Source organism: Dubosiella muris (assembly GCF_004793885.1).
Lineage (GTDB): Bacteria > Bacillota_I > Bacilli_A > Erysipelotrichales > Erysipelotrichaceae > Dubosiella > Dubosiella muris.
On the sequence record NZ_SRYG01000017.1, the window covers coordinates 1 to 56930 of the forward strand.

58 protein-coding genes, 1 tRNA gene, 1 riboswitch and 1 other annotated feature (1 of these 61 running past the window's edge) are annotated in these 56930 nt (G+C 53.8%); of the genes, 49 read left to right on the plus strand and 10 right to left on the minus strand.

From position 1 onward, the window contains the following. Window positions 1-55: 55 nt before the first annotated feature. The 12 genes from E5336_RS08405 (at window position 56) to E5336_RS08460 (ending at window position 9399) form a co-directional block, all read left to right on the plus strand. Window positions 56-129, plus strand: a tRNA-Gly gene (locus tag E5336_RS08405). A 104-nt stretch (window positions 130-233) separates the two neighbouring features. Next, window positions 234-971 (plus strand): class B sortase, encoded by a 738-nt coding sequence (locus E5336_RS08410; RefSeq protein ID WP_135980676.1) that lies wholly within the window; start codon window positions 234-236, stop codon window positions 969-971. A 19-nt stretch (window positions 972-990) separates the two neighbouring features. Beyond that, window positions 991-2082 carry an undecaprenyldiphospho-muramoylpentapeptide beta-N-acetylglucosaminyltransferase gene (gene murG, locus E5336_RS08415; RefSeq protein WP_135980677.1) on the plus strand — a complete coding sequence of 364 codons (1092 nt, stop codon included), beginning with the start codon at window positions 991-993 and terminating at the stop codon, window positions 2080-2082. After that, window positions 2079-2996 (plus strand): UDP-N-acetylmuramate dehydrogenase, encoded by a 918-nt coding sequence (gene murB, locus E5336_RS08420; protein WP_135980678.1) that lies wholly within the window; start codon window positions 2079-2081, stop codon window positions 2994-2996. The genes murG and murB overlap by 4 nt, the downstream gene beginning before the upstream one ends. Continuing rightward, window positions 2974-4047: an OCRE domain-containing protein gene (locus E5336_RS08425; RefSeq protein WP_135980679.1), complete on the plus strand. Its 1074-nt coding sequence runs from the start codon at window positions 2974-2976 to the stop codon at window positions 4045-4047. The genes murB and E5336_RS08425 overlap by 23 nt, the downstream gene beginning before the upstream one ends. 58 nt (window positions 4048-4105) lie before the next feature. Further along, complete coding sequence (locus tag E5336_RS08430; RefSeq protein WP_135980680.1) at window positions 4106-4465, plus strand: Asp23/Gls24 family envelope stress response protein; 360 nt, start codon at window positions 4106-4108, stop codon at window positions 4463-4465. A gap of 9 nt (window positions 4466-4474) precedes the next feature. Beyond that, complete coding sequence (locus E5336_RS08435) at window positions 4475-6115, plus strand: DAK2 domain-containing protein (protein ID WP_135980681.1); 1641 nt, start codon at window positions 4475-4477, stop codon at window positions 6113-6115. A 120-nt stretch (window positions 6116-6235) separates the two neighbouring features. Next, complete coding sequence (locus tag E5336_RS08440; protein WP_135980682.1) at window positions 6236-6778, plus strand: chromate transporter; 543 nt, start codon at window positions 6236-6238, stop codon at window positions 6776-6778. Further along, window positions 6772-7323, plus strand: coding sequence for a chromate transporter (locus tag E5336_RS08445; protein WP_135980683.1), 552 nt, complete (start codon window positions 6772-6774; stop codon window positions 7321-7323). The genes E5336_RS08440 and E5336_RS08445 overlap by 7 nt, the downstream gene beginning before the upstream one ends. A gap of 72 nt (window positions 7324-7395) precedes the next feature. After that, complete coding sequence (locus E5336_RS08450; RefSeq protein WP_277820828.1) at window positions 7396-8310, plus strand: ROK family protein; 915 nt, start codon at window positions 7396-7398, stop codon at window positions 8308-8310. A gap of 88 nt (window positions 8311-8398) precedes the next feature. Next, complete coding sequence (locus E5336_RS08455) at window positions 8399-9148, plus strand: metallophosphoesterase family protein (protein ID WP_135980684.1); 750 nt, start codon at window positions 8399-8401, stop codon at window positions 9146-9148. Further along, the gene (locus tag E5336_RS08460; RefSeq protein WP_135980685.1) at window positions 9145-9399 is read left to right on the plus strand and encodes a hypothetical protein; all 255 of its coding nucleotides are present in this window, start codon (window positions 9145-9147) and stop codon (window positions 9397-9399) included. Before E5336_RS08455 ends, E5336_RS08460 begins: the two co-directional genes overlap by 4 nt. Before the next feature lie 26 nt (window positions 9400-9425). Here the strand turns inward: E5336_RS08460 and hflX are convergent, their stop codons facing one another. The 3 genes from hflX to E5336_RS08475 form a co-directional block, all read right to left on the minus strand. Further along, window positions 9426-10649, minus strand: coding sequence for a GTPase HflX (gene hflX / locus E5336_RS08465; RefSeq protein ID WP_168353615.1), 1224 nt, complete (start codon window positions 10647-10649; stop codon window positions 9426-9428). A gap of 123 nt (window positions 10650-10772) precedes the next feature. Then, on the minus strand, window positions 10773-11747 hold the full coding sequence (locus tag E5336_RS08470; protein ID WP_135980687.1) for an L-lactate dehydrogenase: 975 nt from the start codon (window positions 11745-11747) through the stop codon (window positions 10773-10775). Between the two features lie 134 nt (window positions 11748-11881). Further along, window positions 11882-13018: a S1C family serine protease gene (locus tag E5336_RS08475; protein WP_135980688.1), complete on the minus strand. Its 1137-nt coding sequence runs from the start codon at window positions 13016-13018 to the stop codon at window positions 11882-11884. Between the two features lie 256 nt (window positions 13019-13274). Between E5336_RS08475 and E5336_RS12435 the strand changes: the two genes are divergently transcribed. Both E5336_RS12435 and E5336_RS08490 read left to right on the plus strand, forming a co-directional pair. Beyond that, a complete protein-coding gene (locus tag E5336_RS12435; RefSeq protein WP_168353616.1) occupies window positions 13275-14807 on the plus strand; it encodes a neurofilament protein in 1533 nt (510 codons plus the stop codon). Between the two features lie 179 nt (window positions 14808-14986). Next, entirely contained in the window at window positions 14987-15229 is a 243-nt protein-coding gene (locus E5336_RS08490; RefSeq protein ID WP_135980690.1) for a hypothetical protein, read from the plus strand. 45 nt (window positions 15230-15274) lie between these two features. Here the strand turns inward: E5336_RS08490 and E5336_RS08495 are convergent, their stop codons facing one another. Both E5336_RS08495 and E5336_RS08500 read right to left on the minus strand, forming a co-directional pair. Then, on the minus strand, window positions 15275-16279 hold the full coding sequence (locus E5336_RS08495) for an isocitrate/isopropylmalate dehydrogenase family protein (RefSeq protein ID WP_135980691.1): 1005 nt from the start codon (window positions 16277-16279) through the stop codon (window positions 15275-15277). Further along, entirely contained in the window at window positions 16248-17552 is a 1305-nt protein-coding gene (locus tag E5336_RS08500) for a citrate synthase (protein ID WP_135980692.1), read from the minus strand. Before E5336_RS08500 ends, E5336_RS08495 begins: the two co-directional genes overlap by 32 nt. A gap of 90 nt (window positions 17553-17642) precedes the next feature. On the opposite strand from E5336_RS08500, the gene E5336_RS08505 reads away from it, so the two are divergent. The 28 genes from E5336_RS08505 (at window position 17643) to E5336_RS08640 (ending at window position 45871) form a co-directional block, all read left to right on the plus strand. After that, window positions 17643-19571 carry an aconitate hydratase gene (locus E5336_RS08505; protein ID WP_135980693.1) on the plus strand — a complete coding sequence of 643 codons (1929 nt, stop codon included), beginning with the start codon at window positions 17643-17645 and terminating at the stop codon, window positions 19569-19571. A 37-nt stretch (window positions 19572-19608) separates the two neighbouring features. Further along, window positions 19609-19846, plus strand: a binding site (T-box leader). A gap of 34 nt (window positions 19847-19880) precedes the next feature. Then, on the plus strand, window positions 19881-20999 hold the full coding sequence (hisZ, locus tag E5336_RS08510) for an ATP phosphoribosyltransferase regulatory subunit (RefSeq protein ID WP_135980694.1): 1119 nt from the start codon (window positions 19881-19883) through the stop codon (window positions 20997-20999). Beyond that, window positions 20996-21643 carry an ATP phosphoribosyltransferase gene (gene hisG / locus E5336_RS08515; protein WP_135980695.1) on the plus strand — a complete coding sequence of 216 codons (648 nt, stop codon included), beginning with the start codon at window positions 20996-20998 and terminating at the stop codon, window positions 21641-21643. Before hisZ ends, hisG begins: the two co-directional genes overlap by 4 nt. Continuing rightward, window positions 21624-22916, plus strand: a complete 1293-nt coding sequence (gene hisD / locus E5336_RS08520) for a histidinol dehydrogenase (protein ID WP_135980696.1) — start codon at window positions 21624-21626, stop codon at window positions 22914-22916. The genes hisG and hisD overlap by 20 nt, the downstream gene beginning before the upstream one ends. Then, on the plus strand, window positions 22903-23943 hold the full coding sequence (gene hisC / locus E5336_RS08525) for a histidinol-phosphate transaminase (RefSeq protein WP_135980697.1): 1041 nt from the start codon (window positions 22903-22905) through the stop codon (window positions 23941-23943). Before hisD ends, hisC begins: the two co-directional genes overlap by 14 nt. Beyond that, entirely contained in the window at window positions 23930-24511 is a 582-nt protein-coding gene (gene hisB / locus E5336_RS08530; protein WP_135980698.1) for an imidazoleglycerol-phosphate dehydratase HisB, read from the plus strand. The genes hisC and hisB overlap by 14 nt, the downstream gene beginning before the upstream one ends. After that, entirely contained in the window at window positions 24508-25116 is a 609-nt protein-coding gene (gene hisH / locus E5336_RS08535; protein ID WP_135980699.1) for an imidazole glycerol phosphate synthase subunit HisH, read from the plus strand. The genes hisB and hisH overlap by 4 nt, the downstream gene beginning before the upstream one ends. Continuing rightward, the gene (hisA, locus tag E5336_RS08540) at window positions 25113-25841 is read left to right on the plus strand and encodes a 1-(5-phosphoribosyl)-5-[(5-phosphoribosylamino)methylideneamino]imidazole-4-carboxamide isomerase (protein ID WP_135980700.1); all 729 of its coding nucleotides are present in this window, start codon (window positions 25113-25115) and stop codon (window positions 25839-25841) included. The genes hisH and hisA overlap by 4 nt, the downstream gene beginning before the upstream one ends. Then, window positions 25835-26596 carry an imidazole glycerol phosphate synthase subunit HisF gene (hisF, locus tag E5336_RS08545; protein WP_135980701.1) on the plus strand — a complete coding sequence of 254 codons (762 nt, stop codon included), beginning with the start codon at window positions 25835-25837 and terminating at the stop codon, window positions 26594-26596. The genes hisA and hisF overlap by 7 nt, the downstream gene beginning before the upstream one ends. Then, window positions 26593-26913 (plus strand): phosphoribosyl-AMP cyclohydrolase, encoded by a 321-nt coding sequence (hisI, locus tag E5336_RS08550; RefSeq protein ID WP_135980702.1) that lies wholly within the window; start codon window positions 26593-26595, stop codon window positions 26911-26913. Before hisF ends, hisI begins: the two co-directional genes overlap by 4 nt. An 18-nt stretch (window positions 26914-26931) precedes the next feature. Then, entirely contained in the window at window positions 26932-27261 is a 330-nt protein-coding gene (gene hisE, locus E5336_RS08555) for a phosphoribosyl-ATP diphosphatase (RefSeq protein WP_422110301.1), read from the plus strand. Between the two features lie 295 nt (window positions 27262-27556). Then, entirely contained in the window at window positions 27557-28330 is a 774-nt protein-coding gene (gene murI, locus E5336_RS08560; RefSeq protein WP_135980703.1) for a glutamate racemase, read from the plus strand. Then, window positions 28327-29706 (plus strand): aminopeptidase, encoded by a 1380-nt coding sequence (locus E5336_RS08565; RefSeq protein WP_135980704.1) that lies wholly within the window; start codon window positions 28327-28329, stop codon window positions 29704-29706. The genes murI and E5336_RS08565 overlap by 4 nt, the downstream gene beginning before the upstream one ends. A gap of 87 nt (window positions 29707-29793) precedes the next feature. Next, on the plus strand, window positions 29794-31158 hold the full coding sequence (locus tag E5336_RS08570; RefSeq protein ID WP_135980705.1) for an MATE family efflux transporter: 1365 nt from the start codon (window positions 29794-29796) through the stop codon (window positions 31156-31158). A gap of 34 nt (window positions 31159-31192) precedes the next feature. Continuing rightward, window positions 31193-31867, plus strand: coding sequence for a RadC family protein (gene radC, locus E5336_RS08575; protein ID WP_135980706.1), 675 nt, complete (start codon window positions 31193-31195; stop codon window positions 31865-31867). 50 nt (window positions 31868-31917) lie between these two features. Beyond that, on the plus strand, window positions 31918-32751 hold the full coding sequence (gene mreC, locus E5336_RS08580; RefSeq protein WP_277820829.1) for a rod shape-determining protein MreC: 834 nt from the start codon (window positions 31918-31920) through the stop codon (window positions 32749-32751). Then, complete coding sequence (gene mreD, locus E5336_RS08585; RefSeq protein ID WP_135980707.1) at window positions 32748-33314, plus strand: rod shape-determining protein MreD; 567 nt, start codon at window positions 32748-32750, stop codon at window positions 33312-33314. Before mreC ends, mreD begins: the two co-directional genes overlap by 4 nt. 53 nt (window positions 33315-33367) lie before the next feature. Then, entirely contained in the window at window positions 33368-35938 is a 2571-nt protein-coding gene (gene polA / locus E5336_RS08590; protein WP_135980708.1) for a DNA polymerase I, read from the plus strand. Next, window positions 35938-36765 (plus strand): bifunctional DNA-formamidopyrimidine glycosylase/DNA-(apurinic or apyrimidinic site) lyase, encoded by an 828-nt coding sequence (mutM, locus tag E5336_RS08595; protein ID WP_135980709.1) that lies wholly within the window; start codon window positions 35938-35940, stop codon window positions 36763-36765. The genes polA and mutM overlap by 1 nt, the downstream gene beginning before the upstream one ends. Beyond that, window positions 36738-37352: a dephospho-CoA kinase gene (gene coaE, locus E5336_RS08600; protein WP_168353617.1), complete on the plus strand. Its 615-nt coding sequence runs from the start codon at window positions 36738-36740 to the stop codon at window positions 37350-37352. Before mutM ends, coaE begins: the two co-directional genes overlap by 28 nt. After that, window positions 37333-38490 carry a DnaD domain protein gene (locus E5336_RS08605; RefSeq protein ID WP_135980711.1) on the plus strand — a complete coding sequence of 386 codons (1158 nt, stop codon included), beginning with the start codon at window positions 37333-37335 and terminating at the stop codon, window positions 38488-38490. The genes coaE and E5336_RS08605 overlap by 20 nt, the downstream gene beginning before the upstream one ends. Window positions 38491-38493: 3 nt before the next feature. Next, window positions 38494-39390 carry an ATP-binding protein gene (locus tag E5336_RS08610; protein WP_135980712.1) on the plus strand — a complete coding sequence of 299 codons (897 nt, stop codon included), beginning with the start codon at window positions 38494-38496 and terminating at the stop codon, window positions 39388-39390. A 109-nt stretch (window positions 39391-39499) separates the two neighbouring features. Next, the gene (gene fba / locus E5336_RS08615; protein ID WP_135980713.1) at window positions 39500-40369 is read left to right on the plus strand and encodes a class II fructose-1,6-bisphosphate aldolase; all 870 of its coding nucleotides are present in this window, start codon (window positions 39500-39502) and stop codon (window positions 40367-40369) included. Between the two features lie 54 nt (window positions 40370-40423). Next, window positions 40424-42301, plus strand: a complete 1878-nt coding sequence (locus E5336_RS08620; protein WP_168353618.1) for a S9 family peptidase — start codon at window positions 40424-40426, stop codon at window positions 42299-42301. Window positions 42302-42380: 79 nt separating this feature from the next. Further along, the gene (locus E5336_RS08625; protein WP_135980715.1) at window positions 42381-43646 is read left to right on the plus strand and encodes a UDP-N-acetylglucosamine 1-carboxyvinyltransferase; all 1266 of its coding nucleotides are present in this window, start codon (window positions 42381-42383) and stop codon (window positions 43644-43646) included. 275 nt (window positions 43647-43921) lie between these two features. Beyond that, complete coding sequence (locus tag E5336_RS08630) at window positions 43922-44389, plus strand: response regulator transcription factor (RefSeq protein WP_277820830.1); 468 nt, start codon at window positions 43922-43924, stop codon at window positions 44387-44389. After that, window positions 44376-45104 carry a hypothetical protein gene (locus tag E5336_RS08635; protein ID WP_135980716.1) on the plus strand — a complete coding sequence of 243 codons (729 nt, stop codon included), beginning with the start codon at window positions 44376-44378 and terminating at the stop codon, window positions 45102-45104. The genes E5336_RS08630 and E5336_RS08635 overlap by 14 nt, the downstream gene beginning before the upstream one ends. 89 nt (window positions 45105-45193) lie before the next feature. Beyond that, window positions 45194-45871, plus strand: coding sequence for a LytR/AlgR family response regulator transcription factor (locus E5336_RS08640; RefSeq protein ID WP_135980717.1), 678 nt, complete (start codon window positions 45194-45196; stop codon window positions 45869-45871). Window positions 45872-45912: 41 nt separating this feature from the next. Here E5336_RS08640 and dapD read toward each other — a convergent pair whose 3' ends face one another. From dapD to lysA, 5 genes are read right to left on the minus strand one after another with little or no spacing between them, the layout of a single operon-like run. Further along, window positions 45913-46596, minus strand: coding sequence for a 2,3,4,5-tetrahydropyridine-2,6-dicarboxylate N-acetyltransferase (gene dapD / locus E5336_RS08645; RefSeq protein WP_135980718.1), 684 nt, complete (start codon window positions 46594-46596; stop codon window positions 45913-45915). A gap of 9 nt (window positions 46597-46605) precedes the next feature. Next, complete coding sequence (gene dapB, locus E5336_RS08650) at window positions 46606-47316, minus strand: 4-hydroxy-tetrahydrodipicolinate reductase (protein WP_135980719.1); 711 nt, start codon at window positions 47314-47316, stop codon at window positions 46606-46608. Beyond that, window positions 47313-48200: a 4-hydroxy-tetrahydrodipicolinate synthase gene (dapA, locus tag E5336_RS08655; RefSeq protein ID WP_479682360.1), complete on the minus strand. Its 888-nt coding sequence runs from the start codon at window positions 48198-48200 to the stop codon at window positions 47313-47315. Before dapA ends, dapB begins: the two co-directional genes overlap by 4 nt. Beyond that, a complete protein-coding gene (dapF, locus tag E5336_RS08660) occupies window positions 48190-48984 on the minus strand; it encodes a diaminopimelate epimerase (RefSeq protein ID WP_135980720.1) in 795 nt (264 codons plus the stop codon). Before dapF ends, dapA begins: the two co-directional genes overlap by 11 nt. Beyond that, entirely contained in the window at window positions 48981-50264 is a 1284-nt protein-coding gene (gene lysA / locus E5336_RS08665; protein WP_135980721.1) for a diaminopimelate decarboxylase, read from the minus strand. The genes dapF and lysA overlap by 4 nt, the downstream gene beginning before the upstream one ends. A 69-nt stretch (window positions 50265-50333) precedes the next feature. Then, a riboswitch (Lysine riboswitch) is annotated at window positions 50334-50498 on the minus strand. 135 nt (window positions 50499-50633) lie between these two features. Here lysA and E5336_RS08670 point away from each other — a divergent pair. The 7 genes from E5336_RS08670 to cdaA all read left to right on the plus strand — a co-directional run. Then, window positions 50634-51737, plus strand: a complete 1104-nt coding sequence (locus tag E5336_RS08670; protein WP_135980722.1) for a M20 metallopeptidase family protein — start codon at window positions 50634-50636, stop codon at window positions 51735-51737. 62 nt (window positions 51738-51799) lie between these two features. Then, complete coding sequence (locus E5336_RS08675) at window positions 51800-52726, plus strand: 3-hydroxyacyl-CoA dehydrogenase (RefSeq protein WP_135980723.1); 927 nt, start codon at window positions 51800-51802, stop codon at window positions 52724-52726. Between the two features lie 68 nt (window positions 52727-52794). Then, the gene (locus tag E5336_RS08680) at window positions 52795-52959 is read left to right on the plus strand and encodes a rubredoxin (protein ID WP_135980724.1); all 165 of its coding nucleotides are present in this window, start codon (window positions 52795-52797) and stop codon (window positions 52957-52959) included. 124 nt (window positions 52960-53083) lie between these two features. Next, window positions 53084-53656: a TVP38/TMEM64 family protein gene (locus tag E5336_RS08685; RefSeq protein ID WP_135980725.1), complete on the plus strand. Its 573-nt coding sequence runs from the start codon at window positions 53084-53086 to the stop codon at window positions 53654-53656. A 69-nt stretch (window positions 53657-53725) separates the two neighbouring features. Then, window positions 53726-55285, plus strand: coding sequence for a gamma-glutamyltransferase family protein (locus E5336_RS08690; protein WP_135980726.1), 1560 nt, complete (start codon window positions 53726-53728; stop codon window positions 55283-55285). Window positions 55286-55339: 54 nt separating this feature from the next. Next, a complete protein-coding gene (locus E5336_RS08695) occupies window positions 55340-56107 on the plus strand; it encodes an HAD-IIB family hydrolase (protein ID WP_135980727.1) in 768 nt (255 codons plus the stop codon). 32 nt (window positions 56108-56139) lie between these two features. Further along, window positions 56140-56930: the 5' portion of a diadenylate cyclase CdaA gene (cdaA, locus tag E5336_RS08700; protein ID WP_135980728.1), read on the plus strand. It continues 139 nt past the right edge of the window; 791 of the gene's 930 nt are visible here — the first part of the coding sequence; the start codon lies at window positions 56140-56142; its stop codon lies off the right edge, out of view.

The following is a 56930-nucleotide window of genomic DNA, read 5'->3' on the forward strand; positions in this document are numbered from 1 at the left end:
GCCTCCCTGTCACGGAGGAGATCGTGGGTTCGAGTCCCATCTGGACCGCCATTCTGCAGATGTAGTTCAATGGTAGAACACAGCCTTGCCAAGGCTGATACGCGGGTTCAATTCCCGTCATCTGCTCCATCTAGTTGAGTTGAAAACCGCAGAGATGCGGTTTTTTGCTGTAGGGAAAGACAACGCCATTTGGGCTGTTTCTTTTCGGGGATGGTGTGCTACAATGATTTTGTATGAAAAAATGGATCTATCGAATCGCGCTGGTCGCCGCCTTGAGCGTGTTTGCGTACAGCGCCTATCAACTGTATACAATTTATCAAGGCTCGCAGCAGGTGAGCCGGGAGCAGGAGGAGCTCGCCGGCATCGTGCAGGAACAAGAGGAAGGCTTCGCGCCGGATTGGGAGGCTTTGCGCCAAAAAAATCCGGACATCATAGGCTGGGTGTATGTGCCCGGCTGCGATCACGTATCCTTTCCAATCGTGCAGGGAGCGGACAACGAGTTTTACCTCGACCACACCGCGATGAAGGAAAACAACATTCGCGGGGCGATTTTTTTAGACGCCGAAACCGCGTCTGATTTTTCACAGGAAAACAACTTGATTTACGGCCACTCGGTCGATGGTGGCGGGATGTTCACTTCGCTGGACCGTTTTGAGGACCAGGCGTTTTTTGACACCCATCGCGACTTTTACATTTTGACGCCGCAAGGCAATTACCGGTGCCCGATTGTGGCGTTCGCGAAAACCGAGGAGGGCAGCTCGTTTTATTTAAAATACGACGATCGAAACGCGATCGCGGAACACGTCGCCAAAATCAAAGCGGAGGCGCTGTACACCCGCGATGTGGAAACGGAGGGCAAGACGCTTGTCACGCTTTCCACATGCGATCTCGATTACGGGTTCGACTCGATCAACCGTCTTGTCCTTGTCGGCGTGATGGAACCGACGAGCGAGCCAGTCGTGGTGGAATAACGGAGAACAGGAACAATTTATGAAAAAAATATGTATCGTAACCGGAGGCACCGGAGGGCACATTTATCCGGCTCTCGCGTTCGCCTCGAAAGTGAAACAAATGCATCCGGACACGGAGATCCTTTTTATTGGAAACGACGATCGCATGGAAGCCGATCTCATTCCAGCCAATGGATATCCTTTTTTTGCGCTTCACACGTCCGGATTGGCGGGATCGGCTGCGGACCGGCTAAAAGCCGTGATGCAGACGCTGGCGTGCGTCGGCAAGGCGAAAGCCGAACTGAAGCGGTTTGGCGCGGATCTTGTGATAGGATTTGGCGGCTATGTCAGCGCGCCAGTCATGATGGCGGCCCAGGCGATGAAAATCCCGACCGTCATTCACGAGCAAAACTCGATTGTCGGAAAATCGAACAAGCTCGTCATGAACAAGGCGGACGCCATCGTCACTTGCTATGACAAGTGCGACGAAGTGTTTCCCAAGGAAAAAATCCGCAAGCTGGGAAACCCGCGGGCGACGATCGCCGCGGAAGCCGTCGTGGATGAGGGGTATTTCCACTCGCTGGGATTGAAAGACGGCAAAAAGACGATTTTGGTCATGATGGGCTCGCTAGGCTCCTCTTCCGTCAACGAATTGATGAAAGACGCGCTCGCCGATCTCGATCCTCGCCTGCAAATCCTGTACGTTTGCGGCAAGGACAACAGCCAGGATCTGGATTTGTTCAAAGGACAAAAAAACATCCACGTCGTTCCGTATGTGGACACGCTGAAGATTTATGGCCGGATCGACGGCTTGATTTGCCGTGCCGGCGCGACAACGATTGCCGAACTGACCGCCTTAGGCATTCCGGCCATTCTCATTCCAAGTCCGTATGTGGCCAACAACCACCAATACTACAACGCCCGGATGCTGGTGGACTGCCAGGCGGCTTTCATGATCGAGGAAAAAGACTTAAACGCCCGGACGCTGTCGCAAGCCATCGCAAGCTTGTTCGAGCAGCCGGAAACGATGGAATCGGTGCGCCGCAATGCGCTGGCGCTCGGAAAAGGAAACGCGGCGTACGATCTAGTCGAGTTGACTGACGCGTTAATGGAACGGAGGAAACGACCATGAGTTTGCTGGAGCGGCTGCAATGCTATGGAGAAGTGCTCGTGCACGAGCCGATGAGCCGCCATACGACGTATCGGATCGGCGGAAAAGTCGACTATTACATTTATCCGCACACCGAGATCGCGCTGGTGCAAATTTTGAAAATGCTCAAAGCCGAAAACGTGCCGTATTACGTGCTGGGAAGAGGGTCGAACCTGCTGTTTCACGACGACGATTTTCATGGCGCCATCATCAATTTGGATAAAACGCTCAACAACTACTATTTTGAGCCGGACGGGACGCTCGTCGCGCAAGCGGGGTGCTCCATTATCAATTTGGCAATCGAAGCCCTGAAGCGCTCGTTTACGGGATTGGAGTTCGCCTCCGGCATTCCCGGCTCGCTTGGCGGCGGTCTCTTTATGAACGCGGGCGCCTACCAGTCGGATCTTGCCGGCATCGTGGAATCGGTTTGCGTCATTCAGGACGAAAATCTGATCTGGCTGCCAAAATCGTCTCTGGATTACCGTTATCGTCATTCGCTGTTTCAAAACCACCGCGATTTGACGATCGTGGCGGCGCGGCTCAAGCTGGAAAAAGCGGACCAGGAGCAAATCCGCCAGCTTATGCGCTCGCGCCATGAGCGGCGCGTCAGCAGCCAGCCGCTGGACAAGCCGTGCGCGGGCAGCGTCTTCCGCAATCCGGATGAGCGGCCGGCCTGGAAGATCATTGACGATCTCGGGCTGCGGGGACTGCAAATCGGCGGGGCCCGGATTTCTGAAAAACATAGCAATTTTATCGTCAACGAAGGCGGCGCGAAAGCGGAAGATGTGCATGCTCTGATTTCGCGAATCCAAAAAAGCGCCAAAGAAAAATACGCGATCGACTTGATCACGGAAGTGGAGTACTTGAACTGGGATGAGAAGAAAAAGAAAGTTTAAGCTGTCCCTTAAACTGACGTACGTCTTAAGCGCGATCGTGATGGCGCTGGCGACGTTTCTCATTTACTACTATTCATTCGACGCCCGGATGAAAGTGATGGCATGCACAGGAAACTACTACTACAGCGATTCCCAGATTTTCGATATCGCCAAAGTCAACAGCGCGTCCCGCTCGCTGCTGACGCCTTCCTTTTTGGTGGAGCGCAATTTGCGGGCGGATCCGCTTATCGAAAGCGCGAAGGTCACCAAAAACAAAGACCGTATTTTGCTGGACGTCAAGGAGAAAACGGTCATTGGCTATTTTGTCAAAAACGGAAAGAACTACGTCCTCACCAACGAAGGGGAAACAATCGAGCTGGATCAGAAGTATTTGAAAAACATCATCCATTTTCCGCTGATGAGCGACTTTACCGATCAGCAGCTCGAAAACATCTGGAAGGAGTTCGCCAAATATCCGAAGCTTTTGACGCGCGGCGTCGTGGAAAAAATCGCGGAAATGGTTCCGTACGCTTCCAGCTACGACGCGAACATGATCAAGATGACGATGCAGGACGGCAACGTGGTGTATACGTCGGTAGCGGACTTGATGATGATGTCGCGCTATGAGGATATGTTGTCCCAGCTGCGCGGGCAGTCGGTATGTTTGGTGCTCGACGCGCAAAACTCGACGATCAACAAGCTCGACTGCGCGTATTTGAATATGTCGCTGGAAGAGCGCGAAGCCAAACGAAAAGAGGAGGCGGAGCGCAAAAAACAAGAGGAAGAGGAGCGCAAGCGAGCCGAGGCCGAGAAAAAAGCCCAGGAGGAAGCGGAGAAAAAAGCCCAATCCGAGTCCGGGGAACAACAACACTCCGAAGAAAACGGGGAACAGCCATCCGAGGACAACGCGCAGCCGCCTGAAGAAGCGGGTGTCGAGGAGGAAACGGAAGACTGGGTGCTGATGCCGGATAGCGGCATGTTGTATTCAGCCAGCCAAAATTTGTACCAGGATCCGTCGACGGGCGCGTATTATTACTGGGACGAGGAAGCGGGATTCGTTGCGACAGAGTAATGTTTGTCAACATAAACTGTGTATAGTATAATGAAAGGTATGAAACAGGAGGTTCTTTATGCCTATTTATAAATCAACCGAATACGGAAACATCCAGATTTCATTGGAGGCGATCGCTTCGCTGGCCGGCGGAACGATTACCGAGTGCTACGGCGTCGTCGGCATGGCGTCGCAAAAGCTGCTGAAAGACGGATTGGCCGAGTTGTTGAAGTTGGAAAACTATTCGAGAGGAATCGTCGTTCGTCAAAACGATGAAGGACTGGTTCTCGATCTTTATATCATTGCGCTGCAAGGCATCAAACTGGGAGAAGTGATCTACGAAGCGCAAAAACGTGTCAAATATGTCCTTGAGAAAACGTTGGAAGTGAAATGCCAGGCGATCAACGTGTGCGTTCAAGGGGTTAGATTGTCGAAGTAGGTGAATTCAATGGAATGGATTGATGGACAATTATTTAAAGAAATGCTTCTTTCGGGAATGAACAATCTCGGAAACCACTGCGCGCAGATCGACGCGTTGAACGTGTTCCCGGTGCCGGATGGCGACACGGGAACGAATATGTACTTGACGGTGTCCAATGGCGTGCAGGCGGCTCTGGAGGATCCTTCGGACTCGGTAGGAAACATCGCCAAGACGCTTTCCAGAGGTTTGCTGATGGGGGCCCGCGGAAACTCGGGAGTCATCACCTCGCAAATCTTCCGCGGCTTTTACCAGGCGGTCAAAGATCTTGACCGGATCGACGCCGCGCAGCTCGCGCACGCGCTCGTCAATGGAAGCCGGGTGGCGTACCGCGCCGTTATGCGACCGGTCGAAGGAACGATTTTGACGGTCATCCGCGAGGCGGCGGACTACACATACGCCTACACGATGACCGACGAGGTGACGGATTGCGTCAAAGTGATGGAACGCATGGTCAAGGAGGCGAAGGAATCCCTGGATACCACGCCGCAGCTGCTGCCTGTTTTGGCGGAAGTCGGCGTTGTCGATTCGGGTGGCAAGGGACTGCTCGTCATTTTGGAAGGCTTCCTTTCCGCGATGAAAGGGAAAGTCATTGAAAAAGAAGGCGGGGACCAAAACGCCCAGCAAGGCGCCCAGACGAAAGTGCAGGGCGGCGAGGAAGAATATGGTTTCTGCACGGAATTCATTTTGCATTTGAACGAGAACGGCATGCGCCATTTCTCGGAAAACTCGTTCAAGGAGGAACTGTCGACGATTGGAAACTCGATTGTCTGCGTGCAGGACGAGGATCTGGTCAAAGTGCATGTCCACACCCTCGAACCGCAAACGGCCATTAAAATGGGACGCCGTCAGGGACGTTTCATGAAGCTGAAAGTGGAAAACATGCAGGATCAGCATGACAATATCCTTGAGAAAGAAGAGGAAGAAAAACACGAGGCAAAACGCGCTCCGCATAAAAAATACGGCATCATTACCGTCGCGGCGGGCGATGGCATCAAAGACATGTTCAAAGAGCTGCGCGCCGACATCGTGGTCGGTGGCGGACAGACGATGAACCCGAGCACGGAAGATTTCGTGTCCGCGATCAATCAGCTGAATTGCGACCATATCTTTATTTTGCCAAACAACTCGAACATCATTCTCGCCGCGCAGCAGGCGCAAACCGTATGCGAGGACGTGGACGTGCACGTCATTCCAAGCAAGACGATTCCGCAAGGACTGTCCGCGTGCATCATGTTCAACCCGGATGTGGACGTGACCGCCAATCTCGACGAGATGAACGACGCCCTGGCCAACGTCAAGTCCGGCGAAGTGACATACGCGGTACGCGACACGACGTACGAAGGCATGGAAATCAAAAAAGGCCAGTACATGGGAATGTTCGGCAAGGCGATTGTCGCATGCCAGGACGACTGCATGGAAGCGACCAAGGAACTGCTGGATAAAATGCTCGACAAGGACAGCGAGCTCGTCACACTGATTTATGGCGAGGACGCGACGGGTGAGCAAGCGCAGGAGCTGGCGGACTACATCGAGGAGCACAGCGACGCCGAAGTGGAAATCACGAACGGACAGCAGCCGGTGTACTCCTTCATCATTGGCGTGGAATAAACGATCGAAACGCAAGACATCGCTCGCAATCGAGCCGATGTCTTTTTTTTTCGTTCCGAAAAGAGGCGCGCTTGCGATTTGAGGCATTCTTTTTATAATGAATCTGTAAAGGAGTCGTTCATGGAAAAAATCAGGAAATACGGACAGTTGTTTTGGGTCATGTTTTATTTAAGCGCGTTCACGTTTGGCGGCGGATACGTCATCGTGTCTTTGATGCAAAAGGAATTCGTGGAAAAAAAGAAGTGGATCAGCAAAGACGAGATGCTTGATCTCATCGCGATCGCGCAAAGCGCGCCAGGACCGATCGCGGTCAACGGGGCGATCGCCATCGGATACAAGATGGCTGGCATCGGCGGGATGATTTGTGCGGTTCTCGCGACGATTTTGCCGCCCTTTCTCATCATGGTCGCCATCTGGTACGGAAGCCAGCTCATCCATTTGCCCGCTTCGTTCGAGTACGCGATGAAAGGGATGGAAATCGCGGTGTGCGCGTTGATTGTCAGCGTGGTGTACGACATGCAGAAAGGGTTTCAGAAAAAGCCGTTTCCCTACATCGTGGCGGGAATCACCATCGCTTTGACTGGTTTTTTAAACGTGTCGATTCCACTCGTTTTGCTGTTGTGGATCTTATGCGGCCTGCTTGAAAGGAGAAAACAATGCTGATTTTGTTTTGGACTTTTTTTAAGATTGGAATTATGAGCTTTGGCGGCGGCTACGCGTGTCTGCCGCTCATCCAGTCGTTGATCGTCAACGAGCTGCACTGGATCACGACGCAGGAGTTTTCAAGTCTGGTGACGATTTCGCAAATGACGCCCGGGCCGATCGCGATCAACGCCGCGACGTTCGTCGGTTTGAAGGTGGGCGGTTTTTTAGGCGGCATCGTCGCGACGCTCGGATGCATTTTCCCGTCGTGTCTGATTGTCGGCGCCTTGGCGGTTTTATATCAGCGGTACGCCCAGCTGGATTGGCTGGACGCCATTTTGCGGTGGTTGCGCCCGGCGGTTGTCGGCTTGATCGCGGTGGCGGGTTTGACGATGATCGCCCCGTCGATGCAGGCGTTTGGAAAACCGGTTTTGTGGATCGCGCTGTTTGGCGCCAGCTTGTTTTGCTTTTTAAAGACGAAATGGAATCCGGTTTTGATTTTGCTGGGGGCCGGGCTGGTGAACTGGGCGCTGTGCGTGGTTTTAAGCCAATGGTCGATTTTATGAAAAATATGAAACGCTTTCACAAAATATCGGGTATAATAAACGTGGAAGATTTATACAAAAAAGGAGATTGTAATGATGAAATATGCTGTGGGAGTAGATATTGGCGGAACCAATTCGAGAGTGGCGCTCGTTGACGAGAATATGAACGTGATCGAGCGGGTCCAGTTTCCAACGAACATCGAAGAACCGGATGAAACATTGGGACAGCTGGCTGCGGTTGTCAAAGGATTCGAAGCGGATGGCAAAGAAGTTACGGGCATCGGTGTGTCGTGTCCGGGACCGCTGGATCTCATGAACGGAATGGTGATGGAAACGCCAAACCTGAATGGAAAGTGGCATCATTTTCCGGTGGCGAAGCGAATCGCCGAGTTGACAGGCATTCCTTCGTATTTGGAAAACGACGCCAATTTGGCTGCTTTGGCCGAAGCGGTTGTCGGCGAAGGGAAGGACTACCGGTTCGTGCAGTTTTTGACGGTTTCGACAGGCTTGGGATCGGGACAGATCATTGACAAGGAAATTTATATTGGCGCACATGGTTTTGGTCACGAAGTGGCGAACGCGTGCATGTGGAACAACGGGCCGCAGCACGGCAACTTGTATCCGGGCGGCATCGAGGCCATCTCGTCGGGAACGGCGATCACGACCCGGGCGCGCAATGTAGGACTGGATGTCAAGCACGCGGGCGAAGTCAACGATTTGGCGGTTGCCGGCAACGAGACGGCGAAGGCGATCATGGACGACGCCAAACAATACCTCGCCAACTTTATCGCCACGCTGATCGCGATCACGGATCCGGAAATCGTGATTTTGGGCGGCAGTGTCGCGCTGAAGATCGACGGATTTACCGAAGAGGTCGAAGAGCTTGTCAAGGAGCAGGTGTTCGACGTTGTGAAGCCGTATGTGAACGTCCGCAATTCGACATTGAACGAGGATAGCGGGCTGCTTGGAGCCGCCTATTTGGCGTTCTCGAAAGCGGAAGCCGCGTAAAAGGAGACAAAAGACCGGGAAACCGGTCTTTTCATTTTCAATGGATGGTGATAGTATTATAAATACCATACCGTTAAGGAGATGTTTTATGATCTATATTACCGGGGATATCCATCGCGAGCAGGATATCCATAAAATCAACCCAAGGGAGTTTGAAGCGGGAAACCATTTGACCCCGGATGATTATGTCATCATCTGCGGCGATTTTGGCTGTATTTGGGATGGCGGAAGCGGCGACCGGTTTTGGCTGAACTGGCTGGAGTCGCTTCCTTGGAATACGTTGTTTGTCGATGGCAACTACGAGAATTTCGACGTGCTCAAAACGTATCCGGTCGTGGACTACAAAGGCGGAAAGGCGCGGCAGATCCGCTCGAATATTTATCATTTGATGCGCGGGGAAGTGTACGAGATCGACGGGCATTCTTTTTTCACGTTTGGCGGGGCGTACTCACACGATTTGCATTATCGAACCGAACACGTAAACTGGTGGAAGGACGAGATCCCGACCAAGGCGGAAGCAAATAACGCGCTGCGCAATTTGGAGCGCCGCGGCTGGAAGGTGGATTATGTCCTCTCCCACGACGTGTACGCGTCGCATCCGTTTTCGGATAAGTACGAAGTGACGTTGAGTCCTTACGGGCAAGACTATGTCGATATTCACGACTTGCTGGAAACGATCAATCAGAAGCTGACGTACGATGTTTGGTTTTGCGGACATTATCATGGAGATTTCATTCATTACGATCAAAAAAAGCCATGCATCACGCTGTTCAACCATGTCGTGCTGCTCGAAGAGCTTGAAAAGTATTTGCCGCTGCTCAAGCCGGCAGGCCGATGAACGACAAAGAGCGGGAGCGCGAAGCGTTTGGCTTTTACGGCTGGATGAAAACGCGGGCGCGCCAGGACACGAAGCAAAATGAGCCGCCAGGCGAAAGCCGGAAGGAAGAAATATCCGGAAGTTCCCTGCTTGTTGCGGGAGCGGCTGTTTTGCTTGGCGGATGGATTCTCTTTCCTGTGTTTTTTTGGAAGCTGCTTTTCATTTTGGGTTTGATGGGAATTTGCGCGCTAGTCCTAAAGCGCTGGAAATAAAAAGGGATGGACCTTTGTAAAAAGGCTCATCCTTTTTGTATGTTTTTTTCCAGCCGGTGACGGATTTGATAACGAACGAGCACACCGTCTTCCTGCTCCTCGGTTTTTAAAATGCGGGCCGTTTGCCGCAACGTGTCGTATCGCGAAAAGTCAGAATAAGGGATCTTCGTTTCCCGTTCGACCCATTCGCCAAACAGCCGCTCGTTGACTTGCCCGGCAAGAAAGTCGATGTCGCCCGGATCGAGCGCGCTAATATACACTTGGCTTGCGTGGACGGCAGGATGCACGATCTCGGTTTTGTCGCACTGGTTGAAGACGACGAGCCGGTCGATGGACGCGGCGTCAATGGCTTCCAGCGTGGTTTCGGTTGCCTCGATGTCGTCCAGATAGTTGGGTTTGGACGCGTCGACGACGTGCAGTACGCAAGTGGCTAGCTGAATGTCTTCGAGCGTGGAATGGAAGGCGCGCACAAGCTCGTGCGGAAGATCGTGCAAAAAACCAACGGTGTCCACGAGCAAAAAAGACTGGCCATACGGCTGCTCGATGAGCCGCACCGACGTGTCCAGCGTGGCGAACAACCGATTTTCCTGAAGCACCTGCTTGGCGTCTTTGGCGTGGAAACGGCGAAGGAATCCGTTCATCACCGTGGATTTTCCGGCGTTGGTGTAGCCAGCCAAAGCGACGAGGGGAACGCTGGCGCGCAACCGGCTCGCCCGCTGGGTGTCGCGCTGTTTTTGAAGCCGGGCAAGCTCTTTTTCGATTTGGGCGATTCGGGTTTTGATGAGCCGCTTGTCGAGCTGAAGCTGCTTTTCGCCCGCGCCCCGGTTCGTGACGCCGCCGCGCTGACGGGTGAGATGGACGTTGGTGCCGATGAGCCGGTTGAGCTGCCGGCGCAGCAGGGCGGATTCGATTTGAAGGCGGGCGGCCGCGCTTTGCGCCTGCTCCAGAAAGATATGAAGAATCAAATCGGTGCGGTCCAGCACGCGGCGGTCGAAGCGGCGCTCAAGCTCCCGGGCCTGCATGACGCTTAAGTCGCTGGAAAACACGACGACGTTCGCGGAAGGATCGACTTGGAGGAATCGTTCGATTTCCTCGCATTTTCCCTTTCCAATGTAGGTGGAGCGGGAAACCGCTTTTACGTTTTGCTCAAAGACGCGCGCGATGCCGATGCCGGCGCTGTCGAGCAAGTCGCGCATTTCCTTTTTTTGTTCCGGGGTTTCCTCCTGGCAAAAAATCAGTATGGCGTTCATCGAAAGACCTCCTTTTTGGTTCATTATACGCCAATCCAACCGCGTTGGCATGAAAAAAGCCGTCTGCTCGCAGACGGCTTCGGTGTTGTAGCGATATCTTTTTTATAGAAAGTGGATGGGAGACTAGTCGTCCAAGTCGATGATGTCGCCCAGATTGTCTTTGATCGTTTTTTCCAGCGTGTCAAACGAGTTGTTAAAGCGCATTTGGTCATTTTCGTTGAGCGGCAGGCACATGATTTGCTGCACGCCGTTCGATCCGACGACGCTAGGTGTTCCAATGAAATAGCCGGAACGTCCATATTCGCCTTCCTGATAGCTGGAAACCGGAAGGATGCAGCGCTCGTTGTTCAAAACGGCCGTCACGATCCGGCGAAGCGCCAAACCGATTCCGTAGTAGGTCGCTTTTTTCAGGTCGATGATCTTATACGCCTTGTCGCGCACGTCGATATAGATTTCCTGTAGTTCTTTGAGCGAAATGTTGTGCTCATCCAAGTACTCGAGCAGCGATTTGCAGCCGATGTACGTATGGATCCATGGGACAAAACTCGAATCGCCGTGCTCGCCCATGATGTAGGCGTGGATGTTGCTGTCGGCAAATCCAAGGAATTGCGACAGCGCGTGGCGAAGACGAGCCGTATCCAGCACGGTTCCCGAACCGATGACATGATTTTTTGGAAGGCCGCTTGTTTTCCAGGCCACATACGTCATAATGTCGACAGGGTTGTTGGCGACGATCAGGATTCCGTTGAATCCGTTTTCTTTCAGGGCCGTACAAACCCCTTTCGTAATGTTCGCGTTGATTCGTACGAGTTCAAGACGCGATTGTCCCGGCTTTTGAGCAGCTCCAGCCGTGAGAACGACGATGTTGGTGTCTTTGGCGTCCGCGTACGATCCAGCCGTGATCTTCAGTTTCGAGTCCGCGTAGACAAGTCCGTCGTTCAAGTCCATCATCTCGCCGCGCGCCTTGTCTTCGTTGACGTCGACAAGGACCAGTTCGTCAATTCCACGTTCATTCAGCAGCGAGTAGGCGAATGACATGCCGACAAATCCGGTACCGACCAGCATGATTTTTCTTTTCATGATTTTTTCTGATTTCATGACAAATATCTCCTCCTTATATGGCTTATTATAATCGTTTCGATTTCATTCGTAAATGAATCGCTTACATTTTCGGAGAAAGTCATAAAAAAATGCTCTATGACCGAAAAATCATAGAACATTTCAAGATAAAATTATTGCGCGGTTTGCTGGCTGAGCTTGATTTTCACCTCGTGCGTGCGTCCGTCGCGCTCGATTTCCATCGGAACGACGTCACCGATTTTGTGGCGGCGCAGCAGCTGCTTGACTTCCGAAGCGGACTGGACGGTTTGCCCGTCGAACGAAACGATGCGGTCGTTGACTTTCAGACCCGCCTGGTCGGCCGCGCCGCCTTCGATGACTTGCACGATGTACACGCCATCCGGATAGTCGGAATTGCCAAACGACGCCGTATGGTCGTACAAGCTGACGTTGAGGGCCGGACGCGTCGTGACCGAACCGTTTTGAATGAGCTCGTCAAGAATCTCGATGGCGTCGCTAATCGGAATGGCGAAGCCAAGACCCTCGATGCCGGCGGCGCTTTGCTTGGCGTTCACGATGCCGATGAGGTTGCCGGCGGCATCAAACAAGCCGCCGCCCGAGTTGCCTGGGTTGATGGCCGCATCCGTCTGAAGAAGGGTCATCGTTTCGTTTTCGATCGTGATTTCCCGGTCGAGCGCGGAAATGATTCCGGTTGTGACCGTGCCACCCAGCGATCCGAGCGGATTGCCGATGGCGATGGCGATATCCCCGACTTTCAAGTCGTTCGAATTGCCAAACGTCGCGGCCGGGAGCTGGTCGGCGTCGATTTTAATGACCGCCAAATCGGTTTGCGGGTCGGTGCCGATCAGCTTGGCGTCGTATTCGGCGCCTTCCACGGTTTTGACTTTGATGCTGGACGTGTTGGCGATGACGTGGTTGTTCGTGATGATGTAGCCATCCGCCGACATGATGACGCCGCTGCCGGCGCCTTGTTCAACGTATTGGGCGAACGGGTTGTTGCCGCTGGTCGCGGTTTCTGTCGTGATTTCCACGACGGTTGGACGGCACACATCCACCACGTTGCTGACATCGACCGCCTCGATCGAGCCGGAACCGTGCTGGCTGCTGGCGTCCTGGTTAATCGTGAGCGACGACTGCCTGTCGTTTTGGGCGGCGAGCCGATACGCCGCGTATCCGCCTCCGATCCCGGCGATTCCGGAAAACAAAACCACGCAAATCGCCAGGGTCACCCAGCGGGCTGTATGGTTTTTTCTTTGGAAAGCGGGAGGCTTTGAATTGGTTTGTTTCATAGGAATGGATCCTCCTTTGCAATAATTTCATATTATCATACTGTTTCCTAGGCTTCCACTCATTCGAAAGAGGTTCACGTTTTCCCGTTTTTTGAAAAGGGCGCAATCCCAAAGTGGAAAGCCGCGGACGGCTTCGAAAAAATCCGGGCAATAGAGTGGATTCCTGCGGTCATCATCGTGACAGGGGTTCTCGACTTGCTTATAAAAAGATGATATAATTTGTTTGAATTATAAGCACTTTATTAGGAGGTTTAACATGGCTGAAGAAAAAAAAGCAGCAATTCGTACTACAAAAAAGCCTGAAACAGCAGATAAAAATGCTGTGAAGAAAGAGGAAACAGCAGCAGATGACTTGGCAGCAAAAAAGACGAAGTCGCCGGCAAAGAAAACTGTTAAAAAAGCAACAGCGACGACTAAAAATAAAGCAACAACGAAAAAGACAGTTCGTAAAACAGCTGAAGCGCCAGTTGAGAAGCCGGTTGTGGCAGCAGCTGCGGCTGATGATGCGGCAGGAAAAACAATCCCAGCAGTCAAAGCCGACACCGCTGACACAGCGGCAAGCCAACCAGCAGTTGCGGCGGCTCCAGCTGGAACAGCGGAGAAAACGGTAGAGAAAAAACCGGCCGCGAAAAAGACGACGGCGAAGAAAACCACCGCGAAAAAAGCGGAAGAGCCTGTAAAGGAAGAAAAGAAAGCGCCGGCGAAGAAGACGGCCGCGAAAAAGACGACGGCGAAGAAAACCACCGCGAAAAAGGCGGAAGAGCCTGTAAAGGAAGAAAAGAAAGCGCCGGCAAAGAAGACGGCCGCGAAAAAGACGGTCGTGAAAGAGCAGGACGAGAAAGCGGAAAAAGCCAAAGAGGCGGCCGTGGACGCGCCAAGTCTGGATGAAGTGACGATCGAAGAAGTCAAAGCCGTAACGGCACCGGTCGAAGAGCCAAAAAAACCAGCGGAAGAGCCAAAAGCGAGCGCTGAGGAAAAAGCGGCGGCGTACAACGCGTTCAATCTCGATACGATCATCGAAATGGCGAACGAGCTGGGAATCGAAAAAACATACGACGACTACAAGAAACTGCTCATCGCCAACAACGATCCGGAGCAAATCGCAAAGGATCTGGCGCAGGAAGCGACGAAAGCCAAATCGTTCACTTTCGAGGAAGATGGATACGATGTGGATTTGATTCCGGTGCTCGTGGCTAAAGTTTCGGACACGATTGACTGGGACGCGGCGAACCTGCTTCCATTGGGCGACCGCATTCAGGAAGCGTGCGCGATGGAACTGGGCGAGGACGCGCTGGCCAACACGAACGTGTACAACACGCTGTTCGACACGGTTCGCGAAGTGCTCATGATCGCGCAGCAGGAAAACGTGCATGATCTGGCGCAAATCAACGAAATGACCGGCGCCGACGTCAAAGCGCTTGTCGTGAAATTCATGGATGTGGCTTATGACATCTTGAAGTCGTGGCAGTACAACGACGTGAAATACTATGAAGGATTCATTTACTCGGTGCTTTCCCAGTTCGAGGAACTGCATCAGCAGCTGGGAACAAGAGCGATGATGGATGTGGCGGATTTATTGATTTTGCATGGCGATTTTGGTCTTGGCGACGCCAACTACCATTACATCATTCGTGAAAACAACATCAAAGACATGATTTATTTCCGGTTCGCGAACGTGTATCGCGGAATCGACCGCGATAAGGCGCGCGCGATCGCGCACGAAGCGCTGCAATGGGTCGACGGACGCTACGACTACTACCAGGCAATTTTGGATATTCTGCACAACTAATTTGGACGGAACAAGAGGCTTTCGAAAACGGAAGCCTTTTTTTTGTGGAAAGGCATACAATGGAGGGCAAAGACGCGAAAACACAAAGAAATCGCTTCCGCACGGCGAATTGTGTATTTTTTTCTTGCTTTTTTCTTAAATGCGAATATGATAGAGAATAATTGGATTTAGGAGGTACCATGAGCGCAACAAAAATTCCTGAATGGGTTCTACATTGCCTGGATCAATATGGCAACTGCGCGTGCGGGCGCGCCATCACAAAAAAATTCGGCAAGGATAAGCTTTTGGAAGTGCTGGAAGCAGCGGGCTATCCATGCGAGCTGGAAATCTTGTCGGATCAAAAGGACAAAAACCAGTATCCGAAAGACGGAACGTATATCGTCACATTGAAAAACCGTCAAACATTGTTTGAAAGCATGTAAAAAGCATAACGCTTGATTTCAAATCGAGTCGTTATGCTTTTTCTTTTAGCGGTTTAGATTTTCCTTGATCGCGGCGACGAATTCGGTAGTCGTCGCGTTTCCGCCAAGATCCGGCGTCAACACCTCGCCTTGCGCGAACACCTGGTCCAGCGCGTTCCGAATGGTTTGCGCGCACGCCTTGCAGCCCAAATCGTCGAGCATCATGCACGCCGACAACAGCAGCGCGGTCGGATTGGCGATGTTTTTTCCGGCGATATCCGGCGCGCTTCCGTGGACGGCCTCGTACATTGCGAAGTCCTCGCCGCGGTTGCAACTTGGCAGCAAGCCAAGACCGCCAATCAAGCCGGAAGTCAAATCGGAAACGATATCGCCATACAGGTTTGGCATGACCATCACGTCAAAGCGTTCCGGATGCATGACAAGATTCATGCACGTGGCGTCGACGATCATGGAGTCGGCTTCGATTTCCGGATAGTCTTTGGCGATGTCATTGAACAAACCCAAAAACATTCCGTCGCTTTTTTTCAAAATATTCGCCTTGTGGACACATGTCACTTTTTTCCGGCCGTTTTCCCTGGCGAATTCGAACGCTTTGCGAAGGATCCGCTCGCTCGCCTTGCGGGTGATTCGCTTGATGGCGTGCACCGTGTCGGCGTCGACTTCGATTTCCTCGCCAATGTACAAGTCTTCCGTGTTTTCACGCACCGTCACGACGTCGACGTGCTCAAAACGGCAAGGCAGCGCCGGGTTGGTTTTGGCTGGACGGATGTTCGCCCACAAATCGTATTTTTGCCGGAGGGTGACGTTCAAAGATTTAAAACCGGTTCCGATCGGGGTCGTGATGGGCGACTTCAGCAAAATCCGGTTTTTCTCGAAGCTTTTCAAGCCCTCCTCGGGAATAAAGGCGCCCGTCTTTTCATAGACGGCCGCTCCTACGTCGAAAATTTCAAACTCCAGCGGCGCCTTGGCCGTTTGAAGAATATCCAGCACCACGTCGGTGATTTCCGGCCCGATGCCGTCACCGCGAAATACAGTAATCGTCTGATTCATTCCATTCTTTCCTTTCTCCTACATAAATATTCGCCGGTCGAATAAGCTTCCGGTTGGACTGGCGGTTTTCCAAATGGTGGGCGATCCAGCCCGCGGTCCGCGCGATCGCGAACAGGGAGGTGAACAAGCTTGGCTCGATATGGAGCATCCGGTACGCGAAGCCGGAATAAAAATCGACGTTCGCGCAGCACTCGATGCCTTTGCAGCGCTTCATCGCCTTTTTGGCGGCTTGTTCGAAATGGCTGAAAATCTCAAATTCCTCCTCGTAGCCTTGCTCATACGCCAGTTTGCGGCATTCCTCCTTGATCAGGACGGCGCGGGGATCGCTTTTTGTGTAGATCGCGTGGCCGATGCCGTAAATCAGCCCCGATTTGTCGTACAGCTCCTTGGCCAGCAGCTTGTAGGCGATTTCCTCGAGCATTTGGTCGTCCCAGCCGTTTTGGCAAAGCTCCAGGATCATCTCGCACTGGCCGCTCATCTTTTCGGCCGCCCCGCCATGGCGAGGCCCTTTCAGGGAGCCGATCGCCGCGCTCATGCACGAGTAGATGTCGGTGCCGGTGCTTGTGATGACGACGTTGGCGAACGTGGAATTGTTGCCGCCGCCATGGTCGGCGTGGAGCATGAGCAGCGTGTCCATGACGCGCGCCTCCTGAATCGTGTAGGCGTCGCTTTGTCTGGCCAGAGCCAGGATGTTTTCCGCCAGTCCCTTGTCGCTAAGAGGATAGGCGTCGAAACGCTTGTGGTGGTAGTTGGAAAACACAAACAGGGGAATGCTTCCCAAAATCGAGATGCCTTTGCTCATCCGCTCCTCCAGAGAATCGCGGTCCGGATTCGGGTCGCTGCCATACAGTTTTAAAATTTCGATTTGCAGGGCGTTCAGCAAGTTGCTTGTCTCGTATTCGACCTGGATAAAGTCGGCGTTGACGGCATCGTGAAGCGCCTGGCGAAACAAGGCGAGTTCCTGGTCGGTGGGAAGCTTTCCGAAAATCAAAAGGAAAGCGACCGTCTCGTAGCCTTGCACCGGCTTTTTTGACTGCATTTTGACAAGATCCCGCACGGAGTAGCCTCGGTAGATGAGCTGGCCGTCGATGTTGTGCTTGTGGCCGTGGATCATCTGGTAGCCCACCACGTCGCAAATCTTCGTCAGGCCGACTTTGACGCCGGTTCCGTTTTCATTGCGTAATCCTTGTTTGACTCGGTATCGCGCGTACAAGGAAGGGTCGATTTGATTGGCTTCCATGTTCTCGCGATAGATTCTTTTCAATGTGTTCATACATATTCCTTTCATATGTTTTCATATTATATCATAAAAATTTTCAAATTCTTTCAAAGTTTGTTATAATCGGGAACAAGAGGTGGAACAATGAAAACTTTAGCTCAAAAGATCCTGGACGCGCACCTGGTGAGCGGGCGCGCGCAGGCAGGAGAACAAGTCGAAATCAAAATGGATCAAACACTGACGCAGGACGCGACCGGAACGATGGCCTACATGCAGCTCGAGGCGATGGGCGTCGATCAAGTCAAAACCGAGCTGTCCGTCAGTTACGTTGACCACAACACGCTGCAAAGCGGATATATGAACGCGGACGACCACGCGTATTTGCAGTCGGTCGCCGCCAAACATGGCGTCTATTTTTCCAAAGCGGGCAACGGCATTTGCCACCAGCTTCATTTGGAACGGTTCGCCAAGCCGGGAAAGACGCTGATTGGCTCGGATTCCCATACGCCGACCGGCGGCGCGATGGCGATGATCGCCATCGGGGCCGGGGGACTGGATGTCGCCAAAGCGATGGCGGGAATTCCGTACCGGATCCCGTATCCGAAAATCGTGGAAGTGCGTTTAACCGGGGAACTCGGTCATGGCGTGAGCGCGAAAGACATCATTCTTGAACTGCTTCGTCTTCAAAGCGTGAAAGGCGGTGTCGGCCGCATTTACGAATACACCGGTCCGGGGGTGAAGACGCTTAGCGTCTACCAGCGGGCGACCATCACGAACATGGGCGCCGAGCTGGGAGCGACCACGTCCGTGTTTCCAAGCGACGAGATCACGCGCGAATTTTTGAAGCGGCAGCAAAGAGAGCAGGACTATGTTCCGCTGGAAGCCGACGAGGGGGCGGTTTACGACGCGACCATCGAAATCGACCTGTCCGCGTTAAAGCCCGCGGCGGCTTGTCCGAATTCTCCGGATAACATTCAGGCTGTCGAAGCGCTGCAGGGCAAAAAAGTCGACCAGGTCGCGATTGGATCGTGTACGAATTCCGGCTACGAGGATCTCATGAAAGTCGCCGCGATCTTGAAAGGAAGAAAAATCGCGGAAAACGTGTCGCTTGTCATTAGTCCGGGTTCCCGCCAGGTGATGCGCAAGCTCATTCAAAACGGCGCGTTCGCCACGTTTGTGGACGCGGGCGCCCGCATTTTGGAGTGCACATGCGGTCCTTGCATCGGCATGGGACAGTCGCCAAAAAGCGAAGGCGTGTCCTTGCGCACGTTCAACCGGAACTTTTACGGCCGAAGCGGAACATTGTCGGCCGAGGTGTATCTTGTGTCGCCTGAAACGGCGGCTGCCAGCGCGATCACGGGCGTGTTCACCGATCCGACGACGCTGGATTACGAAGACACGTTCGCGCCCGAGCCATCGTATGTGGACGACTCGCTCATTTACGCGCCATCGAAGCAGCCAGAGCAAGTCGAAGTGCAGTTTGGCCCGAACATCAAACCGCTTCCGATCAACGAAAGCCTGCCGACTTCCTTCGCCAAGCGGGTCGTTATCAAACTTGAAGACAACATTACGACCGACCACATCGCGCCGGCGGGCGCGAAAGTGCTGCCGTACCGCTCCAACATTGAAAAGCTTTCCACTTTCGTGTTTGAAAACAACAAAAAGGACTTTTACAAAGTTTGCGCCGAGCATGGCGGAGGCGTCATTGTGGCTGGAGAAAACTATGGCCAGGGCTCTTCCCGGGAGCATGCGGCGCTGGCGCCCATGTATTTAGGCGTCAAGGCCGTCGTCGCCAAGAGCTTCGCCCGGATCCATCTCGCCAATCTTATTAATTTTGGTATCATTCCGTTTGTGTTTGCCGACAAGGCGGACTACGACGCGATTGACGATTTGGACGAGCTTGTTTTTGAAGACGTGCATGGTTTGGAAACGGGCGCAGACTACGCGATATACAATAAAACGAAGGCGCGTCGCATCCCGGTGAGGGCGCAAATCAGCCCGGCGGATTTCGCGATCCTGAAGGCGGGCGGGGCCTTGAACTATATTCGAAACGCACAAAAGACAAATTCTTGACAATTAAAGACGAACAGCTTAATCTAAGCTATATATTGAATCAGCGATGACAGGAAGAGTACGATTCCGGATGTTGATAGAGACTTCTTGGTTGGTGGAAAAGAAGAGCGGAACGATCCGAAACACATCCTCGAGCTACATTCTTGAACGAAGTAGGGAATGTCGACTGGCAGTCGTTATCCGGCCTGGCGTATGATCAATACCCGCGAAGGCGCCGATTGTGAAATCGACGCGAAGTAAGGTGGAACCACGTAAGTTTAGCTTTCGTCCTTTGGATGAAAGCTTTTTTTGTAAAAAAGGAGAGATAAGATGAATCAAATCAAACTTCCCGCCGGGTTTCGAGACTCGATCCTGGAAGAGTGCACGAAAAAAAACAAAGTGAAAGCGATTTTGAACGAAGTGTTTGCGTCGTATGGCTACGAGGAAATCGTCACCCCGGTTTTGGAGTATTACCAGACGTATTCCAACGCGTTCAACACACTCAACGACCAGGAAATGTACAAGTTTTTCGATCGCTCGCAAGATATTTTGGCGCTGCGCATGGATATGACCGTCCCGATCGCCAGAGCGGTGACGACGCGCTTTCAAGACGAGATGGGGCCGTTCCGTCTGCATTATTGCGCCAACGTGTACAAAGTGCGCCCGTCTTTGGCCGGCAAACAAAGCGAGGCGACCGACTGCGGCGTCGAATTGATTGGTTTGGATTCCCATTCCGACTTGGAAGTGCTTACGTGCGCGCTGGACGGGTTGCAGGCGCTTGACTTGCCTTCGCACATTTTGGAAATCGGAACGGTTCGCTTTTTCGACGAGGCGTGCCGCAGCGCGCGGCTTTCGGAGGAGCAAAGAACGAAGCTGGCGGATTTGATTGATCGCAAAAGCATGGTCGAGCTCAAGGACTATTTGCAGGCGCTCGATTTAAACGACACGATCACGGCGTTCTTTTTGCGCCTTCCGCTGCTCAGCGGTGGACAAGACATGCTGGATGAAGCGTACGGATGCGCGTTTACGCCGGCGCTGCGGGAAATCGTCATCGAGCTCAAAGGGCTGGCGGATGAGTTGACCGCTTTGGGCTATGGCCGGCACGTCCAGTTCGATTTAGGAAAAATCGCCCATCTCGACTATTACACCGGCATCATTTTCGAAGGATTTATCGAAGGCGCGGGCACAAGCGTGCTCAGCGGCGGTCGCTACGACCAGCTGCTGAAGGTGTTTGGAAACGACTTGCCGGCTTGCGGTTTCTCGTTCAAGCTCGACGCGCTGATCGACCACATCGAAGCGCCCGAAAAACGGGCGAAGGTGCGCCTGATTTACGGTCCTCGCCAAAAAGTGGAAGCGATGCAGCTGGCGCGGGATTTGCGCCGCGAGCAAATCGTGGAACTCGTTCCCGGATTTACGGATGAAATCATAATCAAGGAGGTCGAAGCATGACATTATCCATGGCACTGACAAAAGGAAGACTGGAAAAGAACACGGTCGAGATGCTGGATCAATGCGGATACGGAACCGAGGCGCTCAAAAACAAGGGCCGCGCTCTCGTGTTCGCGGACACGAAAAAAGATTTGGAATATTTTCTCGTCAAAGCCAACGACTGCATCACGTACGTCGAGCACGGCGTGGCGGATGTCGGCGTGGTCGGCAAGGACACGCTTCTGGAAGGTGGTTCGGACTATTACGAGCTGCTCGATCTAGACATTGGAAAATGCAAGTTTATCGTCGCCTCCCTGCCGGAAAACGACTTGTTCAACAAAGTCGGACACGTCAAAATCGGAACGAAATATCCAAAAGTCGCGCAAAATTACTTTTTGGGGCGCGGCATGGATGTCGAAATCATCAAAATCGACGGATCCGTCGAATTGTCCCCATTGCTTGGCTTGTGCGACGGCATCGTCGACATCATGGAAACGGGTACGACGCTGCGTGAAAACGGATTGATCGTTCTGGATACCGTTTGCCCGATCAGCGCCCGTCTGATTGTCAACAAGGCGTCGTTTCGGCTGAAAAGAAAAGAAATACTCGATCTGATCGCAGATCTGGAAAGTGTGGTGAAAAACAATGCTCAAAGCACTCAATAAAAACGACTCGCAAACTTTGATGAAATACGTCAGCGAACGCAGCCAGGAAATTTCCGCCGATATTTTAATGGCGGCGACCCGGATCATCGACCAGGTCCGAAACGACAAGGACGCGGCGCTGTTTGAGCTGACGCGCCAGTTCGACGGCATCGACTTGAAAAATCTGCAAGTCAGCGAGCAGGAGCTCGACGAAGCCATCCGGCAATGCGATCCGGCGTTTATGGAAGCGATGCGCCGGGCGAAGGAAAACATCGAGTTTTACCATCAGGCCCAAAAACAAAACGCCTTCCTGCTCCAAAAGGAAATGAACATTTATTTAGGACAACGTGTCATTCCGCTGGATTCCGTCGGCATTTATGTGCCTGGCGGACGCGCCCAGTATCCAAGTAGCGTCTTGATGAACGCCATTCCGGCGCATGTCGCCGGCGTCAAGCGCATCGTGATGGTCACGCCGCCCGGACCCAACGGAACGATCCATCCCAACATCGCGTACGCGGCCAAACTGGCTGGCATTCAGGAAATCTACAAGGTGGGAGGCGCCCAGGCCATCGCCGCGCTAGCCTATGGCACGCCAACGATCCGGCCGGTGGATAAAATCGTCGGGCCGGGAAACATTTTCGTGGCGGCGGCGAAAAAGCTCGTGTTTGGCAAAGTCGACATTGACATGATTGCCGGACCAAGCGAGATTCTAGTCGTCGCCGACCAGGGCGCGAACCCAAAATACGTGGCGGCCGATTTGCTGTCGCAAGCCGAACACGATCCGATGGCGTGCTCGATCCTGATTTCGACGGACGCCAAGCTTGTCGACCTCGTCAACGCCGAGCTCAAAGCGCAAAGCGCCGTGCTTCCAAAGCGGGAAATCGTGGAAAAGTCGCTGGCGGACCACGGACATTCGATTGTTTGCGATACCATTGAGGAAGCCATCGAAATATCCAACATGATCGCCCCTGAACATTTGGAACTGATGATTGCCGATCCGATGAGCGCGCTAGGTCTTGTGAAGCACGCGGGCAGCGTCTTCTTAGGCTACTACACGTGCGAAAGCGTAGGCGACTACTTTGGCGGCACGAACCACGTTTTGCCAACGAGCGGAACGGCGCGTTTTTCCAGCGCGCTGGGCGTGGACAGCTTTATAAAAAAGTCGAGCTATCTCCACTACTCCAAAGAGGCGCTTCAGACGTATGGCGAGATGATCGTGAAAATGGCGCAAGAGGAAAAACTGGACGCCCACGCCAACGCGATTTTAGTGAGGCTGAACGATGAGTGCGCGTAACAAGGCGGTGTCCGCCTACGAGGCGCACGTGCAGGAAGGAGTTTTGCTGAACGCCAACGAGTCGCCGACCAATTTCGACGAGCAAATTTTGACGGAAATTAAGGCGTCTCTGGACACTACGTTATTTCATCGCTACCCGGACGACTCGTACCGCTCGCTCAAGGAGGCGTACGCCCAAGTCGTCGGTGTCGAGCCGGACATGGTGCTTTGCGGAAATGGCAGCGACCAGATGCTTGGCCTGCTCATTGGCTGCGCGATGGCGGAAGGGAAAACACTGGCGACCCTCGCGCCCGATTTCGGGATGTATGACTACTATGTGTCGATGTACGGGGGAACGATCAAAAAATATCCGATCGCGGCGGGAAAACCGCTGGACATGGACGCGTTTGTCGCGTTCGCCAAGGACGCGGACATGGTTTTGTTTTCCAACCCCAACAATCCGACAGGCAATCTTGTGTCTGGCGCGGACATTGAGAAGCTGCTTCAAACGATACGGCACGTGCCGGTCGTCATCGACGAGGCGTATATGGAGTTCGCCGATGAAAGCGTTGTCGGCTTGCTTGACCAGTATCCGAACTTGTTCGTGACGCGCACCTTGTCCAAAGCGTATGGCGCCGCGGGCATCCGGCTGGGCTTTTTGCTGAGCCGGGCGGAAAACATACAAAAGCTTGGCGCGTTGAATGTGCCTTACAACGTGTCCCGAACGACGCAGACGATTGGCGAGATCCTTTTGCGGCACGCCGCCACGTTTGCGGGGCGCGTCGAGCAAATTTGCCGGCAGCGGGAGCGGTTTGCCGAGCTGGCGCCTTCGCTGCGCCGGTTCACGCTGTATCCTTCCCACGCCAATTTCGTGCTTGTGGAAGGCGAGGGGTTAGACGATTTGCTGGCCGCTTTCAAGGCGCGCAACATCGTCGTACGCGAATACGCCGGCAAGCCGTATTGCCGGATCACGATTGGCAGCGTGGCGGAAAACGACCAGGTGCTGGAAATCATAAGAAAGGTGGATGAGAGCGATGCGGATGTTTGAGCTGGAACGCATCACGAAAGAAACGGAAGTGCGCGGCGCGCTTTGTCTGGAAGGCGAAGGACGCAGCGAGATCCGGACGGGAATCGGTTTTTTCGACCATATGCTGGATTTGTTCGCGTTTCATTCCGGATTTGATTTGACAATGCGCGCCAAAGGCGATTTGGAGGTGTGCGACCATCACACGATCGAGGATTGCGGGATCGTGCTGGGCACGCTCATTCGCGAGGCGCTTGGCGACAAGCGGGGAATTCACCGGTATGGCACGTTTATGCTGCCGATGGACGAAACCTTGTGCAACGTGACGCTGGATTTAAGCGGCCGGCCGTATTTGGTGTACCATTGCGAGCTGAACCGGGAAAAAATCGGCGAGTACTCGACGGAAATGACGGAAGAGTTTTTCCGGGCGGTTTGCATGAACTGCGGCATGACGCTGCATATCAACGTGTTGTACGGAACGAACGACCATCACAAAGTTGAGGCGGTATTCAAGGCGTTTGGGCGGGCGCTCAAGGAGGCGGTGCGCGTCGAGAGCGACCGGGTCGTGTCGAGCAAGGGGGTGCTGGAATGATTGGCATCATCGACTATGGCATGGGCAATTTGCACAGCGTCAAAAACGCGTGCGACCACTTAGGGCTGGAAGCGATCGTTTCCAACGACAAGGCGGTTTTAGAGCGATGCGACCGGCTCATTTTGCCGGGAGTCGGCGCGATCAAGGACTGCATGGACACGCTCAACCGAAGCGGACTGGCGGCGTGGATCAAGACGCAGGTCCAACAAAAACAAATCCCGATTTTAGGCATTTGTCTTGGTATGCAGGCGTTGTTTGAGTCCAGCGAGGAAAATGGCGGCGTGCCGTGTTTTGGTTTTTTGAATGGAAAAGTCGTGTTCATGTCGAAAACGGATGTGCGCGTGCCCCACATTGGCTGGAACGCCTTGGAATGGAACGAAACCGGCGGCTTTGCGCCCGTCGAGCCTTCGTATGTCTACTATGATCATTCCTATTACGGAGTTGGGCTGGATCCAGAGGATTTGATGGCGTATTCGCGGTACGGAAGCTATCTCGTGCCCGGCGTCGTCAAAAAAGGAAATGTCGTCGGCACCCAGTTTCATCCGGAAAAGAGCGGAAAAGTCGGCTTGTCGATTTTGGACGCGTTTGGAAGGGGGATTTTATGAAAGTGATACCAGCGATTGATTTGCTGGACGGCAAACCGGTCCGGCTGTATCAAGGCGACTATGCCAAAGAGGAACAAGTGGGCGAGGACGCGCTGCAAATCGCGCAAGCGTTCGCCCGGGCAGGCGCCCGGTATTTGCACGTCGTGGATTTGAACGGCGCGAAAAAAGGCGAGCGGATCCACGGCGATTTAATCGAGGCGATCGTTCGCGAAACGAAGCTGCGCGTGGAAGTCGGCGGCGGTATCCGAACGATGGAAGATGTGGAGGCGTATTTGAATCTTGGCGTGGACCGGGTGATTTTAGGAACGGCCGCGCTGAAGGATCCGGCGTTTTTGAAGGAGGCGCTGGCACGCTACGGCGAACGGATCGTGGTGGGCGTCGACTGCAAAGACGGAAAAGTGTGCGCTTCGGGCTGGCTGGATCAAAGCGACGTGGATTATTTGGATTTCGCGATCGAAATGGAACAGCTTGGCGTGCAAACGATCGTGTTTACCGACATTTCCAAAGACGGAACGCTGGCGGGACCGAATTTGGACATGCTTGAACAATTAAAACGGCATGTCAGTCTGGATATCGTCGCGTCCGGCGGCGTCAAGGATATCGGGGATATCGAGGCGCTCCGGCGGCTGGATGTCGATGGCGCGATCGCGGGAAAAAGCTTGTACGCGGGCACGCTGGACTTGAAGGAGGCGCTGGATGCGTGCGCGGGAGATGCGGCATGCTGACGAAACGAATCATTCCATGTCTTGACGTGAAGGATGGCAAAGTCGTGAAAGGCGTCAACTTTGTCGGCTTGAAGGAGCTTGGCGATCCGGTAGAGTACGCCAAGAAATATTACGAGCAAGGCGCCGACGAGCTCGTCTTTCTGGACATCACCGCGACGCATGAAGGCCGCAAAACGATGAAGGCGATGGTCGAATCCGTGGCGCGGGAAATTTACATTCCCTTTACGGTCGGCGGCGGGATTCGAACGATCGAGGACATCCGGACGATTTTACTGGCGGGCGCGGACAAGGTGTCGCTCAATTCGGCCGCCGTTTCCAACCCGGATCTTATTCGCCAGGGCGCCGAAATGTTTGGCAACCAGTGCATCGTGCTGGCGGTCGACGCGAAAATGCGGCCGGATCGCTCGGGCTGGAACGTGGTCGTCCATGGCGGACGCATCGACACCGGCAAGGACGTGCTGGAATGGGTCAAAGAAGGCGTGCGTCTGGGCGCGGGCGAAATTTTGCTGACGAGCATGGACGCCGACGGCACGAAGGAAGGATTCGACCTGGCCTTGTGCAAAGCGGTTCGCGAGGCGGTCAACGTGCCGGTCATCGCTTCGGGTGGCTGCGGCAGCCTGGCGCATTTTTTCGACGTGTTCGAGCAGGATGGAGCGGATGCGGCGCTGGCGGCCAGCTTGTTCCACTACGACGAGCTGACGGTGCAAGACGTGAAGGCGTATTTGGAGAAAAAAGGAGTGTTGGTTCGGCCATGATCACAGTGGATTTTAAAAAGGGAAACGGCCTGGTTCCGGTGATCGTTCAGGATGTCCACAGCAAGGAAGTGCTGATGCTGGCTTACATGAACGAGGAAAGTCTGGCAAAGACGCGAAAGACGGGGTTGGCGACGTACTGGTCGCGTTCGCGAAACGAGTTGTGGACCAAGGGCGAGACAAGCGGCCACTATCAGCATGTCAAGGCGATTCATGTGGATTGCGACGAGGACACGCTGCTGCTGGAAGTCGAGCAAGTGGGCGCGGCGTGCCATACCGGGCACCGGTCTTGTTTTTATCGGGAATTGGATGAAGAGTAGGCAAGGAGAAATAAAACGATGAGCATGAATGTTTACGAGCGCGTGTTTGAAACGATTTTGGACCGGAAAGCCAATCCGGAGCAAGGCAGCTACACGACGTACTTGTTTGAAAAAGGACTGGAAAAGATTTTGAAGAAAGTGGGCGAGGAGAGCACGGAAGTCATCATCGCCAGCTGCAAGCACGACAAAGAGGAGGTCATCAACGAATACGGGGACTTGATTTACCATTTACTCGTTTTGATGGCGGAGCTTGGCATCACGCTGGATGATATCCACGCCGTGATGGAGGAAAGGGACAAAAAGACCCACAATTTGAAAGCGGAACGCAAACCAATCGAAAATTTGTGAGGGGAAAAACCGCAAAAGCCACGAAACGAACCAAAGAAGCCGAAAAAAGATTTTCTTTGAAAAGTGGGCTATAATGAAACTAGAAAAAGAAGACCATTTGTTTCCTGCAGACTAAGCTATGCTTTCCTAGGTAGTCATAGTCGACGTGCTTTCCAATCCCTAAAAAAAGAACGATTTTAGCTGTAGGATTTATTGAAAGAAACGCCATTCGAGTTAGGCGTTTCTTTTTGTGTTTGGACTCGCGCTTCCGCTCGGTTTCGATTGTGCTATAATAGTCCCATATGGAGGTTTGAATATGGATTCGAAAAGTCCGATTGGCGTATTTGATTCCGGGCTTGGCGGGATCAGCGTATTGAGCGCGATCCACACCTTGCTTCCGGGCGAGAACCTGATTTATTTCGGCGACTCGCAATACAACCCGTATGGAACAAAAACGAAGGAGGAAATCACCCAGCGATGCCTCGCGATTTGCGACGAGCTGATTCGCCGCGGCGCGAAAATGATTGTCGTGGCGTGCAATACCGCGACAAGCGCCTGCGTCAACCAGCTGCGCGACACGTACGATGTGGATATCATCGGCATGGAACCGGCGCTGAAAGTGGCGTGCGATCGGCCGCAGCCGCAGCGCGTGGCGGTATGGGCGACGGATTTCACGTTGAAAGAGGAGAAATTCGCAGCGCTCATGCACCGGTTTGATGAAAAGCACGAAATCCACAAAGTCGCCTGTCCGCAGCTCGTCCGCATCGTCGAAGAAGACGATCTGGACAACGACGTGCGCGCCCAGGCCGCGATGAACGCGTATTTGGCCCAGGCGCCGGATGTCGACTCCATCGTGCTCGGATGCACCCATTTCGTGTTTTTCAAAAAGAAACTCGCGCAACGTCTTCAAGATTCCATCGAGCTGATCGACGGCAACGAGGGCACGGCCCGGCATGTCAAGGCGCTTTTGGAACAACGCGGGCTTCTCAACCGCGGCGAGGCCGGAACGATTGCCTGGATGAACACGCTGCCGGAAAAAATCGGGCTTTCGAAACGATTATTCAACCGCATGGAGGATAGTATTGAATGACAAACGCATGGAAAACGTATTCCGAAAAGGAAAAACAGGAAGTCATGGATTTCAATGACGCGTATATTGACTTTATTTCAAAAGGCAAGACGGAACGCCTTTGCACAAAAATGATTATCGAACTGGCCAAAGGCTTTGGATACAAAAACATGGAGGACGTGATCCTTCATCATGAAACGCTCAAACCGCAGGACAAAGTGTACTTCAATATGATGAACAAGTCCGTGGCGCTCGTCCACATTGGCAATGAGCCGCTTGAAAAGGGCTTGAACATTGTCGGGGCCCACATCGACTCGCCGCGCCTGGATTTGAAGCAGCACCCGCTGTACGAAGCCGACGGACTCGCCTTCTTTGACACCCACTATTATGGCGGAATCAAAAAATACCAGTGGCTCGCGCTGCCGCTGGCGCTTTATGGCGTCGTGTGCCTGAAAGACGGCACGACAATCGACGTGTCGATTGGCGACCACGCCGAGGATCCGGTGCTGTGTATTACCGATCTTTTGCCGCATCTGGCGAAGGACCAAATGAAAAACAACGCCTCGGAATTTGTGGAAGGCGACAATTTGGATGTGATCGTCGGTTCCATTCCGGAAAGCGACGAGGAAAAAGACGCGGTCAAGAAAAACGTTCTCGCGCTGCTGAACCAAATGTATGGCATCGACGAGGAGGATTTCGTATCCGCCGAACTGGAAATCGTGCCGCATGGAAAAGCGCATTCCGCCGGACTGGATCGCTCAATGGTGCTTGGGTACGGACAGGACGACCGGGTTTGCGCCTACACGTCGCTGATCGCGATGCTTGAGCAGGACACGCTGGATCGCAGCGCGGCGGGTTTGTTCGTCGACAAGGAGGAAATCGGCAGCGTCGGCGCGACCGGCATGCAGTCCAGATTTTTTGAAAACATGATCGCGGAAATTTTGGAAGCCATGGGCGAGTATTCGGATTTGAAAGTCCGCCGCGCCCTCCAAAACTCGTACGCCTTAAGCAACGACGTGTGCGCGGCCCACGATCCGAACTATCCATCCGTTTCGAGCCCGCACGACAACATGGCGAAATTCGGACACGGCTTGTCGTTTGCCAAGTACACGGGCTCCCGCGGCAAAGGAGGTTCCAACGACGCGAATCCGGAATTCATCGCGAAGCTGAGAAAGATTTTCGAAGACGCTCATGTCGTTTGGCAAACGAGCGAGCTTGGCAAAGTCGACCAGGGCGGCGGCGGAACGATCGCCTATATTTTAGCGAACTACGGCATGCAGGTCATCGACTCGGGCGTCGCGCTGCAAAGCATGCATTCGCCATTCGAGCTGTCGAGCAAGGCCGATGTGTTTGAAGCGAAAAAAGCGTACAAAGCGTTTATCAAACACTGCAAATAAAAGAGAAGGAAGCGAGCGCAAATTCGCTTCTTTTTTTGTGAGCGCCTCAAACCGCAGTATAATCAAACAAGAAAGAAGGATGCGATCATGACAAACACCAACGATTTTTCCCGGGGAAGCGTTTCCCGGCACATCGTCGCCCTGGCCGGGCCGATGATTCTCGCCCAGTTCATCAATTTGCTTTATAACATGGTGGACCGGATTTATATCGGCCGTCTTGGCCGACACGCGACCGAGGCCATGTCCGCGTTGGGCGTGTGCCTGCCCGCCATCACGATCGGGATCGCGTTCGCCAATTTAGTCGGGATGGGCGGCTCGCCGCTTGTTTCCATCGCCCGCGGAAAAAAGGACCTCGATTTGGCGCGCCGTATTTTAGCCAACGCGCTAGTTTATTTGGTTTTTCTTTCCGTCTTGCTGATGGGAGGCGGGCTGTTGTTTTGCAAGCCGCTCTTGATTGGATTTGGGGCGAGCTCCTCGACGATCGCCTACGCCCAAACGTATTTATCCATTTACTTGCTGGGCACGCCGTTTGTCTTGATCGCGCTGGGCATGAACGCCTTTATCAACGCCCAGGGCTTCGCAAAAACCGGGATGATGACCGTCGTGATTGGCGCCATTCTCAACATTGTGCTGGATCCGATTCTCATTTTCGGCTGCGGGCTGGGCGTGGCGGGCGCCGCGATCGCGACGATTGTTTCGCAGGCGGTTTCCATGGCGTGGACTTTGCGCTTTTTGACGTCGTCTCGCTCCATCGTCCGGCTGGAATGGAACCGCCTTTCGGTCGATTTTTCGATCGTGGGCCAAATTACATCCTTGGGACTGGCCGGATTCATGATGTCGATGACCAACTCCATCGTCACAATCGTGTGCAACAACGTGCTCTTGCGGTGGGGAGGCGACTTGTACATCGCCGTGATGACCGTCATCAACTCGCTGCGAGAGCTCGCCTCGCTGCCCGGGCAAGGGTTCGCCAACGCCAGCCAGCCGGTTCTTGGATTCAACTACGGGGCGGGGTGCTATCGAAGAGTGCTGCAAGGCATTCGCAGCGTCACCTTGTTCACGTTGGGATCCATGTTTGTATTTTGGCTTTTGATTGTCGTTGGCGCGCACGGCTTGTTTCGAATCTTTACCGACGATCCGCAAGTGCTGGCGCATGGAGTCAGGGCGAGCCGGCTGTATTTTTTTGGCTTTTTCATGATGGCTTTTCAAATGAGCGGCCAGTCCGTGGCGATTGGGCTGGGGAAGTCAAAGCAGGCCATTTTCTTTTCGATTTTCCGCAAAGTCATCGTGGTCGTTCCCTTGACGTTTTTGCTTCCTTTTTGGCTGGGGGTCGACGGCGTGTTTGTGGCGGAGGCGATCTCGAATTTCGCGGGCGGCATCGCTTGCTATGGGACGATGCTGGCGACCATAGGGCGCGAATTGCAAAAAAAAGAAAAAAATCGAACGATTTAGGGCACTTTTTCTCTTTTTTGTCGTATATAAAGGTATGAGAATAAAAGAAATGGAACACATGCAGCGTCCCAGGGAAAAAGCCCTGCGCGACGGCATCGGCACGCTAAGCGACGCCGAACTCGCCGCTTTGATTTTATCGAGCGGCAACAAGCAGCGGACCGTGGATCAAATCGCCCACGATCTGGTCCGCCAGTCGAAAGGATTCAGCCGGCTGACCGACATGACGCTGGAAGAGCTCATGCAAATTGACGGGATCCGCGAGGCGAAAGGGCTGCAAATCGTGGCGGCTCTGGAGTTGAGCAAACGGGCGATGAAAGCGCGCTCCTACATGTTTTCCATCGAGAGCCCCGCCGACGTGGCGGTCTGGTTCGAGATGGAGTACGGCGTTTTAAAGCAGGAGCACTTTGTTTGCGTTTATTTGGATACGAAAGGAAAGATCATCACGCACAAAACGCTTTTCAAAGGCTCCCTGAACGCCTCGCTTGTCCATCCCAGAGAAATATTCAAGGAGGCTTTTTTGCAAAACGCGCACGCGATTTTGCTCGTGCACAATCATCCATCCAACGATGTCACCCCTTCGGAGGACGACCGCAAGACGACGACGCGCCTTTTGGAGGTCGCGGACACGATGGGCATTCAAATCATGGACCACATCATCGTTGGAAAAGACCGGTATTACTCTTTCAAACAACACGACGCTCTTCGTTGAATCTCTGGAAGGAACTCGTTATAATAAAGCCAAATGATTTGGGGGAAGAAATGAAAAAGTTGAATCGACTTCAAAGAATATTGGTGAGCGCGAACGCGTTTTTAATCGTTTTTGGTTGCCTGATGCTTGGCTTGCGCCAAAATACGATGACAAACCCGGGATACAGCGCGTGGACATACATCAAATACGGATTGATCGACTACCCGATGACTTCGCTGGGCAGCGCGATCTCCGATGTGGCCAACCTTTGGCACGTTTATGACGACAACGTCTATCTCAACGAGGAGCTCGCGATCCAGCGCAGCTACCAGACGATGTACCAGGACGAAAAAAATAAAAACCAGGAGCTGGAGGAAATGCTCGACATGCAAAACGATTTGCCGGACGCGACCCGCATCCACTGCGTCGTGCTTGAGCGCTCCATCCAAAACTGGAACCAGCTCTTCACGATTTCCGCCGGAAAAAACGAAGGCGTGAAGGAAAACATGCTCGTGGCGACTTCGCAAGGCGTCGTCGGCCTTGTGGAGCATGTCGAAACTGCGACCAGCACGGTGCGTCTGCTGACGTCGCCCAAGCTGCACAACGACATCGCGATCGAGATCCCGCTTGACGACGGAACAACGATCGAGGGCGTGATGCAGTCGTACGACAGCGCGAAAAAAGCGTACACTGTCAATTTGTTCGATCATGACGCTACGGTGACCAATGGCGCGCAAGTCGCGACGAGCGGCAAGGGCGGCAACTACCCGGGCGGCGTGTTTATCGGCACGGTGACGGACACGGTGATGAACGACGACGCGATCATTTCCACGATTTACGTCAAGCCGGTTTCCAACATGCAAAGCTTCAATTACGTGACTGTGATCGGGAACAAGAAATCATGAAAAAAACGCAAATCATCGTCATTGGATTTCTCGGTCTTGGATTGATCGACTCCTTGATCACGTTCGGATTTCCTATCGACTTCACGTATACGGCGTACAGCGTCATTCCGCATTTCACGTTCATTGGAACGCTCATTTATTTGCACGATAAGGAATGGCTGAACCGGGTGCTCATTGGCGCCTTGATTGGCGCGCTGTTCGACGCCTTGTTCGCGAACACGTTTTTGATCTATATGGTTCTTTTCGCCCTTGGCGCGTACTTGATCGGCTGTCTGCGGCCGTGGATGTGCACCGAGCCGCGGAAGTTTTGGATTTATTGGGCGTTCGCGTTTTTGTTCGACTTGCTTCCTTACGTGACGCTGCGCCTGTTTTCAAGCGGTTATCCTCGCTTTTTGACGTGGATGCTGCGCGTCGAGGCGGCGACGCTGGTTTTGGACGCGGCGACGATCTTGTTTTTGATGTACGCCGGGCAAGTGATGTCGCGCTTTTTCAAGATTCGCGATTTGCGCGAGCAAAAGAAAGTGCGCCAAAAAATCAAACGAGCAAAATTTTCCCGGAAATAAGCGTTTCCGGGATTTGTGCTACAATAGAGAAAATGATCGAAGGAGGATCAAACGTGAAAAAACTACTATTGATCGACGGGAACTCGATGCTGTTCCGGGCGTATTACGCCACGGCGTACACGAATCGAATGTCGACTTCCTCGGGCATTCCGACCAACGCCGTCTTTGGTTTTATCGTCATGATGCAAAAGGCGATGCAAATCATTCAGCCAGACGCGGTTCTTGTCGCCTGGGACGCCGGAAAGCCGACGTTTCGCCATAAAGAATACGAAGCGTACAAAGGGACGCGCAAGGAGCTGGACGAGGACTTGATCGCGCAAATGCCGCTCGTGCGTGAATATTTGGACGAGATCCACGTGACCCGCTACGAGCAGGAAGGTTTCGAAGCCGACGACATCATCGGCTCGGCGGCCAAAGGCAGTGCGGACATGGATACGACCATTTTGACAAGCGACCGGGATTTGCTGCAGCTCATCGACCCGACCACGAAAGTGCTGCTCATGAAAAAGGGATTGAGCGAAATGGATTTAATGGACGAAGAGGCGCTGCGGGAGGCTTACGACTTGAGTCCGGCGCAAATCATCGACTTCAAAGGGCTGATGGGCGATCCTTCCGACAACATTCCCGGAGTCAAAGGCGTCGGCGAAAAAACCGCCCTCAAGCTGCTTCACCAGTTCGGCACCGTGGAAGGCGTGTACGAGCATTTGGACGAAGTCAAAGGAAAGATGAAGGAAAAACTGGAAAACGGCAAGGAGATGGCTTTTTTATCGAAAGAGCTGGCGACCATTTACACCCAGATGGATTTGCCGTTTTCGCTCGCGGATCTCACGGTGGAATCCCACAGCGCCGCCGATTTTTATCAAAAATACGAAATGCGCTCGCTGATGAGCGAGGAGAAACCCCAGCCGGCGCGCCAATACGAGGTGGAAACGGTGGCTTCTCTGGACGCGATTCCGTTCGCGGACCCGGACAGCCTGCTGTTTTTCGCCGTCGCGAGCGACGAGCCGTTTTTAGAGCAGACGTTGTATGGCTTTTTGTTTCCGCAGCGTCAAAAAGCGTACTATTTGCCACTGGAAAACGCGTCCAGGGACGCGGCGTTTTTAAAAGCGCTTCAGGAAAACAAACAGCTGGAAACGTGGAACGCGAAAGCGATGATGCATTTGCTGGACCGGTACGGCTTTCCGGTGCCGACGTTTGCCGAGGACTACCATATCGCCAGCTTCCTGCTGTTTTCGCAGGCGACGAACATGGACTACTTGCTTGAGGCGCTGCAAGTGCAGCTTCCCGAGCCTTGGCGCGACTTAGGAAAAAAGAGCCTTGGCGGCTTCACGCAAGAGCGGATGGTGCCGGAGATCGCCGCGCTCGCGATGCAGATCGAGCAAAAAAAACTCGCGATTCTCGACCAGCTCGCGATCGAGGACATGCAGGATTTGTATCAAAACATCGAACTGCCGCTCATTCCTATTTTGTACGACATGGAGCGCACCGGCATCCATGTGGACGAGGAAAAGCTCGAGGCGCTGCGCCACGAATACCAGGACAAGATGGATGGACTGATGGAGCGGATCTACGGCTACGCGGGGCATGCGTTCAACATCGACTCGCCGAAGCAGCTGGCGGGGGTGTTGTTTGACGAGCTGCACTTAAAGACAGGCAAGAAGCGCTCGACGGCCGCCGACGTTTTGGAAAAGCTGCGGGACGCGCATCCGATTATCGACGACATTCTCGAATACAAAAAATACTCGAAAATCATGTCGACGTACATCCTGGGGCTGGCGCGCTACATCCATGGCGGAAAAATTTACACGACGTTTAACCAGACGATGACCCAGACGGGGCGCTTGTCCTCTTCCGATCCGAACCTGCAAAACATTTCTGTCAAAGACGAGGAAGGCAAGGAGATCCGGAAAGTGTTCGTCGCGCCGTCGGGCTACAAGCTCGTGTCGGCCGACTATTCGCAAATCGAGCTGCGGATGCTGGCGCACATGGCCGACGAATACAATATGATCGAGGCGTTTCAGGAAGGTGTGGACATTCACACGAAAACCGCGTCGCAGTTGTTTGGCGTCGCGCCTGACGAGGTGGACGACCACATGCGCCGGGTAGCCAAAACGGTCAACTTCGGTATCATATACGGCCAAACCGAGTTTGGTCTGGCGCAGACGCTGCGCATTTCCCGCGACGAGGCGCGCGCGTTTATGGCGGCCTACTTCGCGTCGTATCCGAACATTCGCCAGTACATGGACAAGACGATTGCCTTTTGCGAGGAACACGGCTTTGTGGAAACGATGATGCACCGCCGGCGGATGATTCCGGAAATCAACGACAAAAACTACATGACGCGCGAGTTTGGAAAGCGGGCGGCGATGAACGCGCCAATTCAAGGCAGCGCGGCGGATTTGATCAAAATCGCGATGATCAAGACGAGCGCGGCGCTGGCGAAGCAGGGCTTTGAGGCGAAAATGCTTCTCCAGATCCACGACGAGCTTATTTTTCTCGTGCCCGACGACGAAGTGGACGCGATTCTTGAACTGGTTCGTACGACGATGGACGAGGCGATGGCGCTTAACGTGCCGCTTAAGGCGTCGATCGAATATGGCCAAAACTGGTACGAGGCCAAATAATGCCGGAAGCACCAGAAGTTCAAACCGTCCTCTCGACGCTTGAAACCCAAATCGGGCAGGCGAGAATTGTCAAGGCGGAACTGTTTCACGACAAGCTGGCCGACAACATGGACGCCCGCCAGTTCGAGGCCGCGCTTGTGAACCAGCGCATCGAGCGGTTTTTCCGGCTCGGAAAATACCTTGGTTTTGAAACGCAGGATTACGACTGGATCGTGCATTTGCGCATGGAAGGAAAGTTTTATCTTTTTGACGCCTATCCAAACCCGAAGGACAAGCACATTCACGCGATTTTCACGTTGAGCGACGGCCGGTATTTGTGCTATCACGACACGCGCAAGTTCGGGCGCATGTATTTGTATCCCAAAACAGGCTCCATCGCCAGTCTGCCGTGTTTCGCGCGCGTCGGCGTCGATTTTCAGGACGCGACAGGACGTCATTTGTACGAAAAGACGCGGGGATGCCGGCGCGACATCAAAAGCGTTTTGCTCGATCAGTCGGTCATTGCCGGGATCGGCAACATTTACGCCGACGAGATTTTGTTCGCGGCCCGGATTGATCCGCGCAGCGTCGCCGGGCACTTGAACGAGGCGGACTGCGAGGCGATCGTGGCGCAAACGAAACGAATTTTAAACGGGGCCATCAAGGCGGGCGGCACGACGATTCGCTCCTACACGTCCTCTTTGGGCGTGACGGGCCGGTTTCAACTGGAATTAAAAGCGCATAGGCGGGAAGGAGAGGAGTGTTCGCAATGCCAGGATCCAATCGAGAAAATCAAATGGAAAGGGCGGAGCACGTATTTTTGCCCGCGTTGCCAGGTCAGAAAATAATCGCGATTACCGGAACGATCGGCTCGGGGAAAAGCACGGTCGCCAAAATTTTGGCTTCGCGCTATCCGGTCATCGACTGCGACCGGGTGAACGCCGAGCTGCTTTTGCCAGGCAGTCGGGCTTACGACGCGCTGCGCGCGCTTCCTTTTGTCAAAGTGGACGACCAGGGACAAATCGACAAGCCGGCGATGGCGAAGGCGATTTTTGGCGACGCAAGCAAAAAGGCCGCGGTCGAAGGCATTCTCCATCCGCGCATTTTCGAGCGGGTGCAGGCGTGGATCTTGGAGCAGCAAGCGCCGGTCGTGTTTGTGGAAATGCCGGTTTTGTTTGAGATCGGCGCCGAATGCCGGTTCAAGACGATTTGGTGCGTCACGTGCGATGAAGACGTCGCGTTGCAGCGTCTGATGGAGCAACGGCATTTTTCCCGGGAGGACGCGAAGGCGCGCATCGCCAGCCAGTGGGATGCGCGAAAGAAAAAAGCGGGAAGCACGGTCGTCATTGACAATTCGGCATCGCGTCAAGCGCTCCAGACGAAAGTGGCGGCGCTGATGGAAAGGTTGGAGGCAAGTGAAAAAAGGGAAAATTGAAATCGACACGCAAGGAACGTTCGCGCAAGACTGGGAAGATGTGCTGACGCTGCTGTACCGTCCCTTGATTACCGACCGCTCGTTTACGTTGTACCATTTGCTGCGGGCGATGCGGGGAAAAACGCTCGACATGGAGGAAATGCTTCGCTTGTGCGGCTTCAGTGAAAAACGGCTGGAATCCGCCCGGCAGACGCTCGAGGAGTTCCGGCTGCTGAAAACGTATCAGAAAGCGGCGTCGCGCGAGTATTTGGTCGTGTTGTTTCCGCCGCTGGAAGCGTACGACTTTTTAAAAGACAACACGTTTGGCCGGCTTTTTGTCGCCCAAATGGGCTCGAAGTCTTACGACGCCTTGAAACTGCATTTTGCTTCCAGAAACATCGACACGCAGGGGATGGTCGAAATTACCAAGCCGTTCGACAGCGCGCGGCTTCAAAACTGGAACGACGACCAGGAGGCGATCATGGCGAGCCTGCGTCCTGGCGAGAAGACGGGAGGCTTTGAGCGCTCGTTTGACTTCGAAACGTTTTTCGTGCAAATGGACCGGGTGTTTCCGCCGCGGTTTAGGACGCGCAAAAACCTCGACTTGATTGCCTCGCTCGCTTCGATTTACGGCATTGGCGCCGAAGAGATGAAAAAGTACGTGAACCGGGCGTGCAATCCATACACCCACGCGTTTTCTCCGGAAAAGCTGGAACGTCTTGTCCACGCGACGTTGAAAAAACCGGTGGCGGCGCCGGAGGATCCGTATCAGATGGATCCGATGCATTTCTTTCAAATGCGCCAAAGCGCGCCGATGGCCCGCGCCGACGAGAGTCTTATCCGCGATTTGAGTGAAAAATACGGATTCTCCAATGAGGTCGTCAACTTGCTTGTGGAATATTTGCTTGACGTGACCGGACAAAAATTCCAGCGCGCCTATGTGGAAAAGGTGGCGGCGGCCTGGAACCGGCTCAAAATCACGACGAGGGAGCAAGCCCAAAAACAAATCGAGGCCGAGCGCAGCGGCATGAACGCGGCCAAGACGCCGGGCGTGAGCACGGGTCTGCCGGAGTGGTACGACTACAAGCCGAACACGCCGGTGAGCGAGGAGCTATTAGCCAAAGCGCTGGCTCGCCAAAAGAAAGCAGCGGGGAAATAAGCGATGAAAGATTTTCAAATCAAACTGGATCCGGCGCAGCAGGCGCGCCGCTTTGAGCAAATCCAGAAGCTAAAGGAAAACAAGCTTGTCGTCGACTTCATGCGTCGAAACCATCTGCCGATGGAAGTGCTGGAAAAGCATTCCTCCCAGTTTTTATCGTGGGTCGAACGGGTGGCGAAATGCCAGGGGTGTCTGGGGCTGCGGTATTGCCGCCAGCCTTTGAAGGGGCGGCTGCAAATGCTTGACGTGGATGCCGAAGGATATTTGACGGACGTGTACAAGGCGTGCCGCTACGAGCAGGATGAGGAAAAGCAGCTCGCGCACCGGCGCAACTATAAAATTTTCGATGGCTCCTACGCCGATCTTCTTCTTGATGAAAACTCCATCCATCTTGGACAGGAATCAAACGAATACACGGAAGTGTTTGTGGCGATGACCGATTACGAAACGGAGAAAGGCATGTATTTATACGGCCAGCCCGGAACGGGAAAAACGTATTTGTCGCGCGTGGCTGCCAACCACTACGCCAAAGCCGGGCAGACAGTGTGCTTTGTGAACATGCCGCAGTGCATCCAGTCGCTTAAGCAAAACATGACGGACAGCCGGTTTCGCGTGACGATGCTGTCGCGGATGAAGTTTTGCGACGTGTTGTTTTTAGACGATATCGGTTCGGAAAGCATTAGTGCCTGGACGCGGGACGAGATCCTATTTCCGATTTTGGAGTATCGGATGAACAACCGGCTCAAGACGTATTTCACGTCGAATTACACGCTTGAGGAATTGAAAAAGCAGTACGCGAAAGTGCGGGAGGAAAGCGCCGAAGTGGCTTCGATGCGGATCCTGGAGCGGATCCGCTCGCTGGCGGTTCCTTGCGGACTGTACGGACCTTCCAGACGGTAAACGTCTTGTTTCTGAAAAAAATGAGCGTTTTCATTTTCTTCTTTTCAAATGATTTGGAATGGAGTAAAATATTGATGACGATAAAGAATTTACTAAAGGAGGAAATAGTATAATGTTAGTATCGGCTACTGAAATGATCAACAAGGCTCACGAAGGGCATTACGCGATCGCTCAATTCAACATCAATAACATGGAGTGGATCAAGGCGATCCTGCTTGGCTGCGAAGCAAAAAAATCTCCAGTGATCTTGGGTGTTTCGGAAGGTGCCGCAAAATATATGTGCGGTTACAAAAACGCGGTTGACATGGTGAAAAACATCATGGACTTCTACGGCATCACCGTTCCGGTTGCGATCCATCTTGATCATGGTACATACGAAGGCGCGAAAAAAGCCATCGAAGCCGGATTCACTTCGGTTATGTTCGACGGTTCGCATTTCCCAATCGAAGAGAACATTGAAAAATCGAAAGAACTGATCGAGCTCGCTCATTCCAAAGGCATCTCGATCGAGTGCGAAGTCGGCGGTATCGGCGGTGAAGAAGACGGTGTCATCTCGAATGGCGAAGTGGCTTCCCCTGAAGAATGCGCGGAAATCGCCGGTCTTGGCGTGGACTTCCTGGCTGCCGGCATCGGTAACATCCATGGAAAATATCCAGCGGACTGGAAAGGTTTGAACTTCGAGGTTTTGGAAGAGATCCAAAACAAGACAGACGGAAAACCACTCGTTCTCCACGGCGGAAGCGGTATCCCGCAGGAAATGGTGAAAAAAGCCATCACGTTGGGTGTTTCGAAAGTCAACGTCAACACCGAATGCCAGATCGTATTCGCTGACGCGACGAAGAAATACATCGAAGACGGCGGCATCGACAAACCAAAAGGATACGATCCTCGTAAACTGCTTAAACCAGGCGCTGACGCGATCCAGGGTCTTGTAGAAGACTACGTAGTCAACTTCTTCGGTTCGGCAGACAAAGCGTAAATCAAACAACGGATGAAAAGGTGGGCGACCACCTTTTTTTTACAGGAGGAAAATATGAAACCAACGACGATTGACGATTTATACACGTATTCGTTTTTAGGCAATTTAAAAAGCCGGGACCAGACGGCGATCTTTGTGAAAGCTGTCGCCAACGAAACCGACAACACGTACGACCAGGTTTTATACCAATGGAAAAACGGAACGGTCCGGCCACTGACTTCGTTTGGCCAGGAATCCAATTTCGCTTTTCTTGACGACGACACGATCGTCTTTTGCGGCAACCGGAAAAAGCGGGAAGGAAAAACGTCTATTTATGAGTTGTCCCTTCAAGGCGGCGAAGCGCAAGAAATCGCGACGCTTGACTTTGACAACGCGCAAATCGCGGGCTGTCTGGGCGATGGAACGCTCGTTTTGCTTATTCGCGAAGACGGGCAATCCAACGAAACCGATTATGAGGTGTTCGACGAGATTCCGTTTTATGTCAATGGCGCGGGCATCACGAATAAAAAACGCGCCCATCTTTATTTGTGGAAGGAAGGCGAGCTGACGTCGTTGACCAGCCCGCTCTTCGACGCGGCGATGGTCAAGGTCGCCAACGATCAAATCTATGTGGTTGGAGAGGAATGGAAGCGAAAGAGCTCGCTTATGCCCGCCTTGTTTCAGGTGGATCCAAGCCAAAGCGCATGGACGACTTTGATTGAAGCCGAAACGCTGTCCATTCAGGACTTCGCTCCGGCAAAAGATGGCGTGTATGTGTTTGGCAGCGATTGCGTCCGGTTTGGATTGAACGAGAATCCCGATCTTTACCGGGTCGGAAAAGACCAGCCGCTGCAAAAGCTGGGCGAATGGGGACTTTGCGTTGGTAACACGGTGGGAACGGATTGCGCGTGCGTAGGCGGAAACGCCTTGCTCGTTCATGAAAACGCGCTGTATTTCACGACGACGGTCGAGGATCACGTCGAATTGTATCGCTTTACGGACCGTTTTGAGCGGATCTTCGTCATGGAGGGAACGATCCAGGCGTTTACGTTTGTCGATGGCGAGCTGCTGCTCATTGGCGCCAAAACGGCAAGTCTGCAAGAATTGTACGCGGTGCGCGATGGCGGGTTGCGCGCTTGCACGACGTTTAACGACGAGGCCGAACGCTGGGTGGCTGTGCCGCAGCCGGTGGAATACGCTGGCTTTGATGGCGGCCGGATGACCGGGTATGTGCTGTATCCAAAAGACTTCGATCCAAACAAGACGTATCCGGGTATTTTGGATATCCACGGCGGACCGAAAACGGTGTATGGCACGGTGTTTTACCATGAAATGCAGCTGTGGGCTTCCGAGGGGTATTTCGTGTTTTACGCCAACCCGCACGGTTCGGATGGCGCCAGCAACGAGTTCGCCGACATTCGCGGCAAATACGGCACGATCGACTACGACGATTTGATGCGTTTTGTCGATCAGGTTCTCACCGACATTCCCCAGCTGGACGCCAGCCGGCTTGGCGTGACGGGCGGCAGCTATGGCGGCTTTATGACGAACTGGATCATCGGGCACACCAACCGTTTCCGGGCGGCGGCATCCCAGCGCAGCATTTCCAACTGGATCTCGTTTTCGCAAACGAGCGACATTGGTCCGTATTTCACGGCCGACCAGCAAGGCGCGACAATGGATGGCGACGTGGAAAAGCTGTGGTTCCACTCGCCGTTGAAATACGCCAAAAACGTGACGACGCCAACGCTGTTCATCCATTCGGACGAGGACTACCGCTGTCCGCTGTCGGAAGGCGTTCAAATGCTCAACGCGCTGCTGGATCGCGACATCGAGGCGCGCATGTGCGTGTTCCATGGGGAAAACCACGACTTGTCGCGTTCAGGAAAACCGCAGCACCGTGTACGGCGGTTAACGGAAATCACGAACTGGATGAATGATCATTTAAAGTGATCTGGCAAAGAATGACATTTTTTAAGTAGCGGGAAACGGGCTTATAGTTTATAATGGTTTGGAATTAGGAGGAAAAACGATGGAAGAAGTGATCAAAATCGAAGGTGGTCATCGTTTACACGGGACAGTTCGCATCAGTGGTTCGAAGAACTCGACTGTGGCTCTCATTCCAGCCTGTGTTCTCGGGAACGCGCCGGTTACCATTTACGGGGTGCCGAACATTTCCGACGTTCGCTCTTTGACGGTGCTGCTGCGGGAACTCAATGTGGAAGTGAAACAAATTGATGAAGAAACATTATATATAGATCCAACGAATATGGAAAACATTCCGATGGTTTCCAACGCGGTATCCAAGCTGCGAGCCAGCTATTATTTCATGGGCGCGCTGCTTGGAAAATACGGGCACGCCCAAATCAAGATGCCGGGCGGGTGCTATTTGGGGCCGCGGCCAATCGACTTGCATTTGAAAGGATTCGAAGCGCTGGGCGCGACGATCACGTACGAGCACGGATGCTATATCCTGCACGCGGACGAGCTTGTCGGCAGCCGGATCTTCCTGGACATTTCCAGCGTCGGCGCGACGATCAACATCATGATGGCGGCCGTGTACGCCAAAGGACGCACGGTCATTGAAAACGCGGCGCGCGAGCCGGAAATTATCGACATCGCGACGCTGCTCAACAAAATGGGCGCCAAGATCCATGGCATGGGAACGAGCACGCTCGTCATCGACGGGGTGCAGGAGCTGAAAGGCTGCTCGCACGAAATCATCCCGGACCGGATCGAAGCGGCGACGTACATCATCATGGCCGCGGCGATGGCGGACGACATGGTTATCGAAAACATCATCCCGCAGCACATCGAAGCCATTTTGATGAAGCTCGAGGAAATCGGCATTCAAATGAAAGTCGGACCGGATTTCGTCGAAATCTTTGGCTCCGACAAGGAACTGCGACCAACCGAGATCCTGACCAAGCCGTACCCGGGCTTCGCGACCGATGTCCAGCAACCGTTCACGACGCTGCTGACGCAAGCCAAAGGGCAGTCGATTGTGACGGAAACCATTTACACGGAGCGTTTCAAGCACTGCAACGAATTGAATAAAATGGGCGCCGACATCGACGTCCGCATTCCAAACGGCTTCATTAACGGACCGACCCGCCTGTCGGGCACCAGCGTGGTCGCGACCGACCTGCGTTGCGGCGCGGCGCTTGTCGTAGCCGGACTCATGGCCGATGGTATCACCGAGATCCACGACGTGTACCACATCGACCGGGGATACGACCATTTGGATGAAAAGCTGCGCTCGTTGGGTGCGGTGTTCTGGCGCGAAATCGTTGAATAGCAATCACAACCGTCTTCGGGCGGTTTTTTTTTCGAAAATCTTTCGAATTTTCAACCCCAAAACAAAAGATTTCTTTGCGACGATGGAAGAAAAGGAGGAAGATCTTATGGAACAGGAACCTGCGATTCTCGTTGTCGACGACGCGCAAGATATTTGCGATTTGATTGAATACAGCCTGAAACAGGCAGGATACCGGCATGTTGACACCGCTTCAAGCGGACAGGAGGCCGTCGCGTTGTGCCGGGAATGCGCGCCCGCTCTGATCGTGCCCGATCTTGTTTTTGTCGGCCCGCGGCAAGGAAGTCGACAAGCTGATTGGCTTCGCCCTCGGTGCCGACGACTACATCACCAAGCCGTTCAGTCCCCGCGAGCTCGTGTGCCGCGTCAAGGCGCAGCTGCGGCGCGCCGGTTTGCCACAAACCACGATAAGGCGCGTGCAGGTCGGAGCCCTCGTTTTATTTTTGGACGAATGCCGCGTCGAAAAAGACGGACGGCCCGTCGAACTCACAAGTGTCGAGTTTCAAATTTTGGCGCTGCTCGCCAGCCATCCCAATCAAATCCTGAGCCGGGAACAAATTTTCGAACGCGTCTGGAAAGAGGAGAGCGCCGGCTGCGACAACACGATCATGGTGCACATTCGCCATTTGCGCCAGAAACTGGAAGACGATCCGTCCGCGCCCCGCTGGATCGTCACGAAAAAGGGATTAGGCTACAAACTGGTGGATCCGGATGCGATGCCGTAAAGAAAAAAAGCGGAAAGGCTGGCGCTGGCTGCTCTTGTTTCCCGTCGTGATAGGACTGGCCGGCGTTTTTTTGTTTTACTTCGTGTTCGCCATTCCCTCGTCCGAAGGCATGAGCCTCGCTTCGTGGCCGGCGCGCTTTACCGAAAATTTCGCGCTCTTTCTGGAAACCAAAGACAGCGAAATCGTTTTGACGCCGGCCGGGAAAAATCAAATCGAAACATACGGTTTGTGGGCGCAAGTGCTCGATAAAAACAACACGGAGATCCTTTCCGTAAACAAACCTTCCTCGCTTACAGCGCATTACACAAGCGCGCAGCTTCCGATCCAGATCGCCTCAAGCGTCATTCCGTACGACTGGACGTTCGCCCGGCTTGCCCTTTGCGCCTTTGGCCTCGCGACGCTTGTGCTTTGCGCGCTGATCGCCTTTACATTGTGGCTGTCGGTCCGGGTGGAAAATCCGTATGTGACTTTACTTGTGCTGGCGGGCTGCTTGTTCATTCCGGCGTTTATCGCGCCTACGGGCGCGACCGGTCTGTTCAACAAGGTGTTGTTTTTGACGCCGTACCGGGCGCTGAATATGGAAATCGGGAAGTACGTCACGTATTCGATGGGAAAGTTCGTATGCGATCTGGCGACGACGCGCGCTCTTGTCAGCCTGCTTGCGCTTGTTTTGGGCGTGGCGGGCGCCAAACGGGCATGGCGCGCGCGTGAATGATGAATACGCTTTCTTTTGTTCCTTGCGTACATTTTTTTGAAGCCGTATAATAAAAGAAAAAATGAAAAGCAGGTACTGGGAACAACGATATGATACGAGTAGCGATTTTAGAATATGAAAAAGAATCAAAGGAAATCATCTTTCAGTTTGGAAAGATTTTTCGGCATACGGACTGGATGTTCCGCCATTTCTGGAAGGCGAGCGAGCTGGCGAAAGCGATGAAGGAGGAGGACTATCAAATTTTCGTGTTTGACGAAATGTTCAAAACACCGCGTCTGGAAAGCGTGTTTGTGCACGACAACCCAAACGCGTTGTTTGTGTATGTGTGCGAGGATCCCGACGCCGTGCGCGGCAGCGACGGCCGGGAGCGGATGCTTTACGTGCGCAAGGAAACTCTCGTCAAGGATTTGGAGGATTTGTCTTCGACCATCCAAAAACAAAGCCGTCAAAGCGAAGTGTACGCCCTGGCGTATAACGGGGTGCACGTCAACTTGCCATACGAAACGATTTACTATTTGGAAAAAGAGGAGAAAATGGTCATTTTCCACACGACAAAAGGGGAGTTTCAAAAACGCATCAACATGTCGGATCTGGAATCCGAATTCGCGCCCTACGGGTTTTTGCGGGTCCACGTGTCGTATTTGGTGAACGCCAAGCACATCGCCTCGTGGCACAAGGACGAGGTGGAGCTTGTGAACGCGGCGAGGATCCCGCTTTCCAGAGCGCAAAAGAAAAAAATCCTGCACGCCCGCAAAGACAAAGGGTAGGCAAAGAAAAAGGCACGGGATTTTCATCCTGCGCCTTTTTCTTATAAGGTGCGCAACGCGTCGACCAATTCGGTTTTCGCGGTGGCTTTCTCGTCTTTTTTCTTAATGATCTTCGCCGGACAGCCCGCGACGACCACGTTTTCCGGCACGTCCTCCACAACAACCGCGCCCGCGGCGACCACGGAATTTTTTCCAACGCGCACGCCTTCAATGAGAACGGCGTTGGCCCCGATCAGGACGTTGTCCTCCACGATAACCGGTGTCGCGCTCGCCGGCTCGATGACGCCAGCCAGCACCGCGCCCGCGCCAATATGGCAATGGCGGCCCACCGTCGCGCGTCCGCCCAAAATCGCGCCCATGTCGATCATCGTGCCTTCGCCCACGATCGCTCCGATATTCAGGATGGCGCCCATCATGATGACCGCGTTGTCGCCAATCGTCACCTGGTCGCGGATCAGCGCCCCAGGCTCGATGCGGGCCTTGATGTTTTTCGTATCCAGCATGGGCACCGCGGAGTTGCGCGCCACGGTTTCGATGTAGTAGTCTTCCACGGAAAGCAGGTGCGAGCGCAAAACCGGCTCGATGTCTTCCCAGTCGCCAATGACGATGTCGCCAAAGCGCTTCGTGTTGGGGAACACGATGTCCTTGTCGCATTTGATATACAATTTGACGGGTGTTTTCTTTTTTGAAGTTTGAATGAATTTGATAATTTCCTGTGCGTCCATGTTGTCCTCCTACCGCAATAAATCGTCCATCGTGTACAAGCCGGGCTGTTGGTCCGTCAAAAACCGGGCGGCTTTCAAAGCGCCGTTCACAAAGATCATCCGGCTTGTCGCGGTGTGTTTGATCTCGATGGTTTCGTCCTCGCCAAAAAAGTCGACTTCGTGAATGCCGGCAATCGTGCCGCCCCGCAAAGCGTGGACGCCGATTTCCTTGCCGCGTTTGCCCACGACGCCTTCCCGGGCGTACACGCGCTCAAACTCGCCGTCTGGATCCATCGCCTCAAGTAAAGCGAGAGCCGTGCCGCTTGGCGCGTCCGCTTTTTGATTGTGGTGCGTTTCGACCAACTCCATGTCGAACCCGTCTTTTAAAAGTGGGGTGATCGTTTTCAAAAGCTTTTGGAACACCGCGACGCCATACGAGTAATTGGCGGAATAAAAAACCGGCTGGCGTGCGGCCTGCTGCGCAAGACGCTGTTTTTGGGCCTCGGAAAGCGCGGTCGTTCCTTCCACGAGCGCGATGTTCGTCCCTTCGATTTCATCGAGGATCCAGTCCAGATTGTCCGGATGGGAAAAATCGAGAATCACGTCGATTTCCTCTTTGTGGTCCAAAAGAAGGGCGGGATCGAGAACGTCGCAGCAGCCAAGGCTATGCATGCCGAACGAATCGGCGTGCGCGCTCAGCAGCTGTCCCATCCGTCCTTTGCCGACGACGAGCGCCTTCATAGCAAACCGGCCTCCTCGAGCCGCTGCTTCATGAGCTCTTTGTGCGCTTCGCTCATTTGGGTCAAAGGCAGGCGATAGCCGCCGATTTGCATGCCCATCTGGTTCATCGCCTCTTTGACCGGAATCGGATTGACTTCCACGAACAAGGCGTGAATCAAATCCAAATACTGGTGCTGGATCGCAAGCGCCTTTTTCGCGTCGCCGTCCAAATAGGCGTGGACCATTTCGTGCGTTTCGTTTGGCAACACGTTGGCGAGAACGGAAATGACGCCGCTGGAGCCAAGGGACATCATCGGAACGATGATGTCGTCGTTGCCCGAATACATGACGAAATCGTCATGGAGGTATTTGGAAATGTTCATCGCGTAGGACAGGTTTCCGCTCGCTTCCTTGATGCCTTTGATGTTGGGGTGCTGGCTGAGAACCGCCACGGCGTGTTCGGAAATCGAGCAGCCGGTCCGGCCGGGAATGTTGTAGAGGATGATCGGAATGTGGACGGCGTCGGCCACGGTTTTGAAGTGCTGAATCATGCCTTCCTCGTTTGTTTTATTGTAGTAGGGGGAAATGAGCAGCAGCTGATCCGCGCCCATCTTTTCATAGTCGATGCTTTTTTTGAGCATGGTGTTCGTGTTGTTGCTGCCGGCGCCGACAATGACCGGCACGCGTTTGGCGACCGTTTCAATAACGCACTGCACGACGCTGTCGTCTTCTTCGTGCGTCATCGTCGAGCTTTCGCCCGTCGTCCCCAAAACGAGGATTCCGTCGGTCTGGTTGGCGACATGCCACTCCACCAGCTCTTTGAGCTTCTCAAAATTCACGCTTCCGTCTTCGTGGAACGGCGTCACGAGCGCGACGATCGAACCTTTGATCATTTCAGTCATCATAATACTCTCCTTTGGCGATTTTTTTCGCCGGGCCTTGCATGACGATCGTGTCGTCGGCAAGGATCTGGATATCCAGAGCGCCTTTTTTCATCAACACGTGAAGGGAAGGCGCGCACCCTTTTTCGCGGTGCGCCACATACGCGCTGGCGCAAACACCCGTGCCGCACGCCAGCGTGACTCCGCAGCCCCGCTCGTACGTTTGCACCTTGATCGTTTTGTCGTCGACGATCTGGACGAAGTTCACGTTGGTTTGCGCGTGGAACAGGGGATGCTCACACAACGCCCGCCCGATGGATTCGATATCCATGAACGCGTCCTCGACGAAAACGACCGTGTGGATCGTGGACATGAACAATGTGTACAGCCGCAAGCCAAGCACTTCGACATCCCAGATGGGCGCCTCGATGCCGCACAACGCGATTTCAAACTGCGGCTTTTGCATGTCGACCCGAAACCGGCCATTCGGCAAGGCGTCGACTGTTTTCGTGCCCGCCAGCGTGACCACGTCGAACCGGTCGGTCTCGACGATGCCATCGTCTTTGCAAAAAAGAGAAAAACAGCGGATGCCGTTGCCGCACATCGGGGCGCGCGAGCCATCCTGGTTGTAGTAGATCATCTCCAGCGGATCGGTCCTGACGACAATCAAGCCATCGGCCCCCACGCCGCAGTGCCTGTCGCACATCGCCACGGCCAGCGCGGACGCGTCGGCCCCGATTACATCGGCTTCTCGCACGAGAACGAAGTCGTTGCCACAGCCGTGGTATTTGGAAAACGGGATTTTCATAACGCGTCCCCCGCATCCCTGGCGACAAGATCCTCCAGCGTCTGCCGGCGCACGACAAGCGACGAGCGGCCGTCTTTGACGAACACGACAGCGGGGATTCGCAGCAAGTTGTAGTTGGATGCCATCGAATAGCCGTAGGCGCCCGTCGTATACACAACCAAAATATCGTCGGTTTCGATGGGTGGCAGCGCGGCGTTTTCGATGACGATGTCGCCCGACTCGCAGCATTTGCCCGCGATGCAGTAGGTTTCAGTTTTTTCCTCGTTCATTTTTTCCGCCGCCTCGGCGCGGTACTTGGCTTGATACAAAGCGGGACGGATGTTGTCGCTCATGCCGCCATCCACAAAGACATAGCGTTTGTGGGGCGTCGTTTTCGTGTAGCCGGCCCGATACAGCGTGTAGCCCGCTTCCGCGACAATGCTTCGACCCGGCTCGATGAGGATGCGCTCCAGCCCGAGATCGTATTCGTCGTCGATGGCCGCGCACTGTTCCAAAATGAACGGGCCGACTTCCTTTACGGGAATCGGGGCGTCCTCACTTGTGTACGTGGCTGCGAATCCGCCGCCCAAATCAAGAATCGGGAAGACGCGACCTGTTTTTTGTTTCATGCCGGCTAGAAAGCGGCCCATCGTCTCGATTTCGGCTTTGAATGCGTTGCGGTCGAAAATTTGCGAACCAATGTGGGCGTGAAAGCCCTGGAAGCGCAAGTTCGGATTCGCTTCGACGCAGTCGATAATGGCCGCGATCGCGTCCGTCTCGTCTTTGAGCACGCCGAATTTGGAGTCGACATGCGCCGTGACGATGTATTCATGCGTGTGGGCTTCCACGCCGGGGTTGACGCGAAGCAGCACGGTCGTCGGCTTGGAAACCGGCAGCGACGCCAGACGTCTGGCTTCCTGCGCGTTGTCGACGATAATCGTCCCAACGCCATACTCGAGGGCAGCTTTCAGCTCGTCCAGGGTTTTGTTGTTGCCATGAAACACGATCCGCTCCATTGGAAAGCCGGCTTGTCTGGCGACGTAGAGCTCCTCGCCCGAGACGACGTCGAGGTCAATGCCGTAGCGGTCGGCCAGACGCGCCATCGCGGTGCAAAGAAACGCCTTGGAGGCGTAGACGATCGTCGTTTTGAACCGGTCGGAGCGAAAGGAGCGGATGAATTGCTCCAGTTTGTTTTCAAGGACGCCCTGGTCATAGACGTAAAGGGGGGTGCCGTATTGATCGGCGAGATCCTGGGCGCGGACGCCGCCGATGTACAAGGCGTTGTTTTTGATTTCTTCCATATCGTTCTCTTTCTCCTTCGAAAAAGCCAGCAGGCGCGAATCCTACTGGCATAAAGTAAATGACTATGACAATAAGATAGCACTCCTACCGGGGTAGACAGTCCAGCGGATGTTTTCCGCTGGCCCACCGCGCCGCCACGCCTGGCTTCGCAGTTCGGCAAAATCGCTCCCATCGCCTTTCAAACGCACGCCTGCTCAAGGGGATGGAGTCTTTTTTGCGCCTCTATCATTGGTATGATTTTAGCACACCGCCGTATGAAATCCAAGCGCATATTTTCAGAAAAGAATTGAAAATGTTTGGGTCCGGATAGAAACTGGCAAAAAGAATGTGATAGTATGGAACCGTGAAATTGCGAAAGGAAAAAACAAATGCTGGAAACTGTGAAAAAATATCGGCGGGATCTTCACCGGATCCCGGAACTGGAGCTGGATTTGCCGCTCACGTGCAAATACGTCACCAGGCAGCTGCGCGGCCTGCACTGCCAAATCGAGCATCCGATTGAATCAAGCGTGGTCGCTTTTTTCGACGCCAAAAAGGAAAAGACGATCGCGTTTCGCTCCGACATGGACGCGCTGCCGGTCGAGGAAAAGACGGATGTCGAATTCAAGAGCCGGTTCGAGGGCCGCATGCACGCGTGCGGACATGACGGCCACATGGCGATGCTGCTTGGCTTCGCTTGCCAACTGGATACTTTTTTCGAGGATCTGGACTACAATGTCCTGCTGATTTTTCAGCCGGGCGAGGAAAGTCCGGGCGGCGCGAATCTGCTTTGCGAAAGCGGCCTTTTGGAGCGGTACCGGGTCGCGTGCGTGTTCGGGACCCATTTGTGGCCGATGATCCCGGAAGGGCAAGTGGCGACGCGCGTCAACGAGCTCATGGCCAGATCCAGTGAGGTGAATGTCACGATCGAAGGAAAATCGAGCCATGTCGCCAAATACAAAGACGGGCTGGACGCCATGGAGGCCGGCGCGAGATATTTGCTGAAGTGCTATGAAATGGAAAAGATGTATCATCCCGACATTTACCGCCTGCTGCGCTTTGGAAAGATGGAGAGCGGAAACGTGCGCAACGTCGTGGCGTCCCGCGCGCGTCTGGAAGGCACGCTACGCGCGTTCCAGGACGATATTTACTGGGATTTGCGAAAAAACATGCACCATATCGCCGCGTATATCGAACGCAAATGCCAGGTCAAGATCGAGCTCGAGTTTTCCCTTGGCTACCCGGCCGTCATGAACGACCCGGATCTGGTCAAGCAGGTCATAGACATCGAGCGTTCGGTCCATTTGCTTCCCGAACCGGAAATGATTAGCGAGGATTTTGCCTACTATCAGCAGGAAGTGCCGGGCGTCTTCTTCTTTTTAGGAACGGGGACGGGCATTCCGCTGCACAACGCCTGCTTTGATTTCGACGAGAAAATCCTGCTGAAAGGCATCGACTTGTATACGAAAATCGTGAAAGAACTCCGGCTTTAAATTATGAAAGCGCTTCGATTTCGTCTATAATACAAATAGATGAAAAGAAGGAGAAAAAGAGAATGATTCAAAAAGTTGTGGTGGCTGGCGGAGGGGTTCTCGGCAGCCAGATCGCGTTTCAAAGCGCGTTCAAAGGAAAAGACGTGACGGTATGGCTTCGCAGCCCGGCCTCGATTGAGCGGGCGCGGCCCAAATTCGAACGGCTGCAGGCGGTTTATCTTTCCACGCTGGAGGCGCTGCGTCCGCTTTGCGGCAGCGAATCCGCGTATCCGCGCGGGCTGGTGGATGGCTTGCGCGATTTGCGGACGGAAGAGATCGACGCTTTGCAGGCGCGCGTTCAAAAGGCGGCCGAAAGCATTCGTTTCGAGCTGGATTTGGAGCGCGCCGTGCGGGACGCCGATTTGATCGTAGAATCCGTGGCGGAAGATCCGCGCTCCAAGCAGGCGTTTTACGAAAGCCTCCAGCTTTTTTTGAAGGAGGACGCGATCGTGGCGACGAATTCGTCGACGATGCTTCCCAGCGCGTTTGCCGAGGGCATGCGCGATCCGAGCCGGTATTTGGCTTTGCATTTTGCCAACTCGATTTGGCAAAACAACACCGCGGAAGTCATGGGGCACGCGAAAACGGATCCGGCGGTGTTCGCGCAAGTGTCGGACTTCGCCCGTTCGATTGGAATGATCCCGCTTGAACTCAAAAAGGAGCAGCCGGGCTATATTTTGAATTCGATGCTCGTGCCGTTTTTGATGGCGGCCCAGTCTTTGCTTGTGAACGACGTGGCGGACGCGGAAACGATCGACAAGACGTGGGTGCTTGGAACCGGCGCGCCGTACGGCCCGTTCCGGATTTTGGATGTGGTCGGTCTGGATACCGCCTACAACATTACCAAGGCCATTCCGGGAACGGAAAAGATCGCAGCGATGCTCAAGGAAAAAATCGACGAGGGCAAGACGGGTGTCCAGGCCGGGGAAGGCTTTTACAAATACGAATGATTGGGCATCCTGTTTTATGTAAGAAGGCAAGTGTGGCATACTAAAAACCATAAAGGAGATGTTCTACAATGGCAAAATATATTTGTGATGTTTGCGGATGGATCTATGACGAAGCAGCAGGATATCCGGAAGGTAATATCGCTCCAGGAACGACTTGGGCGGATGTGCCAGCGGACTTCGTTTGTCCGATCTGTTTAGTAGACAAGAGCCAGTTTTCGCTGGTCGAAGAATAAGAACGCGATGGAGAGAAAGCCTGATTCGGCTTTTTCTTTTTCTTTCAAAAACGTTAGAAATTGTTAAGATTCATGACAGGCAACCTTTATTTTTTTTAGCCTAAGATAAAACCAGGTGATACAGATGACAAAAAAAATCGCGGAAACTTCAACATGGATCGGAACGATCGGAATCGTGGTCCTGCTCGTGTATTTTTACACGCAAGGCTATTTTACAAATCCTGCGGCGCTGCAAAATCTTCTGGCCTCGACAGGCTGGCTGGCGCCGCTGATCTTTATCTTCATTCAAATCGTTCAAGTGGTGATTCCGATCATCCCCGGCGGCATCAGCTGCGCGATCGGCGTCATCGCGTTTGGACCGGCGCTTGGATTTTTATACAACTACGCCGGGCTCGTCATTGGCTCGATTATCGCGTTTTTGCTGGCGAGACGCTATGGCAAGTCGTTTATTCTCAAATTTGTCAGCGAGGCCCAATACAATAAATACGTGGCATGGCTGGACAAGGGGAAAAAATTCGACTGGTTTTTCGCGGCGGCGATCTTTCTGCCGTGCGCGCCTGACGACGTGCTTTGCATGATCGCGGGGCTGACGAATATGTCGCTGACAAAATTCACGACCATTATCGTTCTTGGAAAGCCGCTGGCGCTTCTTGTGTACAGCACGTCGCTGACGGCGCTTCTTTCCATGCTCGGCTAGGCCGGGCCTTTTTTTTCGCCAACGCGCAACCGTTTTCGCTATAATGGAAAAAAAGGAAAGGGATAGACTATGAACGAGGAAAACAACTATATCGAAAGCCGCTATCCGTCAAAGCGGTTGTGCGTGTTCGCGCGAAACGGAATGGCGATTACCGGCAACGCGCTGGCGTCGTCGGCCGGGATCCGGATCTTGCAGGAAGGAGGAAACGCCATCGACGCGGCCATCGCGATGGCTTCGACGCTTTGCGTGGTGGAGCCGACAGCCAACGGACTTGGCTCCGACAATTTCGCCCTGATTTGGCGCGAGGGACGGCTGCATGGCATGAATTCGTCGGGCAAGTCGCCCGGCCTGCTTTCCCAAGAGGCGATTCAAGACAAACACGGCCCCATCCAAACGATGCCGGTTTCAGGATGGACGCCTGTCACGGTGCCTGGAGCAGTGGCGGGCTGGGTAGCGATGAGCGAGCGGTTTGGCCGGCTTCCGTTCGCCCAGGTGCTGGCCCCGGCCATCGAATACGCGAAAGACGGGTATCCGATTGGCGCGCAAACCGCCCGGATGTGGAATTTGGCGCTTGCCAAAGCCAGGCGGGACTGGCGAAACGACGCCCAGTACGACGGCTATTTTGAAACGTTTGGCTATGAAGTCAAGGCGGGACAGTGGGTGAAGCTGCCCTCCATCGCTTCGGCGCTGGAGGCGATCGCCCAAACGCGAGGGGCGGCGTTTTACACGGGGACGCTGGCGAAGCGGCTTGAAGAGGAAAGCGTGCGGCATGGTGGTTTTTTGCGGGCCTCGGACTTGGCAGCCCATGAAACGTTGTGGGTGGATCCGCTCTCGGTGCGCTATCGCGGCTATGACGTATGGGAGCTGCCGCCCAACGGGCAGGGAATCACGGCGCTGATGGCGCTCAACACGCTGCGCTCCTTTTCGTGCGCGACGCGGGATGCCGACGCCATCCATTTGCACATCGAGGCCATCAAGCAGGCGTTTGTCCATTCCAAGGCGTACGTCAGCGACCCTTTGGCGATGAAGGTGCAAACAGACGACTTGCTTTCAGAGGCGTTTGGGGTGAGCGACCCGGCGCATTCGGGCACGGTGTATTTGTGTGCGGCCGATCGGGAAGGCAACATGGTGTCGATGATTCAATCCAACTACATGGGGTTTGGCAGCGGCATCGTCGTGGACGGGATTTCATTGCAAAACCGGGGCGCGGATTTTTCGCTGGAAAGCGGGCATGTCAACGTCGTTGCGCCGGGCAAGCGGACGTATCACACGATCATTCCGGGTTTTTTGTCCAAAGCGGGAAAGCCGGTCGCGGCGTTTGGCGTCATGGGCGGCTATATGCAGCCGCAGGGCCATGTGCAAGTGCTGACGAACCTGCTTGATTTCTCGATGCATCCCCAGGAGGCGCTCGATGCGCCGCGGTGGATGTGGAAGCAAGGCATGGAAGTGGCGGTGGAACCGGCGTTTGACGCAAAGGTCGTGGCGGCGCTTCGGGCCAAGGGGCACGAGATCGTGGTGGAGCCTGAGTGCGGCGTGTTTGGGCGCGGGCAGATTTTGTGGCGGCTGGAAAACGGGGTGTATTGCGGGGCGTGCGAATCGCGGACCGATAGCAACATTGGATGCTATTGAGTGAATTATGTGATAGAATGGAACAAATGGGACAAACCAAGAGAGGAAATCAACATGAAATTATTAGCAACCGATTATGATGGAACTTTGCATTATGGAGAAGGGATCATGCAGGACGACTTGGATGCGATCCGTCAATGGAAGGAAGACGGGAACCTTTTTGTGATCGTGACCGGGCGTTCGATGCAGTCGATCGACGAACAAATCAAAAAATTCGGATTGCCTTGCGATTATGTCATCAGCAACAATGGCGGCATGGTGTTCGACGCGGCCGGAAAGGAAATGATGGCCAACTATTTGGACTATGTGACCGCGGTGGATATCATTTACGCGATGAAGGAAATGGACAACGTGGCCAGCTATGTTGTCAACGACGGCTTTTATCGCCACAAAATCGTTGTCGATCCAGGGGTGACGGATCACCGGTATCCGCATTTGCAGCCGGATTTGTCGGAAGAGGAAGTGCTGGATATGGGGAAATACGCCCAGCTTGTCGTTTCGATGTCGAGCGCGGACGCGGCGTACGAGATGGCGGAGCAAATCAACCATTTCTTTGGCGCGACGGTGACGGCGTACGCCAACAACTGCGTCGTGGACGTCGTTCCCAAGGGCGTGTCCAAGAGCACCGGTCTGGATTTCGTGATCGAGTTTGCCAGGGTGGACGACCAGGACGTGTACGCGATTGGCGACTCGTACAACGACATCCCGATGCTGGAAAACGCGGCCAACAGCTACGCAATCGCGATGGCGCCGGAAGAAGTGCAAAACCAGGCGCTGGAAGTCGTGGACTCGATTCATAGCTTGCTGCATTCGATTGCTTAACCATTCATTCAAAACAGAATAGGGGGCGTGTGATGAAAGGATCATGGAATGACATTTCGATCATCATCAAATTGATTTTGGATATCCTCGTGGTGTGGGGATTGATTTATTCCGGGTTGCGGATCATTCGCAACAATTCAAGGACGATTCAGATTTTCAAGGGAATCATCGTGATCATTTTGATCAAGGTGATCGCGGTCGTACTTGGACTGCATACATTGAATTACTTGATCGACATCTTTTTGAACTGGGGCGTGGTCGCGGTGCTCATTTTGTTTCAGCCCGAGATCCGCTCCATGCTTGAGAAAGTGGGCAAGACGACGACGATCTTCAACATGAACGTATCGGAAGGGGAGTACGTGCACATGATCGACCAGCTCGTGGACGCTTGCGCGGCGATGTCGAAGCTGAAGACGGGCGCTCTGATCACGATTCAGCAGTCCCAGTCGCTGGAAGACTACATCGAGACGGGCATCAAAATGGATTCGGAAGTGTCGAGCGAGCTGATCAAGACGATTTTTCAGTACGGGACGCCGATGCACGACGGGGCGGTCATCATCCAGGGGGTGAAAATCGCTTGCGCGGCGGCGTACTTTCCGCCAACGACGAAAGATTTGCCAAGCAAGTACGGCGCCCGGCACCGGGCGGCGGTCGGCATTAGCGAGATCACGGATTCGATCACGATTATCGTCAGCGAGGAAACGGGCAATATTTCCGTGGCGATGCGCGGTCAGCTGACGCAATACAAGCCGGAAGGCTTGCAGCGCCTTTTGATGAACAAGCTCGTCGTCCCGGAAACGAAGACGACACTGTTCGATCCGGT

What these genes read in the sequence shown, in the direction of transcription:
- hflX (WP_168353615.1), bottom strand. Translation starts at nt 10,649, where the DNA reads ATGAACGCCATACTGATTTTTTGCCAGGAGGAAACCCCGGAACAAAAA.
- hisC (WP_135980697.1), top strand. Translation starts at nt 22,903, where the DNA reads ATGAGTGCGCGTAACAAGGCGGTGTCCGCCTACGAGGCGCACGTGCAG.
- radC (WP_135980706.1), top strand. Translation starts at nt 31,193, where the DNA reads ATGAGAATAAAAGAAATGGAACACATGCAGCGTCCCAGGGAAAAAGCC.
- hisZ (WP_135980694.1), top strand. Translation starts at nt 19,881, where the DNA reads ATGAATCAAATCAAACTTCCCGCCGGGTTTCGAGACTCGATCCTGGAA.
- lysA (WP_135980721.1), bottom strand. Translation starts at nt 50,264, where the DNA reads ATGGAAGAAATCAAAAACAACGCCTTGTACATCGGCGGCGTCCGCGCC.
- E5336_RS08470 (WP_135980687.1), bottom strand. Translation starts at nt 11,747, where the DNA reads ATGAAATCAGAAAAAATCATGAAAAGAAAAATCATGCTGGTCGGTACC.
- E5336_RS08695 (WP_135980727.1), top strand. Translation starts at nt 55,340, where the DNA reads ATGAAATTATTAGCAACCGATTATGATGGAACTTTGCATTATGGAGAA.
- E5336_RS08430 (WP_135980680.1), top strand. Translation starts at nt 4,106, where the DNA reads ATGCCTATTTATAAATCAACCGAATACGGAAACATCCAGATTTCATTG.
- E5336_RS08460 (WP_135980685.1), top strand. Translation starts at nt 9,145, where the DNA reads ATGAACGACAAAGAGCGGGAGCGCGAAGCGTTTGGCTTTTACGGCTGG.
- hisA (WP_135980700.1), top strand. Translation starts at nt 25,113, where the DNA reads ATGAAAGTGATACCAGCGATTGATTTGCTGGACGGCAAACCGGTCCGG.
- E5336_RS08475 (WP_135980688.1), bottom strand. Translation starts at nt 13,018, where the DNA reads ATGAAACAAACCAATTCAAAGCCTCCCGCTTTCCAAAGAAAAAACCAT.
- E5336_RS08450 (WP_277820828.1), top strand. Translation starts at nt 7,396, where the DNA reads ATGATGAAATATGCTGTGGGAGTAGATATTGGCGGAACCAATTCGAGA.
- murB (WP_135980678.1), top strand. Translation starts at nt 2,079, where the DNA reads ATGAGTTTGCTGGAGCGGCTGCAATGCTATGGAGAAGTGCTCGTGCAC.
- E5336_RS08625 (WP_135980715.1), top strand. Translation starts at nt 42,381, where the DNA reads ATGGAAGAAGTGATCAAAATCGAAGGTGGTCATCGTTTACACGGGACA.
- hisE (WP_422110301.1), top strand. Translation starts at nt 26,932, where the DNA reads ATGAGCATGAATGTTTACGAGCGCGTGTTTGAAACGATTTTGGACCGG.
- E5336_RS08490 (WP_135980690.1), top strand. Translation starts at nt 14,987, where the DNA reads ATGAGCGCAACAAAAATTCCTGAATGGGTTCTACATTGCCTGGATCAA.
- hisD (WP_135980696.1), top strand. Translation starts at nt 21,624, where the DNA reads ATGCTCAAAGCACTCAATAAAAACGACTCGCAAACTTTGATGAAATAC.
- E5336_RS08440 (WP_135980682.1), top strand. Translation starts at nt 6,236, where the DNA reads ATGGAAAAAATCAGGAAATACGGACAGTTGTTTTGGGTCATGTTTTAT.
- mutM (WP_135980709.1), top strand. Translation starts at nt 35,938, where the DNA reads ATGCCGGAAGCACCAGAAGTTCAAACCGTCCTCTCGACGCTTGAAACC.
- E5336_RS08500 (WP_135980692.1), bottom strand. Translation starts at nt 17,552, where the DNA reads ATGAACACATTGAAAAGAATCTATCGCGAGAACATGGAAGCCAATCAA.
- hisH (WP_135980699.1), top strand. Translation starts at nt 24,508, where the DNA reads ATGATTGGCATCATCGACTATGGCATGGGCAATTTGCACAGCGTCAAA.
- E5336_RS08445 (WP_135980683.1), top strand. Translation starts at nt 6,772, where the DNA reads ATGCTGATTTTGTTTTGGACTTTTTTTAAGATTGGAATTATGAGCTTT.
- E5336_RS08685 (WP_135980725.1), top strand. Translation starts at nt 53,084, where the DNA reads ATGACAAAAAAAATCGCGGAAACTTCAACATGGATCGGAACGATCGGA.
- E5336_RS08505 (WP_135980693.1), top strand. Translation starts at nt 17,643, where the DNA reads ATGAAAACTTTAGCTCAAAAGATCCTGGACGCGCACCTGGTGAGCGGG.
- E5336_RS08680 (WP_135980724.1), top strand. Translation starts at nt 52,795, where the DNA reads ATGGCAAAATATATTTGTGATGTTTGCGGATGGATCTATGACGAAGCA.
- E5336_RS08565 (WP_135980704.1), top strand. Translation starts at nt 28,327, where the DNA reads ATGACAAACGCATGGAAAACGTATTCCGAAAAGGAAAAACAGGAAGTC.
- dapF (WP_135980720.1), bottom strand. Translation starts at nt 48,984, where the DNA reads ATGAAAATCCCGTTTTCCAAATACCACGGCTGTGGCAACGACTTCGTT.
- dapD (WP_135980718.1), bottom strand. Translation starts at nt 46,596, where the DNA reads ATGGACGCACAGGAAATTATCAAATTCATTCAAACTTCAAAAAAGAAA.
- E5336_RS08455 (WP_135980684.1), top strand. Translation starts at nt 8,399, where the DNA reads ATGATCTATATTACCGGGGATATCCATCGCGAGCAGGATATCCATAAA.
- hisF (WP_135980701.1), top strand. Translation starts at nt 25,835, where the DNA reads ATGCTGACGAAACGAATCATTCCATGTCTTGACGTGAAGGATGGCAAA.
- mreC (WP_277820829.1), top strand. Translation starts at nt 31,918, where the DNA reads ATGAAAAAGTTGAATCGACTTCAAAGAATATTGGTGAGCGCGAACGCG.
- E5336_RS12435 (WP_168353616.1), top strand. Translation starts at nt 13,275, where the DNA reads ATGGCTGAAGAAAAAAAAGCAGCAATTCGTACTACAAAAAAGCCTGAA.
- E5336_RS08410 (WP_135980676.1), top strand. Translation starts at nt 234, where the DNA reads ATGAAAAAATGGATCTATCGAATCGCGCTGGTCGCCGCCTTGAGCGTG.
- hisI (WP_135980702.1), top strand. Translation starts at nt 26,593, where the DNA reads ATGATCACAGTGGATTTTAAAAAGGGAAACGGCCTGGTTCCGGTGATC.
- E5336_RS08620 (WP_168353618.1), top strand. Translation starts at nt 40,424, where the DNA reads ATGAAACCAACGACGATTGACGATTTATACACGTATTCGTTTTTAGGC.
- E5336_RS08675 (WP_135980723.1), top strand. Translation starts at nt 51,800, where the DNA reads ATGATTCAAAAAGTTGTGGTGGCTGGCGGAGGGGTTCTCGGCAGCCAG.
- dapA (WP_479682360.1), bottom strand. Translation starts at nt 48,200, where the DNA reads ATGATGACTGAAATGATCAAAGGTTCGATCGTCGCGCTCGTGACGCCG.
- mreD (WP_135980707.1), top strand. Translation starts at nt 32,748, where the DNA reads ATGAAAAAAACGCAAATCATCGTCATTGGATTTCTCGGTCTTGGATTG.
- E5336_RS08495 (WP_135980691.1), bottom strand. Translation starts at nt 16,279, where the DNA reads ATGAATCAGACGATTACTGTATTTCGCGGTGACGGCATCGGGCCGGAA.
- murI (WP_135980703.1), top strand. Translation starts at nt 27,557, where the DNA reads ATGGATTCGAAAAGTCCGATTGGCGTATTTGATTCCGGGCTTGGCGGG.
- E5336_RS08640 (WP_135980717.1), top strand. Translation starts at nt 45,194, where the DNA reads ATGATACGAGTAGCGATTTTAGAATATGAAAAAGAATCAAAGGAAATC.
- murG (WP_135980677.1), top strand. Translation starts at nt 991, where the DNA reads ATGAAAAAAATATGTATCGTAACCGGAGGCACCGGAGGGCACATTTAT.
- dapB (WP_135980719.1), bottom strand. Translation starts at nt 47,316, where the DNA reads ATGAAGGCGCTCGTCGTCGGCAAAGGACGGATGGGACAGCTGCTGAGC.
- E5336_RS08690 (WP_135980726.1), top strand. Translation starts at nt 53,726, where the DNA reads ATGAACGAGGAAAACAACTATATCGAAAGCCGCTATCCGTCAAAGCGG.
- E5336_RS08610 (WP_135980712.1), top strand. Translation starts at nt 38,494, where the DNA reads ATGAAAGATTTTCAAATCAAACTGGATCCGGCGCAGCAGGCGCGCCGC.
- hisG (WP_135980695.1), top strand. Translation starts at nt 20,996, where the DNA reads ATGACATTATCCATGGCACTGACAAAAGGAAGACTGGAAAAGAACACG.
- E5336_RS08635 (WP_135980716.1), top strand. Translation starts at nt 44,376, where the DNA reads ATGCGATGCCGTAAAGAAAAAAAGCGGAAAGGCTGGCGCTGGCTGCTC.
- E5336_RS08435 (WP_135980681.1), top strand. Translation starts at nt 4,475, where the DNA reads ATGGAATGGATTGATGGACAATTATTTAAAGAAATGCTTCTTTCGGGA.
- E5336_RS08670 (WP_135980722.1), top strand. Translation starts at nt 50,634, where the DNA reads ATGCTGGAAACTGTGAAAAAATATCGGCGGGATCTTCACCGGATCCCG.
- hisB (WP_135980698.1), top strand. Translation starts at nt 23,930, where the DNA reads ATGCGGATGTTTGAGCTGGAACGCATCACGAAAGAAACGGAAGTGCGC.
- E5336_RS08425 (WP_135980679.1), top strand. Translation starts at nt 2,974, where the DNA reads ATGAGAAGAAAAAGAAAGTTTAAGCTGTCCCTTAAACTGACGTACGTC.
- E5336_RS08570 (WP_135980705.1), top strand. Translation starts at nt 29,794, where the DNA reads ATGACAAACACCAACGATTTTTCCCGGGGAAGCGTTTCCCGGCACATC.